Consider the following 42,600-nt stretch of genomic DNA (forward strand, 5'->3'; position numbering starts at 1 on the left):
CAACTACAAACTACCCCTGCACGTTTGGTTCGTCTTCTTTAATTTTCAAAGGTCTTTCCTGTCTGCTCTCTCAAGCGACAACTATATCAGTATATCACCTCATTTTCGCTTTGTCAATAACTTTTTTTCTTTTTTTCTACTTTTTTTCGTTTTTGCTTAAATCTTGAAACGTAAAGGGGTTCTCCTCCCCCTAGTTACTGCCCCTCTAGACCAAGAATTAATGGGCAGAAGCCCCTGAAATTAAAAATAGTATACATGTGAAATAGCCACTAGTATGCGTCGGACTTTCTACAACATTTTTAGGGGAAACTAAAACAATATCTGCAGAAATCTGCAGATATTGTTTTAAACTTTGACTTCTAGCAAGCCGAGCCCGCCGTCTTCACGTTTGTAAATAACATTAGTTGTGGAATCCTTAGCATCCGTATAGATGAAGAAATCATGTCCTAGCAATTCAAGTTGCAAAATTGCTTCTTCCAAATCCATTGGTTTTAAATCAACTTGCTTTGTGCGAACAACTTTTGTTTCTTCTTCAACTTGCTCTACCAATTCTTCGGTAAACAATTGACTAGTTGGTACTTTATGACGGTTTTTCTTTTCAATCTTTGTTTTGTTACGACGGATTTGGCGTTCAATCTTATCAACTACCAAATCAATTGATCCATACATATCCTGAGAAATGTCTTCTGCTCGAAGTGTGATAGAACCTAGCGGAATCGTTACTTCTACTTTTGAGCGTTTGTCACGGTATACTTTCAGATTTACTTTGGCATTTAAGTCTTGATCTGCATGAAAATATTTTTCAATCTTAGCCACTTTTTCTTCAACATAACTACGAAGAGCTTCTGTTACTTCAATGTTCTCTCCACGAATGCTAAATTTAATCATAGTAAATACCTCTTTCTAAGCTTTCGCTTTTGTTCACTACTATTATACCACACCAGTATTTTTTTGCAAGCGTTTACTAACGGGCGAGTGAAAAACTCGTGACTGTTTTCGCTCCATTTTTCATCAAGAGTTGTTTGGCTAACTGTATGGTAGCACCTGTCGTGTAAATATCATCAATTAGGATAATCTTATCTGGAACATCTACTTTTGCCACAATAGAAAAAGGTTGGTGTAAGGTCAAACGTTCTTGGCGTGTCTTTTCTGATTGTTTTTTTGTGTCTTCTTTTTGGAGAATTTCCTGGAATGAAAGCCCCGCAGCGGTTAGCAAACCTGTTACTTGATTAAAGCCCCTTTCTCCCATCCTCTTCTCACTAATCGGAATGGGAACAAGGACATCAGCTTCCTTATCTTTAAAATACTCCTTTAATTCAGTTGCAAATACCATTCGTAACAGGTAATCTCCGAAAAATTTATAACGGCTGATATAATTTGCCATTTGCTCGTTATAATGATAGAGACTTTCATGAGAAACTGTCGCTCCTTTTTTATACCAATATAGACAATCTGAACAAAGCTTAGCCTCACCTTCTTTAAAGCAAGCAGGGCAGTGTGTCTCTGAAATGAGGAGAAACTTCTCCTTACAATCCGCACAAACTCCTTCTTTTTCCTTTCTTAATAGAAGAATATCTAAAAATAAGATTCGTTTTCTAAGCGTTTGCTGACATAATAGACATGTTGCCATAGCCTGCCTCCTCGTTCATCAATCGAATCTCTTGAATAGCTTTTTCAATCGCATGATTAGTTCCATCTTGAAAGAAGAGCACTTCACCTGTCGGACGTTCCATGCTTCGACCAACTCGCCCAGCAATCTGAATCAATGACGAGGAAGTATAGAGATGATGATTGGCATTTACAACAAACACATCTATACAAGGAAAGGTTATTCCACGTTCCAAAATCGTTGTTGTAATAAGAATACTGATTTCTTTCTTGCGAAATTGTTCAACGATTTCAAAGCGATTTTCTGTTTGACTAGATACAAAGCCAATGCTTTCATCTGGAAAGTTGCCCTCTAACAACTGTGCAAAATGGTGTCCCATCTGAATTTCTGGTAGGAAAAGCAGTAACGGAAAGCCTGTTTGCTGTTGATTAGCTATCTTTTTGAGTAATTTGGGGACAATCTTGTTCTTTTTTAGAGAATTTTCAAAGTGAGCCAGCCATACTTTTTGGGGAACAACTAGTGGATTTCCATGAAAACGTCGTGGCAAACGGAGCCGGTGTAAGCTCCCTGCACGGACCTTTTGTTCCAATTTATCTGTTGATGTCGCTGTCAAAAACATGGTCACTCCGTCTTCTTTGACAGCATTTTCTACTGCACGGTAGAGCACTGGATTATCCGTATAGGGAAAAGCATCGACTTCGTCAATCAGAACCAAGTCAAAAGCGCGATAGAATTTGAGTAATTGATGCGTAGTCGCAATGACCAAAGGTGTGCGAAAATAGGCTTCTCCTGCACCATGTAAGAGGCTGATTGGACAAGCAAAATCCTCTTGTAATCGCCTATACAATTCGATACAGACATCAATCCGCGGACTAGCTAAGCACACGGCTCCTCCTGCATCAATCACATCTGCAACCACTTGATATATCATCTCGGTCTTTCCAGCTCCTGTTACCGCATGAACCAAGGTAGCTGTTCTAGCGTTCAAATGTTGCCGTAAGATATCTGAAATTTCTTGCTGCCAAACGGTCAACTGTCCTTGCCATTTTAACGACTTTTGTCGCGGAAATGCTTGCTGAGGAAATGAATACAAATCCTCATCTGTCCGCACGCGCCCAAGCAAGATACACTCTCTACAATATATGGCACCAGCTGGTAGGCAATGTTTCGCATCGAATATCGTTGAACAACGAAAACAGGCCTTATCAGCTGTCTGACTTGCTAGTTTCGTGGCTTGCATGCGTTCTTCTTCTGTTAGTTGGTGATAAGTAAACAATCGTCCGTAGTAATTTGCTAGATCCGTCATACTTATTTATTCGTCATTTTTTCCTGAAAACTTGTCATCTTCAAAAAAACTTAGTACAATCATGATATGAAAGAATATAGAACCATTACTGCTGACGGTCTAGCGGAAGAAGAAATTAAAAAATCACGTTTCATTTGCCATTTAAAACGGGTAACTTCAGAAGAAGAAGCCCGTAACTTTATCAACACAGTCAAAAAAACGCACTATCGCGCCACCCATAACTGCTCTGCTTTTATCCTAGGAAAAAATATGGAAATCAAGCGCTCATCAGACGATGGAGAACCTTCGGGTACTGCTGGCGTTCCCATGCTCACAGTCCTAGAAAATAACCAACTGACCAATGTAGCTGCCGTTGTGACCCGCTATTTTGGTGGGATTAAACTAGGTGCTGGAGGTTTAATTCGAGCATATGCTGGCTCTGTCGCTAGTGCCATATCTGAAATAGGTATTGTCAAAGTTAAAAAACAGCAAGGAATTGCGATTACGATGAACTATTCTCAATATCAGGAATTTGCTAATTGGCGGACTACTCATGATTTGGAAGAATATGATACTGAATTTTTAGCGGATGTTCAAACCATGATTTTTACCAACGAGGAAGAGCTACAGGACATTACCAACAGTCTAATCGAGTTTTACCATGGAAAAATCCAGATTGAAAAGGCTAATTTCCGTGTTATTGAAATTCCAGTGCATTGATATTCCTACCACCACCGTAGACAGCCTTGCCTTTAAATCTATGTCTTGGTATATCTATTGTGACCTTTTCATGACTTTCTAGACAAGAGCTTTTTTCATAAAAAGTAAAGCGCTTTACTTTTTATGAAAATAATAATATCATAGAGATATCAACTATATAAAGGAGAAAAAAATGAAGAAAAAATTTTTCTTATCTCTCTGTCTAGGTCTACTAGCATTTGCACCAAGTTTGGCTTTTGCAGGTACAAGACAACCTGTGACTCCTAGGGAACAAAAAACATTTCCTTATAATCTTATATACGATTGGTATGTGACAAAATCGGATGGTCAAACGATGCGATCAACTGGCACATATATAGGAGGTGGTAAATTTTTATCCTCTGCCCACAGTATCACGGATCGGTATGGTCGTTATAGCAGTAGCAATACAGCCATATCAATCGCTCCTGATGCAAGTGAACAGTTCAAAGTTTATAGCCAAGGGAATAACAATCCTTTCAAAGTCATGCCTGGTTATGCAGGATTCGATGACCTAAGAAATGACATCAGTATCACAGAAATTACGGAACCCATTTCTATTAATACAAATTCCCAAGGAATAAAACTAAAAGTCTATCAAGACTTATCTAAACTGGTAGGAAAGACCGTCTACACAGCTGGATATTCAAGCTACACAAAAACTGATTTTACAAAATCTAAAGGGAAAATTCTTTCAGTTGCAAGCGATGGAACCCTAATAGCTGACTTAGGGTCTGCTAAAGAAAACTCCGGTTCTGCGGTTTATCTTAATGGCGAAATCATCGGAATCTTAACCGCCATCACAGATGAATGTATCGGACAAGATACCTGTAAAAGGGGAACTATAACACCTCTTACCATGGAAATCAAGCAGAAGTTACTTGATCCGAATGGTATTCCTAGTTATGTCGAGTAAACAAGCGAAAAAGTGCTTTTTAAGAAGTGCTTTTTCATTTCATCATATCGCCACAAACTTCAAACAAGCAACTGTTCCTCTACCGATTGTGCTAGGCAATTTGAGAAATTATTGATTTGAGAGTGTCTACGACAATTCCTTGAAGGAATACCTAAAATAAGAACTTCAGAATAAACTAGCACAAGATATGAAGGCGGTTGACACGAGTTTCAATGGAGGGTTTCAGTCTATTCCCTTGGATATGAAAGAACAAGGTCCTATCTTCGACTGCTTTTCCCTGTCTATTTTCTGTAAGTATGGGTTGGCTTGCAATCAATGACTTCGCTTTCTAGTTATTAAGATCAGGTACCCACAGCTCCAAAGATATACTATGCCTTTGGAACAAATAAAATTTACAACGGCTTGTCCCCCCTACATCAAGATACGAGGACGTATGAAAAGCGACTGAAAAATAGGTGACTGACGCTGTGTTCAGTAAACACAAGGAAGTCTATCTTTTTTCCGAGCTCTTAGTCCGAATTCAATTCCCCAAGATACAAGGACGTTGAAAAAGTGAATGCACCCTAAGGGTTTCCGTATCTGTAAAGCAAGCACAGCCTGCAACAGCTACGGTAAAAATAGGCGGCCGAACAGAAGTTGCGAGTAACTTCGTCGTGAGACCCCGACGAGGATAGCTAGGCGAGTTCCAAACGAAAGGGCGGGGAATTGCCAGATAGCTACCGTCAAGCGCCGAACAGAAGTTGCGAGTAACTTCGTCGTGAGACCCCGACGAGGATAGCTAGGTGAGTTCCAAACGAAAGGGCAGGGAATTGCCAGATAGCTACCGTCAAGCGCCGAACAGAAGTTGCGAGTAACTTCGTCGTGAGACCCCGACGAGGATAGCTAGGCGAGTTCCAAACGAAAGTGCAGGGAATTGCCAGCTGGCTACCGTCAAGTGGCCGAACAGAAGTTGATCGCAACTTTGTCGTGAGACCCCGACGAGGATAGCTAGGCGAGTTCCAAACGAAAGTGCAGGGAATTGACAGATAGCTACCGTCAAGCGCCGAACAGAAATTGATCGCAACTTCGTCGTGAGACCCCGACGAGGATAGCTAGGTGAGTTCCAAACGAAAGGGTGGGGAATTGACAGATAGCTACCGTCAAGTGGCCGAACAGAAGTTGCTTGTAGCTTCGTTGTGAAATCCCTGCGAGGATAGCTAGGCTCATCACAAATAAAATGCAGGGACGCCCGCTAGCTACTGCTAAACAATCAAAGCAGGTTGGCTTACAAGCCGGATATAAGTAAACCTTGCATATAAACTAGCGCTCTTATCATTTCTAGTCAATGATTATTTTTTAGTATCCACTTATAGGGGAAGTATATCGCCATGATAAGTTTTTTATATTTTACAAACGATAGTAACCAGAGTATACTGATAACTATAAGAAGTGGAGGTGCCCTATGGCCATTTATCAAAATATTACTGAGTTAATTGGAAATACTCCTATTGTAAAACTAAACAATCTCGTGCCAGAAGGGGCAGCAGATGTGTATGTGAAACTAGAAGCTTTCAATCCTGGTTCTTCCGTGAAAGACCGGATTGCCTTAGCTATGATTGAGCAGGCCGAAAAAGACGGTATCCTTAAACCTGGTGATACTATCGTTGAGCCAACCAGTGGAAATACGGGAATCGGACTTGCTTGGGTCGGAGCTGCAAAAGGCTACAAGGTCATCATCGTCATGCCTGAAACCATGAGTATTGAGCGCCGCAAGATTATCCAAGCCCACGGAGCAGAACTTGTCCTCACTCCAGGTAGTGAGGGAATGAAGGGAGCCATTGCTAAAGCCCGTGAAATTGCAGAAGAACAAGAGGGGTGGCTTCCCCTACAATTTACAAATCCTGCCAATCCAAAAGTCCATGAGGATACTACTGGCCAAGAAATTCTAGAGGCCTTTGGCTCAACGGGACTCGATGCCTTTGTTTCGGGAATTGGGACGGGTGGTACGATTACAGGTGTCTCCCATGCCCTCAAACAAGCTAATCCTGCAATCAGCATTTACGCTGTTGAAGCTGATGAATCAGCTGTCTTATCAGGTGAAGCACCCGGACCACATAAAATCCAAGGGATTTCAGCGGGTTTTATTCCTGATACCCTAGATACTAAGTCCTACGACCATGTTATCCGTGTCAAATCAGATGATGCCCTAGCAATTAGTCGTGCTATCGGCGCACAAGAGGGCTTCCTAGTTGGAATTTCTTCCGGTGCTGCTATCTACGCTGCCATTGAAGTCGCCAAAGAATTGGGAGCAGGAAAAAAAGTGTTGGCAATCCTAGCCGACAATGGAGAACGTTACCTGTCAACCGCTCTTTTCGAGGACTAATTGATATCATACAAATTTAAAACCTGTATTCACAGCTCAACACTTGTGAATACAGGTTTTTATCCTTATCTAATGCTCTATATAGTCATTTCGTTTATCTTTTATTATTTCGTTAACTCGCTTTGCCGTACTCTAGTACAGCTTGCAGTTCGTTGCCTAGTACTAGAAGACTATAAAAATGAAAAGACTTAAAATCAGGTTTGCTAAACCACTGACTTCAAGCCGATTTTAGTTATAATTGTTTTTCTAGATAGCTTTTTGCTTCTTTAATCCAATGCGGTAGACTCTTGGCTAGGGGTTCAAAGCCGATTTTGTAACGGTCACTTGTAAACCGATGAGGACGCGGAACTTTCTGCTTTTCTTCCTCTAACGTTCGTAGAGACAAGCTGACTTTCTGGCTATACTCATCAAAATCTACCACCTGAACTAGTAGTTCCTGACCAGTCTTTAATTGCTCGTGTATATTGTCAACATAACCTGTCTTGATTTCTGAAATATGGATTAAGCCTGTTGTTCCATTCTCCAATTCGACAAAGGCGCCGTAGGGCTGAATACCTGTTACCGTCCCCCGCAGTTTCTCTCCAATTCTCATCTTAATCCTCAATCTCAATTGTTTCAATGATAACATCTTCAACTGGCTTGTCCATAGCCCCTGTTTCTACAGCAGCAATGACATCTAAAACAGCATAAGATGCCTCATCACGTAATTGTCCGAAAACTGTATGGCGCTGGTCCAAATGCGGTGTGCCACCTTGTGTTGCATAGACTTCTGCAATCGGTGCCGGCCAGCCACCACGTTCTAATTCCTTTTTAGCGTAAGGCATGTGGGTATTTTGAACGATGAAGAATTGACTGCCATTGGTATTTGGGCCTGCATTGGCCATTGAGAGGGCACCACGAATATTAAAAACTTCTGTTGAAAATTCATCTTCAAAGGCAGCACCGTAAATAGATTCACCACCCATACCTGTTCCGGTTGGATCTCCACCTTGAATCATAAAATCTTTAATGATACGGTGAAAAATAACGCCATCATAATAACCATCCTTAGCAAGCGCCACAAAGTTTGCCACTGTTTTTGGGGCAATCTCAGGGAATAATTGTAGGTACAAGTCTCCATAGTTGGTCTTAATCCTAGCACGTGATCCCTCAGCATATTCTAAGTCTAATTGTGGATAATACTTTTCTTTTTCTACCAAACCAAATTCCTCCAAGGCATGTAATATACCATCTTCTTCTACCGTTTTTGTAATATAATCTGCTCTTGCTGCTAAGTCAGGATGAGAAACTCCCATGGCAACACTGATACCTGCATAATCAAAGGCTTCAAGGTCATTTAAGCCATCACCAAAAATCATGACATTTTCTGGCTTTAAGCCAAGATGATCGACAACGGCTGCAATCCCTGCTGCTTTAGATGCGTCCTGCAAGATGATATCAGATGAAATGGCCTCCCAACGGATACTACGCATGTCCTCTTGCAACTCTATAGGAAGCTCTACTTCTCTACCTTCTTGCTCAAAGGTCAAAATCTGATAAATGGGGTTTTCTTTATAAAAATCAGGCTCTGTTTCCAAGTTCTCATAAATAATATCAATGGTCTTGCTGATTCGCTCATCCCGGTGGGACAAGGTCGCCTTGTAGGCTCCCATTAATCCATAATCGATTCCTTCTGCTTTGGTCCACTCAATACACCGTTCCACCAGTTCTGTAGGAATAGCTTTTTGACGGATAATAGTCCCCTTAGCATCTGCGACAAAACTACCGTTAATCATCGCAAAATAGTCTGGCTTCAAGGCCTGTAGCTCTGGAACAACTCCATAAATTGCACGTCCAGAAGCAATTCCTGTTAAAATCCCCTTTTCTTTCAAGGATGTAAACACATGGGTCAAAGACTCTGGAACATAGCCTGTATCCTTGACACGGAGGGTATCATCAATATCAAAAAAGATAATTTTTATTTTTTTAGCTCTGTATTTTAATGTTGCGTCCATAACTCTCCTTTTATATCTCCCATTATATCATGATTCCGAGTCTTGCGCTACCAGCCCATGCTGAAAGGCATAGACAACTGCCTGCGTCCGATCACTCACAGCTAATTTTGATAAGATATTGGATACATGGGTTTTTACTGTTTTCAAAGAAATAAAGGATTCATCAGCAATCCGTTGGTTATCGTACCCCTTAGCCAGTAGGGTCAAAATTTCCTTTTCACGAGCTGTCAAGTCATCATGAAGATCTGGATGACGTTTTTTGTGTTCCATTTTCTTTTCAACCTCTGTTTCAATGGCCAATTCCCCTTGATAGACCTTACGAATGGCACGAACAATTTCCTCTGCGCTAGAGGTTTTCAACATGTACCCTTTAGCTCCGGCTTTCAAGACTGGATAAATTTTTTCATTGTCTAGGTAAGAAGTTAGAATTAAGACAGCTGCTCTCTTCCATTCTTTGAGAATTTCTAAGGTCGCATCAACCCCTGATAATTGGGGCATAACCAAGTCCATGACAATAATATCTGGCTTTAATTCTAGGGCTTTTTCTACCCCCTCTCGACCATCACTTGCTTCTGCAACCACCTCAATATCAGCCTGTAAATTTAAAAAACTTTTTAATCCCAGGCGAACCATCTCATGATCATCCACTAATAAGACTCGAATCTTACTCATGCTCTCTTCCTTTCAATAATGGGACGCGAATATCAATCGCCACTCCCTTATCAGGAGCAGTACGAATTTTTAACGTTCCTGCCATATCTTCCACGCGTTCTTGAATATTTTGCAGACCGTAGCTGACCTCTTGCTCATCACTTTTGACAAAACCGACACCATCGTCTGTCATTTTTAGCTGCACTTCATACTCCGATTGTACCAGGTACACATCCAGATGACGAGCTTTTGAATGACGCAAGGTATTGCTAATAATTTCTTGCCCAATGCGAAAGAGCTGCTCCTCGATAGCTGTTGCTAATGTTTCCACTTCATGGTGAAAATGTACTTCAATAGCACTTTTATCACTGACTTCACGTAAAATTACTTCAAAACCCTCGACCAAATCTTTGCCGTCTAACTCACTCGGACGCAAATGTAAGAGTAAAATCCGTAAATCACGTTGCGCTGTTTCAATCGTATCTTTGACAATCTCTAACTGTTGCTGCAAGGTTTCAGTTTGAAGCGTCTCCAGACTGCTAGATAGACCCGATAAAATCATACTACTCGCAAATAATTCTTGACTGACTGTATCGTGTAAATCTCGGGCGATTCGCCTGCGTTCACTCTCAACGATCTCTTCTTTTTTTACTAAATCCTGATTATCAATCAACTGAACCTGACGGGTCAAGCCCCTCACTTTTTCTGATAATTGCAGTAACAGTTGATCATTTTCTGATGATGTACGGATATTCTTATTCTGGATAATAGAACGAATTTTCTGGCGCATCCCTTGGGTCGCGATAAGAGCGACAGATTGAACCAAGACAACTAAGAAAAAGGTCAGGATGACAATTAAAAGAAACACCGTGAAAATAAATTGTTCTGTTGATGTCCACAAGGACACATCAAAGAGAGATTGCTGAAGTAGGGGAAAGACTGCTGATAACACCACCAGTACAATCAAGCTAGCATACCAAGCGAGAAGAAGAATGGTGCCTTTCTTAATCATACGCGAACCACCTCCACATCACCAAAGATACAGTTGACAACGACTTTTACTCGTTTATGAGATTCCTTGTAATGGGGACTCTCAATTGAAAAACTCTCATTGCGCAAATCCCAGTAAGATAGCCCCAAGAAATAGACCCTACCATATAAGCTTGCAGCCGATAAGGAAACTTCAACATCAATCGGAATGATAATCTTTGTGTTCCCAAAGGTCTTACGAACCACGACAATATTGTCCCGTCCAACCAAAATCGTTTCATCAAGATCAACAACATCATTACCGAACAGACGGACGATATTGATGTCTTCAAACCCATAAGAATCCTGCGAATAATCTTGATTGCCAAACCACTTGGTCTTTTGCTTATGAGCTTCAAGCGCTGTATCCTCAAAATGCAGATGCGTGTATTGGTTGCGCTTCTCATACCGGGAGAAAAAATTGATAATCATGTAGATTAACAGGAAAATGACTCCGATGATAAAGTAGGGATTTAAAACAAAGACCAGAAAAATCAAAAAAATAGCACTGGACAGAAACACACTCGTTATCTTTTTCCCCGTCACATACCAGACTCCTAGCAATAGCAGAGCAACCAGTAAAATGATACGAGCTGTCTCACTTGCTAGCACATCAAAGCAAGCGAGGGTAAAGATAATGCTTTCCACTAGTAAAAAAAACTGGACTTTTCTCATCTCACCATTCCTTTCCCTACTATTGTATCAAAATTCTTCAGAATTACCTCTTTTTAGGATTAAAAAAGGAGCTAGAATGTCAAGCTCCTCGTAAAATGAACCGTAAAAAAGTTAGTCATTTCCAAGGCATGTTTCCCTATATTCTACAGGAATATACCCCTTAATCTCTCTTGAGGTCTATTGTCGTTATCCCAATCAATGTATAGCCGTTTCGTTTATTTTTAGTACTAGGCAAGGAGTCGCAGGTAGTTGAAATAGTTGATAACTATTTCAAGTGACAGATAAGAAAAGTGTAACTTTTCTCAATGGTACAGCAAGACGAGTGAACGAAATAATAAAAATATAAACGAAATGACTATATTGCCTCATTTGCCGGATGAAACTGCTTCTATCTTTAGGTGGAAATAGTTTTAATGAGTCACTCTTCACGTGAGAAAAGAAGTTCTCACATGGTGCATTGTCGTAACAATTCCCCTTACCAAGATGAGCAATAGTCACACCATATTGGGCTAGTTTCGTACCCAAACTGCTTATCGTTTGCTTGTCCCTTACTCAACCAAAGGTAGTAAGACGATCTTGGGAAGCCGAAATAGGCGCATAAACAAGACACAGAGTAACGATGTTTAGCCGAATTTTTGGGACGATTAGTAGACTCAGTCCCTCGTAAATTTGTTGTCAGTATGGTCTTTTAGTACTAGGCAAGGAGCTGCAGGCTATACCGGAGTACGGCAAAGCGAGTGAACGAAGTAATAAAAGATAAACGAACTGACTATAACTTTGAGTTTTCACAGTATTTCCGTGTCCAAGTCACTACCTGATTATCTGCTTTTACCCCATATTTTTTGACGATAGAGGGCTTGCCCACTATTCCCACTGAGGTCGTCTTTGACCACCTGCAATTTGAACTCGGGGGATACGTTGTCAACGTGCTTCCTTTTGTAGCCATGAGAAAAGAACCTCCTTATAAGAATAGTATCCAACTTTTTTATACTATCCATTATAAGTGGTTCTTTTCAGCTCTACCAACCTCTTTTTATTCAATATTTCTTCCACAGGCGATAGATAGGTGAAATAGGTAAGTAAACCTCCTAGAGTGTTGGTTCAGAGGTCATCAACTTCAAAAATACGACCTCCATCAAAGAGGAAATCCAGCAAAAGCTGACTACATTCAATGAATAAACTAATTAAAAAGCTATAACGGATAACCACTCTATCGTCGTGGATTCGTCATCTTGTGATACCAGCTCGGATTTCTTGCATTTCCTATCTAATTACCTGAGCTTCTAGTAGTAGAGCTACTGCCAGAACTCCCTCCATCAAGGCTACTACTTGCCGTTGACGACGCAGGAACTGCTACAGATACATAGAGAGTAACACTTTCTCCAATAGCGGTACCAGCAGCAGGATATTGTCCCACTACTAAATCTCCACCGACAGGATAGCTAGAGTCCTCAATTTTTTCAACCGTTACATTGATTCCTAAATTTTGTAACTGCCTACGAGCATCTGCATAACTTGTTTTTAAGATGCCAAAATCTGGCATAACTGGCGCTGGACCTTTTGAGACGACAAGATTCACAGCTGAACCTTTCGCAAGTAACTCTCCAGAACCTGGTTCTGTACGAATAATCAACCCTTTTTGATGTGTATCGTATTCTTCAGTTGTTGTTCCAACTACCAAACCTGCTGCTTTTAATTCTTGCATGGCTGTCTCTAGGCTCTTACCTGTGACATTGGGAACCTGATTTCGTTCAGCTCCTCTAGACACCGTCACTGTAATCGTACTCCCCTTGGTCTTAGAAGAATTGGCTTTCGGGTCTGTCGAGATGACCTTATTTACCTCCACGCTATCGCTGTGTTCCTGCGTATCTTTGACGACAAAACCTGCTGCTTCTAGTTCAATCCTAGCCTCGTCAAAGTCCTTTCCCACTACATCCGGTACCATCACTGCATCCGTGGTCGCCACAACGATATCAACCGTACGTCCCTCACGCTTAGAGGTACCGGCTGCTGGATTTGTACGAATGACCTTTCCTTCTTCAACCTCCGAAGACGGCTCTTCCCTTACTTTTCCGACCTTTAAACCTGCGGTTTCTAGCATTTCCCGAGCAACATCTAAGGTCTGACCACTGACATCTGGAACCTTAATGGTCGCAGGAGTATTCAGTAAAAGAGTAGTAACAGCAGCAATAATCAATAAAATTGCCCCAAACAATACCTTGTAACGCGTCCTCATTTTTCGCTTGTTCTTTGACGGAGGGGCTATCGGACGATCTGGATGTTGGGTAGGGGTTGACACTTTCGGAAGTTTAGTCGCAGGCGGTCTCTGCTCTGTTGCAATGGTCGATAGTTTTGGTAGGGTCTTAGTGTCTACTTTTCCATTTTCTAAGACAATCTTCTTTTCGTTCAGACGATTATTTGACAGCGAAGAGGCAATATCCGTATACATCTCGGCAACTGTCTTATAGCGGTCTGTGAGTTTTTTTGCTGTTGCTTTTAAAACAACATTTTCAAGCGCCTGTGGCACGCTAGGATTTTCTTCCCTTACAGAAGGTAAGGCTTTCTGAAAATGCTGAAGCGCAATCGTTACAGCACTATCTCCGTCATAGGGAATCCGTCCTGTCAACATTTCAAATAGGATAATTCCCATCGCATAAATATCACTTTGAACCGTAGCTTTTGATCCACGAGCCTGTTCAGGTGATAAATAATGAACCGAGCCTAACATCGAATTGGTCTGAGTTAAGCTGGTTTCTGCAAAGGCTACTGCAATCCCAAAATCTGTTACCTTGGCTGTCCCGTCTTTGGTCAATAAGACATTCTGCGGTTTCAAATCACGGTGGACAATACCACGGGTATGAGCCATTCTCATCGCTAGCAGGATTTGTCCCATAATCCGCACCGCTTCATCATTTGAGAGGGGCGCATTCTCTTTGATATAGCGTTTTAAATCAAGACCATTGACATATTCCATCGCCAAATATTGTTGCCCGTCTTCTTCACCAATATCTGAAATACGCACAATATTCGGATGATCCAAATCTGCCATGGCTCTAGCTTCTCGCTGAAAACGTTGCACAGCTATCTGATCTGTTTGATAGTTGGTTCGAAGGACCTTGACAGCAACTTCTTCACCGTCCAAAATCAAATCTTTTGCTAGATAAACATCCGCCATTCCACCACGTCCAATTTGACGAACAATCCGGTAGCGATCAGCAAAGATTTTTCCAATCTGAATCATTGCCTATCCTCCTCGATAATGTGGATAAGGGCTACAGTGATATTATCTGTACCACCAGCATTATTGGCAAAGCGAATGAGACTTTCTGTCTTACTATTTAAAGATACGTCACTGAGGATAATATCTCTAATATCTTCGTTAGAAACCATATTGGTCAAGCCATCACTATTGACTAGAATGTAGTCACCTGATTCCAGCGTTTTTAAGGCAATATCTGCTTCAACAGGATGTTGCTGACCAATAGATTGGGTGATGAAATTCTTCTGTGGGTGGCGTTGCGCTTCCTCTTCCGTTAGTTGTCCTGCTCGAACCAAGGCTCCTACCAAGGAATGGTCGTTGGTCAGCTGACTGTATTCCCCATTGCGTACCAGACCAATTCGTGAATCTCCAATATGAGCATAGATCATTTGATGATCAATGATGACAACAGCCTCTAAGGTTGTCCCCATACCTCGGTACTCTTCTGTCTGTCCCAATTCATGAATCTTCTGATTTTCTTGCTCCAGGATAACGGCAAACCATTCACGGACATCATTTAAGGTATGAATTTGCGTATCTACCCATGAAATACCCAAGTCTGTAGCTGCCATTTCACTCGCAATATGTCCTGCCCGATGACCACCCATACCGTCTGCTAAAACGATCAAATCAATGCCTGCTCGGTTTGTATAGCGATTGACATAATCTTGATTGTTCGTCCGTTTCTGACCTACGTCTGTTAGTAATGAAATTTCCATTTGGATCATTTCCTCCTCTTATGATATTCGCTGAAATTGGCTGATAAAGAAACCGTCACTGCCATATAGTTCTGGGGTGATGAGGATACAGCCATCTTGCAGAATATCTTTTCTTTTATGTTCTAGTCTTACTTGTGTAAAATTAGGATGCTTAGCTAGGAAAGCCTCCACCACTTGATAATTTTCTTCTGCAACGATTGTACAGGTGCTATAGGTTATTATACCACCTTTTTTAAGACTTTGACAAACATTGTCCAGTATCTCTAGTTGTATTTGCTGCAGCGTTTCAAAATCCGCTGCTTCCTTGCTGTACTTGATGTCTGGCTTACGGCGCAAAAGGCCGATCCCTGAGCAAGGTGCATCTACCAAAATCTTATCAAAGACATCTGCTCCAAAATCTTGAAAAACCTTTCGCGCATCTAGCTTTTTAGTAACGACTTTGTCTGCTACACCAATACGGTCAGCGTTCTGCTCAATCAAGGCTAACTTATGCTCATACAAGTCAAGAGCTATGACAGTTCCTGTCGTCAAATAACTGGCAATATGAGCCGTCTTTCCACCCGGAGCTGCACAGGCATCCAGTACTACCTCATCTCCTTGAAGATTTAGCGTTGGTGCAACAAGCTGGCTGCTTTCATCCTGAATGGTAATACGGCCCTCTATAAAGGCATTAGTCCCTGCAAAATGACCACTTGGCTTGACCAAGCCAACATCTGACAAGAGAGATAATTCTGCCTGCATTTCCTCTTTTAAAACTTCCACATTCTGAGAATTGACCACACGAACACTCGCTTTATTGCGAATAAGCAAACTCTCAAAAATCTTAATCGCCCGCTCCTCTCCATATTCATCTATCAACTTTTTCACTAACCATACAGGCAAAGAATATTGAACAGAGAAACGTTTATTTTTCCGTTTAATCGTGGTGATATCTGGCCTTTCGTTATCTATCAATTTTCTTAAAATTGCATTAACAAATTTGTCTACCCCACGACCTTTCTTGGCTAATTCCACCGCTTCGTTAACAATAGCATGGTTGGGAATTTTATCCAAATATAGAATCTGATAAAGACTAAGCATGAGCAAGTGATAGACCCACGAATCCAGTTTATTTCGATCTTCAATCACATGTGCCAGATACCACTCAAGTGTGATTTTCCGCATCACTGTGCCATAGACCAACTCGGTCACGAGCCCCTTATCTTTTTCTGATAAAGAAGAAGCCTTTAAAGCTTGATGGAGAGCAAGATTAGAATAGGCTCCCTCCTCAAAAATCTGACCTAAAACCATTAAAGCAAGACTACGCGCTGTCTTTTTTTTATTCACCAAAGCGATCTCCTACTGCTAATTTACGACCAAAGCCATTTAAGAAATCCGTAATTTCCATTTTAGGCTTACCTGCTGGCTGAACCGTTTTTAAAGTAATCGCTCCCTCACCCGTTGCAATGCGCAATTCTTTCTTACCAAGAGCAATGATTTCACCTGGTCTCCCAGAACCTTCCGCTAAACTAGCTTCGTAAATCTTAAAACGTTCACCATGTAACAGAGTATGCGCCACCGGCCAAGGATACATCCCTCGAATGTGATTGAAAATCTGACGATTGGTTTTGCTCCAATCGAGACGCTCTTCCTCAGGACTAATATTGGGTGAAAAACTTACTTGGCTCGGATCTTGAACTTCTGGCCTTAAGTCGCCAGCCACATAAGTTGGTAGGTGTTCCAGCAATAAATCACGCCCCTCAACTGCTAATTTCTCGAACAAGGTTCCCACATTGTCCTCATCAGTAATCGAAATAGCACGTTTTGCAATCATATCGCCTGCATCCATCTCCTTGACCATTTCCATGAGGGTTACACCGGTTTCAGACTCCCCATTTATAAGGGCATAGTGAATCGGCGCCCCACCGCGGTATTTAGGTAAGAGCGAAGCATGGACATTAACTGCAAAAGATACACTATCTAAAAGTTTTGTTGGCAAAAATTGTCCAAAGGCTGCCGTAATAATCCCGTCAGCGCCGAGCTGTATCAATTCTTCCAATTCTCTACTTCCAGATAATTTTTCTGGTTGATATACTGGCAAATCATACAATAAAGCCTCTTTTTTGACCGGCGTCATTCGGATTTCTTTTTTTCTACCGACCGCGCGATCTGGTTGGGTTACGACTGCTAAAATTTCGTACCGAGTATCTTCTAGTAACCCCTTTAAAACTGTCGCTGAAAAATCAGGTGTTCCCATAAAAATCAATTTTATCATACGCATACTCCTTAACTGCTCATTTCTTTCAAAGTTATAATCTACTCTATTATACCATTTTTTACCCCATTTCTCTGTCAAGATACAAGGGCGGTTAAAAAGCGAATGAAAAATAGGAAATACGACGAAGAAGCTTCTGCTTCTAGGAGTATTTATCTTTTTTCCGAGCTTTTAGCCCGAGTTCAATTACGTCAAGATACAAAGCCCGTAAAGAACTCAAAGCGAAAATAGGAAATTTGCCGAAGAAACATTAGTTTCTAGGAAAATTTATCTTTTTCGCACAGAGTTTAGGGCGTGTTCAATTACACAAGATACAAGGGCGGTTAAAAAGCGAATGAAAAATAGGCGGCCGAACAGAAGTTGCTTGCAAGTTCGTTGTGAGACCCCTGCGAGGATAGCTAGGCTCGTCACAAATAAAATGCAGGGAGGAGCCAGCTAGCTACCGCTAAATAATCGAGTTGGTTAGTCTGCAATCAATGACTTCACTTTCTAGTTGTTAAGCTCAAGTAGCCACACCTCCAAAGGTATCGCATATCTTTGGAGCAAATAAAATTTGCAACGGCTTCGTACCCCTAGGGCATCCATATCTGTAAAGCAGGCACAGCCTGCAACAGCTACGGTAAAAGTAGGCGGCCGAACAGAAGTTGCTTGCAAGTTCGTTGTGAGACCCCTGCGAGGATAGCTAGGCTCGTCACAAATAAAATGCAGGGAGGAGCCAGCTAGCTACCGCTAAATAATCGAGTTGGTGGGTCTACAATCAATGACTTCACTTTCTAGTTGTTAAGCTCAAGTAGCCACACCTCCAAAGGTATCGCATATCTTTGGAGCAAATAAAATTTGCAACAGCTACGGTAAAAGTAGGAAATTTGCCGAGTGAAAAGCTCCAGTGGAGGTTTTCAGCCTATTCCCTTAAAGTACGAAAGAACAATGTCCTATCTTCGGCTGCTTTTCCTTCTCTATTTTCTTTAAGCATGTGTTGTCTTGCAATCAATGACTTCGCTTTCTAGTTGTTAGGCTCAAGTAGCCACATCTCCAAAGATAGGCTATGCCTTTGGAACTAAGAGAAAACTCCCTCTCCACATCTCAGAGTTGATATCAATATCTCAGTTCAGTAGTTAGTTGGTTAGCAGATTTGTTCGTATGTTACACTCCAAGTCTGACCTCTACAACTGATGCGAACGAGTTCGCTTCAGTTCCAACCTCCAACAGTCAGAGTAGTGACTGTTGAAACTATGCAAAGGTGGGGAGTGAAACGACCTATTCCCAAACCATTTCAGCCCGAACCTAGACTGTAAGAAGTGAGGAAAAAACGAATGCCTTTTCTACCTGTCGCGCTCTTTCCCCACTCTATCCCCAACCTTTCACAATTCTGAATTGTGAAAGCTAATCAGGGGTTGATTTTGATAGAGTATCCTTATCAATCTGTATCAAGTGGTTAAACTTCCGGATAGTATCTTTCTGTTTTGATTTAGCACTAGGCAACGAGTTACAGGCATAACTGGAGTTAGGCAGGAGGGGTAATAACCTAATAAATCAACAGCGACAGACCATAAAAAAAGAGGTTGGGTACTTTATCCCCACCTCACATCATATTTTGTGGTTCATGGTCAATAGCGACACGCAGGTCTTGATGCTCTCTTTTCTGAGTCCAATCTAGCACACGATTTAAAACTTGGGATAACTGTGGCTCCTTACGATATTTTACAATCATCTGGTAGTGATAGAGGTTATGCGTCCGCGCAATCGGTTTGGGAGTTGGTCCGAGGAGCTGAATCTGATCGCTCAGATGATCCCGTAACATTTTCATAACCTCAAACGCTTTTTTGACAACAACCTCTTCTGACTTATGTGACAAGGTCACACCAACTGTATAGTAGTAGGGTGGGTAGCCCCAAAACCTACGCATCCCCATTTCATACTGATAAAAGCCCTCGTAGTCCTGCTCCTTGGCAAAGGAAATGGCATAGTGAGTGGGATTATAAGTCTGAATCACAACCTCCCCTGCCTTATCGGCTCGACCTGCCCGGCCTGCCACCTGAGTAAGGAGCTGAAAGGTACGTTCTGCAGAACGAAAATCCGGTAAATTCAAAGCTGTATCTGCATTTAAAACTCCGACCAGGGTCACATTTGGAAAATCCAACCCCTTGGCAATCATCTGCGTGCCAAGGAGGATATCTGCTTCACCGCGCCCAAAAGCTGTCAAGATTTTCTCATGACTGCCTTTTTTCCGTGTTGTATCGACATCCATACGCAGGATGCGAGTTTCCGGCAATAATGCCATTAACTCATCATAGGCCTTTTGAGTACCTGTTCCGTAATAGCGAATGGCCTGACTATGACAATTCGGGCAAAAACGCGGAATATCCTTTTGAAAACCACAATAATGACAGTTCATCGTCTTGGTATCCATGTGAAGAGTCAGAGAAATATCGCAATTCGGGCACTCATCCACCGCACCACAGTCCCGACACATCATAAAAGATGAATAACCACGACGATTGAGTAGCAAGACCACCTGCTCATTTTTCGCTCGTTTTTCCTTGATTTTCTCTAGTAAAACAGGGGTAAGCGTACTTGCTTCCAGCTGACCAATGTAATCCCTAAAATCGACAATTTCTACAGACGGAATCTGAGCCTGAGGATTAGCACGTTGGGTTAGTTTCAAAAAGCCGTACAGACCCTTGCTAGCCCGCGCCCGACTTTCCAAACTCGGAGTCGCTGACCCCAATACCAAGACCGCTTGATTATACTCCGCCCGTAGTGTGGCCACGTCACGCGCATGGTAGCGTGGATTAGAGTCTTGCTTATATGTCGCCTCATGTTCTTCATCAATGATAATAGCTCCGATATTGGTCAAGGGGGCAAAAATCGCTGAACGAGCCCCTACAACCACCTGAGCAGCACCGCGCTCAATTTTGCGCCACTCATCGTACTTTTCTCCATCTGACAAGCCCGAGTGCAGGATCGCTACTTTCTGACCAAAACGGGCGATAAAGCGATTCGTCATCTGTGGGGTCAAGGAAATTTCAGGCACTAGCATAATGGCTGTTTTCCCTTGCTTCACGACATGGTCAATGACTTGCAAATAGACCTCCGTCTTCCCGCTCCCTGTCACCCCTTCCAAGAGATAGGTTCTACTCGTATGACCGATTTCTGAAACAATTTCTCGGACTGCTGTTGCCTGCTCGCTATTAAGCTGTAACGGTTCAGCTTCTTTCACATGGTCAAAATAAATCTGTGCACGGTTGACTTCTTCTTCCCACACCTCAATGGCGCCCTGTTCTTGAAAATAACGAATGTTTTCTGCCGAAAAATCTTGACGTAGGTTCGCCAGAAGTGCTGACCCTGCTTGCTGTAACAAGGTTTCTTTTAAAGCCTGCCGTTTTTTAGCACGGTTACTAATCTCAATCTCCTGCAACTGTTCCTGATGTACTCTATACCATTTCTCGGTCTTAATCTGCTTCTTATCCTTGGCTACATAGTCTACCACAATTTTTCCGGCCTGGGCTAGACGCATGACACGTGCCTGCTGCATAAGATCCAAATCTGAGAAATGCACCCTCTCCTGACTGCCAAAAATCGCTCGCTTATCCGCAACCGACAAGCCTACTCCTTGTGAAAGTACCTTGTCATAAGAAGAATTGAGCAAATTAGGTAACATCGCTTTTAAGAGGGATATCTTATAAGCAAAGACCGTCTTTCGCAACTCATCTGCCAACCATAATTGCTCCACATTTAAAACAGGTGAAAAATCCAGTACCTCTACAATATCTTTCGTTTCAGTCTCAGAGGTTTCAGAAAAACCAACCACAATTCCTTGAATAAGCCTATTCCCATTTCCAAAAGGGACATGGACTCGCATTCCTACCTGTAACATGGTTTCAAATTCTTCTGGAATATGATAGGTGTAGGGACGGTCAGTCTGCATCAAGGGGACATCAACAATAATCTCTGCAAACATCCTTACTCCTTTCTATTACTATCGTTTCAACGACTCAAAAATCAAAATAAACCCAGTTGGAATGCCAACTGAGCCTTGCCTCTTAAATCTTATCGCCGTCTTCTTTTTCTTTGGCAATCTGCGCTTTAATCTTACGTTCTTCCTCTTCTTGACGAAGACGTTCTTCTTCTGCGCGACGACGAACCGCTTCACGTTTCGCTTCTGGATCTGGATGAATCACAACATGGCCAGATTCGATTTCTTCCAAGGCACGCAAGGTAGATTTGACAGAAGTAAACTCTTGAGTTGCCTTTGCTCCTGCTTCCAATTCATGCGCACGCTTTGCTTCTAAGATGACCAATGAATATTTTGAAGGCACCTTGTCCAATAACGTATCAATAGACGGTTTTAACATCATATCTCTTTTACCTAATTTCTAATTTTTTATCTCTTTTAGCATATCTTGATAATGACCAATGACACGGTCAACGCGGAAATGCTCTGCCTCAATAACCCGTTTCACTCGCTCGGCCGCTAAAGGCACTTCATCATTAACAATCGCATAATCGTATTCACGCATGAGAGCAATCTCTTCTCTTGCCTTTTCAATCCGTTGCGCAATAATTTCTGCGCTATCTGTGCCTCGTCCAACGAGACGCTCTTGCAGTTCATCCAAATCAGGCGGTGTCAAAAAGATAAAGACTGCATCGGGCACTTTCTTTTTTACCTGTAAAGCCCCTTGAACTTCAATTTCAAGAAAGACATCAACGCCCTTATCAAGCGTTTCATTCACATAAGTCAATGGTGTACCGTAGTAATTTCCTACATACTCTGCGTATTCTAGCATTTGTCCTTGACGAATCAACTCTTCAAACTCCTCACGAGTCCTAAAAAAATAATCTACTCCGTCTACCTCACCTGAACGCTGAGGACGAGTTGTCATCGAAACAGAATACTGAAATTTATTTTCTGAGCTTTCAAAAATCTCACGTCTAACCGTTCCTTTACCGACCCCAGAGGGTCCTGAAAAAACGATTAACAAACCACGATCTGCCATTATATCTCCTTCACAATCTTTCTCTTTAGTGTATCAAAAAAACAAGCCTTTTTCAACTGATTTTCATTATCTTCTCCAATAAAAATTGTAATACTTGGCAAGCATTACCATTTACCTTTTTTGAGTGTCTTTTCGGTAACACTCGTCACTCATCACCTTCTTTTATTTCTTTCTCATCTTACTGAACGTCAGTTCTATCTTCGGTTTAGAAGAGGAGAACTTTTTTAACCGTATCCCAAACCTATCACAATTTTCAATTATAAAAACCAGTCAGATGTTGATGTTTACCGCCTGTAATATATAGACTTTTAGTTTGCTTTTCGTACTAGGCAACGAGCTACAAGCTGTACGAGAGTAGGGCAAAGCAAGTGAACCAAGTGCTATAGTCATTTCGTTTCTATTTTTTATTACTTCGTTCACTCGTCTTGCTGTACTCCAGTACTACCTGCGACTGGTTGCCTAGTACTAAAAATAAACGAAATGACTATATCACATGCTAGGATAAGTCAGCTATCCTATCTTTCCACAAACATTACTGGAGCCTTATTTCAATATCTTTGATGAAGCCAAAAAGATTAGCTCCTACGAACTAATCTTTTTACATTCTTATTTAGCAATCTCTGTTGCCCGCGTTTCACGAATAACGGTCACCTTGATATTTCCTGGATAGTCAAGATTATGTTCAATCTTCTCACGGATATCGTGGGCTAAAATAGTAATGTTATCATCATCGACAATATTTGGATGTACGATGATACGAACCTCACGACCTGCTTGAATTGCATAGGCTTGCTTGATACCATCAAAGCTATTCGCAATTTCTTCCAAATCTTGGAGACGTTTAATATAGGCTTCCATAGATTCACGACGGGAACCTGGACGAGCTGCACTGAGAGCATCGGCCGCTGCCACAATCACCGCAATAGTGCTTGTCGCCTCTACATCACCATGGTGACTAGCAATGGCATTAACCACCACTGGATGCTCCTTGTATTTCCGAGCCAACTCGGTTCCAATCTCAACATGGCTACCATCTACCTCACGGTCAATGGCTTTTCCAATATCATGCAAGAAACCTGCACGGCGAGCCATCGCAACATTTTCACCGAGTTCTGCTGCAAGTACACCAGCCAACTTCGCCACTTCAATTGAATGGCGAAGCACATTTTGACCATAAGATGTACGAAAATGCAAACGTCCCATGGTCTTAATCAAATCTGGATGCAGGTTTGGCGCTCCGATTTCATAGGCAGCTGCCTCACCATATTCCCGAATGCGATTATCCATTTCCACGCGGTATTTTTCAACCAACTCTTCGATACGAGCAGGATGAATACGACCGTCCTGCAATAGGGCTTCCATCGTCATGCGCGCGATTTCTCGGCGTATCGGATCAAATCCAGATAAGACAACCACTTCTGGCGTATCATCAATGATGACATCAATTCCAGTCAAACTCTCAAAAGTGCGAATATTACGCCCTTCCCGTCCTATAATCCGACCTTTCATGGTATCATCTGGAAGATGTACAGATGTAATGGTCTGCTCTGCTACATACTCACCTGAAATCCGTTGCATGGCTTGAGCCAGCAAATCTTTTGCTGTCTTATCTGCTCGTTCCTTGATTTCCCGCTCTGCTTCTTTGATACGTGTCGCAATTTCATGCGCCATCTTATCTCGTGTGTCACGTAAAATCAAATCACGTGCTTCTTCTTGAGTAAGCGAAGCTACTCGTTCCAATTCAAGAGCCTTTTGCTCTTCTAATTTTGCAACTTCTTCTTCACGCTCTTCAATGTGTTTAGACTTATCTGTAAGGGATTGCTCCTTTTGCTCCAGAGCTTTTTCTTTATTTGTTAAATTATCGTCTTTACGGTCCAAGCTACTTGCACGTTCTGTCAAGCGCGCTTCTGTTTGTTTCAATTCTTGTCGCTCTGACTTAAATTCTTCCGCAATTTCTTCACGATATTTTCGAGCGTCTTCTTTCGCTTCTAAAAGCAATTCTTTTTTCAAGGTCTGGTGGTCACGTTCTGCAACAACCATAATATGGTCTGCTTCTCGCTCTGCTTTTCCACGAATATTACTTGCTTCTTGTTCAGCGTTTAAAAGTGTCAGTTCTGCAGCTTCTTTTGCAGCTTTCATTTTTAAAGAAATCGCTAGATAACCAATAACTAAACCAATGAGAACGGAAATAAAGGCAACACCTATAGACATTGTTGTCATTTTTCCACCTCTTTTTTATTTATTTTAGATTCAAAAAATCCTCTTTCATTCTACCATATTTTCAATCATTTCACAATGTCAAAGTAAAAAATCCAACACCCTAGTCATAAAGAAAATGCCTGAAACCATTTTCTGATTACATGCATTTTTACAACATATTTTCACAAAACTTGTCATTTAACAGGGCTAATCTCCCGTTTTCAATACCATTATAGCCGTTTCATTTATTTTTAGTACTAGGCAAGGAGTCGCAGCTAGTACTGGAGTACAGCAAGACGAGTGAACGAAGGAATAAAAATATAAACGAAATGACGATATCATCTATTTTTCTTCTTACAAAGCAATCTTCCCTGTAAAACATTGCTTTTTGAAAACGAATCTTTCCCCATGCGTTTGCCATAAAAAAGTGCTATCCATTTGTCAAATCAAGTGATCAGTATGAAAAAGATTTTTCTTTCGAGTTAGTACATCTACTGACAAGAAAATCATGAACGGTACCGATAGGAGAGCGGTCACTAGATATGAACATCATTCTCATCATATTTCCTATGTTTGTCCCAGCAAAATATGCTATAATCGTTTTAACTAAAGGAGGATTTTTATGACCAAAGAAGTACTTGTTGAAAGTTTCGAGCTAGACCACACCATTGTCAAGGCACCCTATATTCGTATGATTTCAGAAGAATTCGGGCCCAAGGGAGATGTGATTTCAAACTACGATATCCGCTTGGTTCAACCCAATGAAGATGCCATTCCTACTGCCGGTCTCCATACCATTGAGCATTTACTAGCTCTTCTCATCAGAAAACGTATGAATGGTTTAATTGACTGCTCACCATTTGGTTGCCGGACAGGTTTTCACATGATTATGTGGGGCCAGCATTCCACAACCGACATCGCCCACATCATCAAAGCTTGCTTGGAGGAAATCGCAGAGGTCACGACTTGGGAAGATGTACCTGGAACCACCATTGAATCCTGTGGCAACTACAAGGATCACAGCCTCTTTTCTGCCAAAGAATGGGCGAAGCTCATCCTATCTCAAGGCATTTCAGACGACCCCTTTGAACGCCGCCCAGTCTAATACTCGCCCAAAAAGCCCTGGAAAACCCAGAGCTTTTTACCTTGCTATGGTAAATTGTTTGTTTGCACAATCTTAATCTGCCACCTTGGAAGCTGTTATAGCCGTTTCGTTTATTTTTAGTCTAGGCAACGAGTCGCAGCTAGTACTGGAGTAGAGCAAGACGAGTGAACGAAGGAATAAAAATATAAACGAAATGACGATATCGCTTCGATAACCTCTCCGACGGTTGCTGCATCTCCTAATTCTGAAACGATTTCTGTCCCCTCCTCGTTCCATGTTGTAACAGTAAAGGGTTCTTTTGCTTCCCTGTCACTAGGAAAGAAACCACCATTCCACTCACTAATTGGTTCTTCAGGAGAAAGCTTTTGAGAATGCTCCCGAAGATAGGACTCTTCGCCTGACTGATACTGTTTAACCAAGGCACGAATCGTCCGATTCTCACTATCTGCTTTGATAGCTGGTTCACCAGAAACTTCTGTTGCTGTCAGTTTTTCTAATAAGGAAAGCGTAGCTCCAACTGCTAGCATAACAACGGAACTACTGGTACACTTTTTTCTTCGTGACTACCACTGTATCACAGAATTGAAAAACACAAGTCTATTTTTGTAAAATTTTTGTGTTAATAGTAAAGTTAGAGCTTTTAAAAAAGAACAGTTTCTAAGCCCCATTCACCACTCTCAATTGTGGAGGGGCTATTTTTGACGAGTATTTATACTCTATAAAAATGAAACTCTAACGAGGCAATGAAACCGCAGGTAGAACTCTGTTCTTTCTTGTTTTAAGGGAACAGGCTAAAAACCTCCTCTGGTGCTTTTTACTCAGCAAAGCGAGTTAACGACGTCTGATTTTGATTTTTGACGAGTATTACAATCTCCTGTTACTTGATAACCTCAATTAGAAAACGACCAGGGACAGAAATCCATCCTTGGTCGTTTTTTATTTTTATGGACTACGGTATCTGTAATGAACATCAGTAATCCAAATCATCCGCATATCCCGCACCATTTCCAACGAAATAGCCTGTTTTGGCATTCAATGAAAAGAGATAGGTTCCGTCTGGACGGAAGAGGTTATAATAACCATTTCCATTGATGATGTTGACCCGTTCCAAAATGTAGTTATAGCCAGACACGTATCCCCGCTCTTGAGAAACGGCAATAATCGTCTCTAAGATACCTGGATTAAAGGTCCATGCTGGGTTGTTAACATCATCAATCTTGGCTTGGTCATACGGTACACGGCTGAGGTGACGTTGTAGAGTGACACCTGCCGGAACTGCGATTCCATACAGAGGAACTGTACCAACATCACCGCCATCTGTCTGAACAGCAGGGACTGTTGGCTCTACACTTGCAGGGACTTCTACATTAGAAGACGAAGCTGCTGCATTTGCAGATGAATCTAAGCTAGTAGCTGTCTGCTGTGAACGACCGAGATTAATCGCTGCTGTAATTTTAGTATCAACGGCTGCGATACCTGTAGTTGCTGGAGTTAAGTTCTCTCCAGCTTTAACCGTTGCAGTTGTATCCAAATCACCATCAACAATAATCGGTTTATCGAACTGACTATTTAGGGCTTGAACGGCTTTAATGGCTGCTTCAAGACGATCATACTTCTTCTTAGCCGTTTGATAAGCGGCTGTTTTCTTGTCCATCTGATCCAAAATCTTCTTCAATTCTGGCAGTTGTCCAAAGACACTATTCTTCAGTTTACTCTGTTCCTTATCCACGAAGAAAGTGGTATATAAATCATTAAAGGCTGTAACAGTCGTATCTTCCTTACTTGAGCTGCTACTTTGGCTGGTCGAACTTGAAGAAACATGTGTTTCCTCAACTGTTTCCGATTGCTTCATCCACACAAAAGCTAAGGAAAGGGCTGTGATAAAAAGGAAAGCTAATACTGCCCAAATGACCAGTGGCTGACGAGAGTTTTTTTCCTCTTTTTCAAGAGGATTAAATGGTTCCGGTTCAGAATCAAGCAACACCTCTTCATTATGAAGTTTTAGGGTTTCCACTTGTTCTTCAAGTGCCGCATCAAGAGAGTGTTCACCCTCTTCATTCGCCTCTTCTGCCTTGACTACCTCCTCATCTGTCAAAACTGGCAGCTCCATCTGCGTTTCATATTTTTCCAATTCAATCTCAGCTCTATGTTGCTTGATATAGCGATCTAACAGACCATCTTCTTCTGTCACACCTGCTTTGATTTCCTCATGCTTGCGGACGGCTTGACCTACCGTCATATTTTTCGCATCTTCAAAATCTAAAATTTTTTCTCCATCACTTGGGAGACCATTATTCTTTTCTGTATTCTTTACCATGTTTCTTCCTGCTCTTTCACCGCTCGCTTGACACGCTGTCCAAAAAATTGATAAAGGTCAACCTTTAATGTCCCGTTGTATAATTTCCGTTTTTTATCTGCTTGCCTGCCATAGCGCTGTTCAAATTGCTCATCACTGGTCAAAATGAACTTAGACCAAGTTGCTAAAGGCGCAAATGTTTCCCCCATTTCACGATAGAGAGTCACAATCGCCGTATCATCAAGTAAACGCTCCCCGTAAGGCGGATTTGAAATGATGACACCATTGATTTTACTCGTGTAAAAATCCTGCAGGCGCATTTGCTTAAAGGTAATATCCTCAGACACCCCTGCTTCACGTGCATTTTTCTTAGCAATCTCAATCATGCGACCGTCAATATCAAAACCAGAAATATCTAAGTGCATCTCCGTCCGAATCGCACTGCGAGCTGCTTGTCTTTCTTGCTCTACCAAGGCATTATCGACCCAATTCCACTCCTCAAAGGCAAAGGAACGCTGCAAACCAGGAGCCATATTGCGTGCCATCATCGCAGCTTCAATACAAAACGTTCCCGAACCACAAGTTGGATCAACCAGTGGCTTATCAGGATACCAGTTAGACAACTGCAAAATAGCTGCTGCCATATTCTCCTTAATCGGTGCACCGCCTTTTTCAACACGGTAACTTCGTTTAAAGAGACTGGATCCTGTCGTATCGATTAGAACCGTTGCTACATCCTTTAAAATCGATACTTCAATTTTGAATTCTGCTCCCACTTCCTGCAAGGGAACTCCTTCTGGACGTGAAAAATGCTGCTGCAATTTCTTAACAACTGCTTTTTTAGAAATGGCTTGCACACTCGGTTCATTGTGCAAGGTTGACTTAACACACTTGGCTTTTGAAATCGGAAATTTACAGCCCAAGGGCAGGTAATGTTCCCAATCCAAAGCAAAGACACCTTGAAACAGTTCTTCAAACGTCTTAGCTTTAAAGCTACCAATCACAATTTTAATTCTATCAGCCGATCTAAGCCAAAGATTGGTTTTAATCATCGTCTCGACATCACCCTCAAAGCGAACGCGACCATTCTCCACTTGACAGTCATATCCTAACTCACGAACTTCACGACCGACCACTGCCTCTAGTCCAGCCGCAGCCGTTGCAATAAATGTAAATGTTTTCTTCATGATTCTCCGATAATAAAAGCTAGCAAAGCTAGCCTACCTATATATGCAATTTTCTATAAGCCATGTTTTGTTCCAGTGGTACTAGGCACTACCACCTTCGATAATCATCTGTCTACTGCTTTTACGCAGTCAGGAAAATTCGTTCTGCTTCCGACCTTCCCATGCCCCGACCAAAATTTGGGTTGCTAGCTTGAGGGGTTTACCGCGTTCCACTTTTTATGTTTCCATAAAAACTCCGTCACTGTGGCACTTTTCAGATTTACTTGAGCATATCTTCTGACTTAGCTGTTTCAATCGCCGTAACGTATCGCTACGTCCCTAGGCTTATTGCTTCGCCTAGCACAAACACTACCGGCATCACAGCCGGTGCTAGCATGGACTTTCCTCATGGTAGATTACTACCATGCGATTATCCAAAAATTGCAAACATTCCACACACTAATCTTCTTGAGCAATTTGTTTGCCAAAAACTTCCTTTTCTAAACGATTTAAACGGCGCAGAATATCAAAGTTCGTCGCCGAAGAAACCCGCTCGGTTCTCAATGTTTCAGTATCTTCCATACTCGCTACAGCTGCACGTGGAGCATTTGCCATCTGTGCTTTCAAGCGAGCAATCTCACCTTTCAATTCTTTGATAATCGCTTCGTAGGCATCGTAGTCTTTCATGATTTCATCTAAAAAATCATTCACCTCATCTGGATCATAGCCTCGAAAACTGATCTTAAAGTCTTGTTCAAAAATATCTTTTGTCGTAAATTTAATACTTGCCATTTGCTACACCTCTATCTTTTAGAACGTCATTGTATCTATTATATGAAAAAATATAAGGAAAAATCAAGTCATATCATTCAATTTCTTCAAAATTTTCAACTATCTCATTCAAGCGCTCAAAAGTAAGCGTTTTTCTAGTATACTCTTCTTTTTTTAATATCAGGTGATAAAGATATTTCAATTTTGTTTCATTTTCGGGATCATAGAAAAGATAAGCACCATCTGTATTGTCTAATAAGAACTGATTATAGAGTCGAAATTGTTGCGGATTTTCATAGCGAGGATAGATCATTTTTACAAAATCAACCGACTTAAAATGAGCTAATTTTATCTGATTGACCTCGTTCCAATTTTCCCCATGATTTTCAAATAAAAAGAGCGTCGCTATGTGGAACTCATACCCCTCTTGTCGCAGGTCTCGAAGCACCTCTAAGCACCAGTATTCAAAGCCTAAATTGCCCGTCAGAATAAACCACTCCACTCCCTCTTCTAAGAAGTGAATCAGATCCATCCGAATGGCTTTTTTGATGATGGTCAATCGAGGATCCTTGTCTGAAAAAATTCCCAAATCAGTGTGGCGATAGCCTGTAATCAGTATCCGATCAATGTGCATTACTTGAACTCTTTTCTTATCTTGTGGTATAATATAATGATTTTATTTTATCAAGAAGGAGTTCTATGGTCAATTATCCTCATCAGGTTAGAAAAAAAAACAATAGAACCAATTCACATTCTTCTCCTCGGCAGGTGGACTTTGCCAATCGTGGCATGTCCTTTGAAGCCGCTATTAACGATAGCAACAACTACTATCTAGCCCATGGTCATGCTGTTATTCATAAAAAACCGACCCCTGTACAGATCGTAAAAGTAGATTATCCCCAAAGGAGCCGAGCCAAGATTGTTGAGGCTTACTTTAGACAGGCATCTACAACCGACTATTCCGGGGTCTATCAAGGTTACTATATTGACTTTGAAGCCAAGGAAACACGGCAAAAAACGTCGATGCCAATGAAAAATTTTCACCCGCATCAGATTGAACACATGAACCGAGTCCTAGAGCAAAGAGGAATTTGTTTTGTACTCCTTCACTTTTCAACACTGAAAGAAACCTATCTACTTCCTGCTTCTGCTCTGATTGATTTTTACAAAGTCGAAAACGGAAAGAAGTCCATGCCGATGAACTACATTCGTAAACATGGCTTTAAAATCGAGATGGGAGGCTATCCTTGTCTACCTTACTTAGAGATTGTTGAAAAAAATTTATTAGGTGGTGATACTCTTGAAAAACCCAAACCTTAAAAAAATGTGGGTCATTTTTGCCAACATCGCTCTGACTAGCTTCATCTGTGTATTTATCGCAGTCTTGTCACTAGTGATTTACTATGTCAAATCTGCTCCAACATTAACTGAAGAAGCATTGACTGCTACAGTTTCCAGTAAAATTTACGATAAGGACAATAATCTGATTGCCGATTTGGGGTCAGAAAAACGCTCGAATGCCAAAACATCTGAGATTCCAAAAGATTTAGTCAATGCGATTGTTGCTATCGAAGACCAACGCTTTTTCAACCATCGTGGAATCGATGTGATTCGGATTGCAGGTTCGTTTATCAATAATTTAAAAGGCGGACATCTTCAAGGTGGTTCTACTCTGGACCAGCAATTTATCAAGTTGACCTACTTCTCAACATCAACCCATGACCAAACTCTTAAGCGGAAAATTCAGGAAGCATGGTTGGCACTTCAACTAGAACGTCGCAACACCAAGCAAGAAATTTTGACCTACTATATCAACAAGGTCTTTATGGCAAATGGAAATTACGGAATGAAGACCGCTGCTAAAGCCTACTATGGAAAAGAGTTAAAAGACCTCACCCTCCCACAACTGGCACTCCTAGCAGGTATGCCCCAAGCACCCAATCAATACGATCCTTACACCCAGCCAGAAGCTGCCAAATATCGTAGAGATCTCGTATTGCAGCAAATGCTAGAGCAAAAATATATCTCCCAAGAACAGTATGAAAGTGCTGTTTTAACAGATATCGTAGATGGTTTACAACCTCTTTCAAATACGTCTGCTTACCCACCCTACATGGATAACTACCTCAAAGAAGTAATTGAAGAGGTTGAAATAAAAACCGATTATAATCTACTCACTACGGGAATTGATGTTTACACAAATGTTGACGTTGCTGCCCAAAAACAGCTATGGGATATTTATAACTCTGATACCTATGTCAACTACCCTGATGAGGACTTCCAAGTTGCCTCTACGATTGTCGATGTTTCAAATGGACATGTCATTGCCCAGCTCGGGTCTAGAAATCAAGCAACCAATGTTTCTTTCGGTACAAACCAGGCTGTTGAGACCAACCGAGACTTCGGATCTACCATGAAGCCTATTACCGATTATGCTCCTGCTCTTGAATATGGTATCTATAAATCGACAGCTGATACCATCGTTGATGCGCCCTATAACTATCCTGCTTCTAACACACCTGTTTATAACTGGGATCGAAACTATTACGGTTCCATGACCTTAAAAGCAGCCATTCAGTATTCACGAAATGTGCCTGCCGTTAAGACATTAGAAGCCGTTGGCTTAGATAAGGCCAATAAATTTTTAAACAGTCTAGGTATCTTTTATCCAGGACTACTCTATTCAAACTCGATTTCAAGTAACACAACAGATCCTAACTCCAAGTACGGCGCAAGTAGTGAGAAAATGGCAGCAGCCTATGCCTCCTTTGCTAATGGTGGCACCTACTACAAACCACAATATGTCAATAAGGTTGTTTTCAGCGATGGTAGTACAAAAGAGTTTGCTCCTGAAGGCAGCCGTGTCATGACACCTGAAACGGCTTATATGATGACCGATATGATGAAGAGTGTCTTGACCTATGGAAATGGTCTGAATGCAGTCATTCCAGGCCTACCTCAAGCAGGTAAGACAGGTACTGCCAATTATACAGAAGCAGAAATGGAAACTATTCTAGCCAATAATGAAGCAGCGAATTACAGCTCACTCGTTGTTCCTGATGAAAATTTCGTTGGCTACACAACACGCTATGCCATGGCTGTTTGGACAGGATATACCAATCGACAAACCCCTGTGTTAGACAGTGGTATTCCTATCGCAACAGACGTGTATCGCAGTATGATGACCTACCTCAATCCTATTGATAGTGCAAGCGATTGGGAAATTCCTAGCGGAGTAAACCAGTACGGAGCCTATCTATATTTGGATGGAAGTTATCCTCAATACACCTACATTCCAAGCACTAACACTGCTCCAAGTAGCTCCACTCCATCATCGAGCTCTTCAACTGCAAGTTCTACAAGCCCAGGCGCAACTGATCCAACAACTGATCAACCAATAGAACAGCCCCAAACAGGTACTCCAGCTAGCACGACACAAGAGCAGCCTGTACCCTCCAATCCAGCGCCAAGTTCTTCACAATAAAAACCGGCACAGTCCGCACTATCCTACTTACTTGTTATACTGGACTCGTAAAAAAACACTCCTCTAACCTGTGTGAAAAAACAGTCCTCTAACCTATGTGAAAAAACAGTCCTCTAACCTGTGTGAAAAAACAGTCCTCTAACCTGTGTGAAAAAACAGTCCACTGGACTGTTTTTTTCCCCCACATTTATGATAAGATAGAACTATGAAACCAGAACAATTTTACACTGCCTTAGAAGCACAAGGCTATCCTTTAACAGACAAACAAAAAGAGCAATTCGCCCTATATTTTTCCCGCTTGATTGAATGGAATGAAAAAATTAACCTAACGGCTATCGTGGATGAGGAGGGGGTATACCTCAAGCATTTCTATGATTCGCTTGCCCCTATCCTGCAAGGCTATCTCACCAATGAACCCCTTTTCCTTCTCGATATCGGTGCAGGGGCTGGATTTCCGAGCTTACCTATAAAAATTCTCTTCCCCGAACTAGACGTTACCATCATTGACTCACTCAACAAACGGATTCAGTTTCTGACTACATTGGCTCAAGAATTAGACTTATCTAACGTCCACTTCTATCACGGACGGGCTGAAGATTATGCCCAAAATAAGAATTTCCGAGCCAAATTCGATATCGTAATGGCCCGAGCAGTGGCTCGCATGCAAATTCTAGCTGAATTGACCATTCCTTTTCTCAAGATAAATGGAAAACTAATTGCCCTCAAGGCCTCAAACGCCGAAGATGAACTAATCCAAGCAAAAAATGCTTTGACACTTCTCTTTGCTAAAGTTATCGAAACGATGGACTACCTCCTCCCAAATGGAGATCCACGAACCTTAACCATTATCGAGAAGAAAAAAGAAACGCCAAACAAATATCCACGAAAAGCAGGTATGCCCAACAAACGACCATTATAAAAAAAGGAGATGAGTACTCATTTCCTTTTTTGAGTTAAGTTACTTACTCCTTATACTTAACTAATTTTAAAAATAGCGAATTTTTGTAAAATCAAAAACTAGTTTTCAAGAGAAAGCGAACGTAGTGAGCTAAAAGGCTACTTCCACCGTAGTGGTATCCCCGGCAATAAATACCTTGTTGCTGAGGACAGGATTTTCAAAACCTTTGGCTCGAAAATTAAGAATGAAACGCTGGAGGAGCTTGCTTTCTGTCCGCACAACTTAAGGAAGTAGTAAGAAATGCTAATTTTGATTTTAAATGAGTATTAACCAGCTCACCTCCTGTGCCTACAACTCACACAGCCTATTCAGTTATAGTCTTTTCGTTTATTTTTAGTACTAGGCAACGAGCTACAGGCGGTACTGGAGTACGGCAAAGCGAGTGAACGAAGTCATAAAAGATAAACGAAATGACTATAACATCCAACATAGCTGCTAAGTTGTAGACACAGACCGTTCTGATTGAAACTATACCAAGAAGGATCGACCCACTATTACTCAAGTCATAAGATATGGCACCATAAGTAAACGGGGAATGATAATCGATATCGGTTGACTCTTTTTGATTGTAATTGAATACCACCAATCACTTTTTAGCTAACAAGATCCATCCAAGACTTATATAGACTTGTAAGAGCGGAAAAGAACGCGACAGATAGAAAAAGGAGGCCGTTTTTCCTCACCTCCTACGTTCTAGATTTGGGCTGAAACGGTCTGGGACTAGCCTGTTTCACTCCTCCCGCACAGTTGATGAGAGGGGAGATTTGGGGCCTAAAAAGTGAACAAAGTAGGAGGTTTTCAGTCTGTTCCCTTGAAACAAAAAGCAAGAGCCTGGCATTTCCAACCTCCAAGGTCGTGATAAACATTGGAGCAATCAACCACTGCGCTGAAATGTTGATGTAAATTACGAGAAATAAAGTTGGGCAAAAAAGCCCAACTTTTCGTTATAGGATCCTCTCCTTACAGCGAGGATTGATGAAACAGAAAGTTTCCATATTTCCCTAATAACTATACCAAAACACAGATATAGCCACTATCTCCAAGGATTGTAAAAACGTCCGCCATTGATGACAAACAAAACTCCCGTTAAAAACAAGATACTCATTGCCAATACTAGGACCATATAATCATTTTTTCTGAGGGCTTGATATGTATACCATGTCCGTTTTTTATTTTTCCCAAAACGGCGCAACTCCATCGCTGTCGCGATAATATCTATCCGTGATAAGGAACTAAAAATTAGCGGGATTACAAGCGCTAAATTCCCCTTAATTCGTTCTAGCAACTTGCCTTTAGGAGATAGTTCAATTCCTCTAGCCTCCTGCGACATTCGAATAGTGTAAAATTCTTCTTGAATATCTGGAATATAGCGCATGGTCAAGCTGACCGAATAAGCTACTTTGTAGGAAATACCTAATTGATTCAAACTTGATGCAAATTGGCTCGGATGCGTGGTCATCAAAAAGATGACAGCAAGGGGAATTGTACAAAAATACTTCAGAAGAAGATTTAAGAGATAAAAGAGTTCTTGACTGGTCAAGGTATAGGCACCGACCCCTGACCACAGAACTGTCTTTACACCATACAGCTCAACCCCATATTCCGGAGCAAACAGATAGACCATTACAGCATTCATCAGCGCAAAAATGGTTGTCACAATAAAAACAAGGGACACATCCTTGAGGCGAATCTGCGACCATTTAAATAGACAAAGGGACAAAACAGCAATCCCAAAGATGAAGCGAGTGTCATAAGTAACCATAGCAGCTACTGAGACAAGGAGGAAAAAGATGAGTTTACTAACGGCTGATAAGTCATAAATGCCTCCCTGACCAGCCCGATAGCCAATGATATTTATCCCTTTCATCTATTCTTTCCTTTCTCTTTCCATGTAAAATCGGGTCAAAGCTAAGGCATCAACACCTAGTTTTTTAGCCAAGTGGAAAATACTCGTTTCTTTCAAATTCGCAGCCTCAATAAGGCTCTGAGCGGTCAAGACACTAGCCGGATGAGCAGCATCCACAATCTGCCCGTCCACTAGAACAATGGCTCGGTCAGAATAATCCAACATCAGTTGCATATCGTGCGTAATCATGATAATGGTATGCCCTTGGCGATTCAATTCATCCAGAAAATTCATAATTTCGGTATAATTTCGCTGGTCTTGACCTGCTGTCGGTTCGTCCAGTAAAATAATTTCTGGATTTAAAACCAAAATAGAAGCAATGGTGACCCGTTTTTTCTGCCCGAATGAGAGCGCTGAAATCGGCCATTTACGAAAGGCATAAAGCCCACAGGTGCGAAGAACTGCTTCCACTTTTTCGGTCACATCTGCTTCTGCAACTCCCCGCAAACGCAATCCTAGAGCCACTTCATCAAAAATCATCGTCTGGCTAATCATCTGGTTGGGATTTTGCAAGACATAACCAATGCGCTCTGCACGCTCCTTGATTGAATCAGACAGAATGGACTGACCATTCCACAAAATGTCACCTGAAACCTCTACAAACTGACACAGGGCCTTGGCGAGGGTTGATTTCCCTGCACCATTCTTCCCAATAATCGCTAGACGCTCTCCCTGACGAATGGAGAAATGGATATCCTTAAGGACCTCCTTGTCACCATAGGAAACGCACAAATGCTGCACTTCTATCAAGGAACGATCCAACTTTTCCTCCACGACAAGCGCCGGTAATTCTCCTACCTGGACATCTGTCAAGGTTAATTGTTCTATACTTGTCACATCTGCTTCCTTGTCCAAATCATAGTCTAATTGGCGCAAAGTAGTCACATAGAGCGGCTCCCGAATACCGTTTTCACGCAATAAATCAGAACGGAGCAAGGCATCAGGCTCACCATTGTACAAGATTCGTCCCTCACTGATCAAGACAATCCGATCCACCTGGCGATAAAGCACATCTTCTAGGCGATGTTCAATGATGATGGTTGTGGTCCCCTGCTCCTTATGTAGCCGATCAATCAACTCAATCGTATCTTGCCCTGATCTAGGATCAAGATTGGCTAACGGCTCATCAAAAAGCAGAATCGGACTCTCATCAATCAAGACTCCTGCTAAACTCACTCGCTGCTTTTGTCCACCAGATAGATCCTGTGGTCTATGGCTCAATAACGCCTGCAAATCCAACCGTTCCGCCCAGCTATGAATCCGTGTCTTCATTTCCTCCAGAGGCGTGACATCATTTTCAAGGGCAAAGGCTAAATCCTCCGCTACACTGAGCCCGATGAATTGCCCGTCCGTATCCTGCAGAACAGTACTGACAAAGAGGGACTTTTCATAAATCGACTGTTCAAAGGCATCTTTTCCATCAATCCGCAAACTTCCTGTCCTTGTCCCTGGATAGATATTTGGAATAATACCATTCAAACATTGACCCAAGGTGGATTTTCCAGAACCCGATGGACCTACAATCAAGACTTTCTCCCCTTGATAAATGGTCAAATCAATCTCATACAAGGTGGGGTCTTGTTGAGCATGGTACTTAAAACTAAAGTTTTCAAACTCAATGATTGCTTTTTTCATAAACACTTCTATCTCATTTCTTCCGCAGTTAGCCCTTGGGATATTCTTTCAAGTGACTGTTCAAACGTTTCCTACCCTACTATTTTACCACAAAGTCCCCCTAAAGCTACATCATTTTGTTGATGTGGAGAAGCTTGTTCTCATACTTTATAGTCATTTCATTTATCTTTTATGACTTGGTTCACTCGCTTTGCCGTACTCTACAACTTCTTCTGTCGTTATCCCACCTTGCAGAACGTCAGTTCTACCGTCGGTTAAAGAAAGAGAGCTTTTCTATCCTTATCTCCAAGCTTTCACCATTCTCAGTTGTGAAAACGGGTCAGATTTGATGACTATAGAATATAAAAACCTATATTCACACATACGGTACCTTGATTCAAAAGGACATGTTTCAATATGACATCAATATCTCTTCAAGAAACTGACATCATATTGAAAAAATGAACAATAACTAGTTAAAAACTAGCCTTGAATCAACGCATGTAGCTGTGAATACAGGCTTCTGCATTTGAGATGTTGGTTTTAATTTTATTGTGCAACTAATTCATCCAGAACTTCCCCAATCATAGCCAAGCGTTCTACGACTTCTTCTCGGGTCAGTTGATGTTCCGCGACATAACGGTTGCGTGGATGAACACGGCATTTGTGCGAACAACCGCGGAGGTATTTGTTCTCATTGTCTTCTGAAGTCAAGATACGGCGGTTGCAGAATGGATTGCCGCAGTTAACATAGCGCTCACATGGAGTTCCGTCAAACCAATCTTTTCCAACTACTATAGGGTCTACATGGTTAACATCCACAGCGATACGCTCGTCAAAGACATACATTTTCCCGTCCCAAAGCTCACCACGAACTTCTGGATCTTTTCCATAGGTCGCAATTCCACCATGTAGCTGACCAACATCTTTGTAACCCTCACGAACCATCCAGCCAGAGAATTTCTCGCAGCGGACACCACCCGTACAGTAAACCACGACACGTTTGTCCATGAATGTTTCCTTGTTATCACGGACCCATTGTGGCAACTCACGGAAGTTGCGAATGTCTGGACGAATAGCGCCGCGGAAGTGTCCAAGGTCATACTCGTAGTCATTACGCGTATCCAAAACAACAGTATTTTCATCCAAAAGGGCTTCTTTAAATTCTTGTGGTGAAAGGTAAGCCCCTGTCGTTTCAAGCGGGTTAATATCTGCATCGAAATCATTGTCCTCTAAGCCCAAGTGAACAATTTCTTTCTTGTAACGAACAAACATTTTCTTGAAAGCTTGCTCTTCTTCCTCATCAATTTTGAACCAAAGGTCTTCCATACCCGGAAGCGAATGAACATAGTCCATGTATTTTTGGGTGGTTTCATAATCACCAGAAACCGTTCCATTAATTCCCTCATCTGCTACAAGGATACGACCTTTTAAGCCGATTGCTTTACAAAATGCCAGATGTTCCGCCGCAAATTCTTGCGCATTTTCAATCGGAACATATTTGTAATACAGTAAGACACGAATATCTTTTGCCATAAGATTTCTTCTCCCCTTTTCTTTCTAATTTTATCATTCATACTCTCTCAAAATCAATATCTGATTGGGTTTCACCATTAAAAATTGCGAAAGGCTGGAGATAAGGATAGCAAAGCTCTCCTCCTCTAAATCGCAAATAAAGTCTTTTAGTGTGCTTTTAGTACTAGATAACGAGCTTGCCTGTACTAGAGTACGACAAAGCGAGTGAACCAAGTCATAAAAGATAAACGAAATGACTATAAAACCGAAGTTCAATAAGGTGAGTGAGCAACGGAAGATACTGATTTTTGACGAGTAGCACTCCTCTATTATACTTCTCATATATAATGCAAAGCAATTTATTTGCCCGAAAATACAAAATGAAACCTGCTCAGCTATGAGTGAACAGGTTCCTTCTTCGTGACTAATTCTCGTCTTTAGACAAGCTGTTATTTTGCACTTGTTTCTTAGCATATACTGTTAACAAGAGGCTTCCCGCAATGGCAACAGTAGCAGCATTGATGCTTCCTGCAACCAATCCTTGCGTGAATACTTTATTGGCTGGTTCATGGTAGACCAAGACATCCAAAATCGGTGCTACTACACCCCATACAAGGATATTAGCCAGGAATTGCACACCGTTGAACAGCAGAGTATCCTTGATTGTAAACACACCCTCGCTGATGCGCAAGCGATATTTTAAGGTACCAACCATCAAGCCGAACAGGCCTGAAGCGAAAATCCATGACCACCATGGACCATACTGGAGGGAATCTTTAAGAGCATGCCCGATAAAGCCAACTAAGAAACCAACGATTGGACCAAAGAGAATCGCTAATAAAGACTGGACAGCGTACTGGAGTTGCACAGAGGTATTGGGAATGCCTAGTGGAATATTGATAACCAAGCTAATCACTACAAACAAGGCTGCCCCTATCCCTGTTCCCACAACTGTTTTAATCGAATTATTTTTCATAAATGCTCTCTTTCTTATTTCCTAGATACTCATTTTCTTGATTTCGATATGCCAATTGTGTCCAACTCCAACATTATAGGCCTTGGCAAAGGAACCTTGGTTAATCGCAAGACCCACACGATAGAGAGAATTGATATAGAGAAGAGGTTGACCAATACGGACATCCGCAAAGGACTTACCATAAGTCACTTGATTTTGATAGACTAGCATATCATTATTGTAAATGGTCACTTCAAAACGCTCTGTAAAGGTTGGATTAAGGCTATGAAACTCTTCGCGCGTAATGGACGTCCAGAGAGAACCAAAGCGAACATCCAAGATGTCAATTGCACCTTTGACAAAGTCTGTGCCAACTTCTGTTGCCACAGTCGGAATTTCGACAATATCCGCCACATTGAGCTCAGGTCCCACTTCTTCAAAGGTAATATGCCCAGAGGCTAGTTTTGCTCCTGTATACGCATAGACATCTCGACCATGGAAAGTATACGAATGCTCCGTATTAGCACGACGATTGGCCACTTCTGAAATCTCACGCACTGCCTTGATACCAACGTGTCGCTTAATGAAAGACAGGGTTCCGTTATCAGGGGTTACGATGTAATGGTTTTGCTCTGTCAGAGCTACGACGCTCTTACGTTTTGAGCCAACACCAGGATCGACAACAGATACAAAAGTCGTTCCCTCAGGCCAGTATTCCACGGTTTGAAATAGACGGTAAGCACCCTCAAAAATATTGTAGGGTGTAATATCATGTGTCAGATTATGCACCACTAAATCGCGCGATTCTTGAAGTGCCACTCCAATCATGGCAGACACCGCACCATCCACTAGACCGAAGTCTGACTGTAAAACAAGTAACTTATTTGACATAGCTGCTCCTATTGATAAAATTATTCTTCTATCATATCAAAAAATGACCGACTTGACCAATACAAAAACCCATTAAGATACGAGGGCGTATAAAAAGCGAACGAAAATTAGAAGACTGACGACGTGTTCGATGAACACAAGGATGGCTATCTTTTTTCCGAGCTTTTAGCCCGAGTTCGATTAAATCAAGATACGAGAGCGTAAAACAACTCCTAGAAAAAATAGACAATCGAAGCAGGTTGTCTTGCAACTAATGAGATTGGTCTTTTTTTCAGTGAGTTGTAGCTCAAGTTCGATTAAATCAAGATACGAGAGCGTAAAACAACTCCTAGAAAAAATAGGCAATCGAAGCAGGTTGTCTTGCAACCAATGAGATTGGTCTTTTTTTCAGTGAGTTGTAGCTCGAGTTCAATTAAGATACGAGGGCGTGAAGAAAATGGAAAGAAAAATAGGGAATCGGAGATGATTACTCCGGTAATCGATACGATTCATCTTTTTTCTACCATTTTTAGCCCGAGTTCAATTAAATCAAGATACGAGAGCGTAAAACAACTCCTAGAAAAAATAGACAATCGAAGCAGGTTGTCTTGCAACCAATGAGATTGGTCTTTTTTTCAGTGAGTTGTAGCTCGAGTTCAATTAAGATACGAGAGCGTGAAACAACTCCTAGAAAAAATAGACAATCGAAGCAGGTTGTCTTGCAACCAATCAGATTGGTCTTTTTTTCAGTGAGTTGTAGCTCGAGTTCAATTAAGATGTGAGGACGTAAAGAACATCTATCCTTACAGGATTCTCAACTGTAATCGGCTAAAGCCGAAACAGCTGCCTATTTTCTTTAAGTATGTACTGTCTTGCAAGCAATGACCTCGCTTTCTAGTTATAGTCTTTTAGTTTACTTTTAGTACTAGGCAAGGAGCTGCAGGCTGTACTGGAGTACAGCAAAGCGAGTGAACGAAGTAATATAGTCGTTTAGTCTATAAACAGTATTCTAAACTTTCATATACAGACTTTCCAGCTCTGAGTAGATTCCGAACCTTGTTTTTGAGAGTAGCCCAATATTGTTCAATCGGGTTGAGTTCAGGAGAATAGGGAGGTAATGGAAGAAAATAATGTCCCTTGCCTATGGCAAGCTTATCCAATTTCGCTTTAGGATGGAAGCTGGCATTATCCATCACAATAAGATGTGGCTCTGACAAAGAGGGTAAGAGCTGGTTATCAAACCATTTGGTAAAAAAGGCGCTCGTCATACTGT

At 41.6% G+C, this 42,600-nt stretch carries 34 protein-coding genes, 1 other RNA gene and 2 pseudogenes; 7 read left to right on the plus strand and 30 right to left on the minus strand.

Features of this window, described 5'->3' with window-relative positions; all coding sequences use genetic code 11:
- Nucleotides 1–345: 345 nt before the first annotated feature.
- The 3 genes from raiA to E4T79_RS08160 form a co-directional block, all read right to left on the minus strand.
- Nucleotides 346–888: a ribosome-associated translation inhibitor RaiA gene (gene raiA / locus E4T79_RS08150; RefSeq protein WP_135029331.1), complete on the minus strand. Its 543-nt coding sequence runs from the start codon at nucleotides 886–888 to the stop codon at nucleotides 346–348.
- 76 nt (nucleotides 889–964) lie between these two features.
- On the minus strand, nucleotides 965–1,630 hold the full coding sequence (locus E4T79_RS08155) for a ComF family protein (RefSeq protein ID WP_135029334.1): 666 nt from the start codon (nucleotides 1,628–1,630) through the stop codon (nucleotides 965–967).
- Nucleotides 1,596–2,915, minus strand: coding sequence for a DEAD/DEAH box helicase (locus E4T79_RS08160; RefSeq protein ID WP_135029335.1), 1,320 nt, complete (start codon nucleotides 2,913–2,915; stop codon nucleotides 1,596–1,598). The genes E4T79_RS08155 and E4T79_RS08160 overlap by 35 nt, the downstream gene beginning before the upstream one ends.
- 66 nt (nucleotides 2,916–2,981) lie before the next feature.
- On the opposite strand from E4T79_RS08160, the gene E4T79_RS08165 reads away from it, so the two are divergent.
- The 3 genes from E4T79_RS08165 (at nucleotide 2,982) to cysK (ending at nucleotide 6,910) form a co-directional block, all read left to right on the plus strand.
- On the plus strand, nucleotides 2,982–3,614 hold the full coding sequence (locus tag E4T79_RS08165; RefSeq protein ID WP_135029336.1) for a YigZ family protein: 633 nt from the start codon (nucleotides 2,982–2,984) through the stop codon (nucleotides 3,612–3,614).
- Between the two features lie 172 nt (nucleotides 3,615–3,786).
- Nucleotides 3,787–4,548, plus strand: a complete 762-nt coding sequence (locus tag E4T79_RS08170; protein WP_135029338.1) for a trypsin-like serine protease — start codon at nucleotides 3,787–3,789, stop codon at nucleotides 4,546–4,548.
- Nucleotides 4,549–5,989: 1,441 nt separating this feature from the next.
- Complete coding sequence (gene cysK, locus E4T79_RS08175; RefSeq protein ID WP_135029339.1) at nucleotides 5,990–6,910, plus strand: cysteine synthase A; 921 nt, start codon at nucleotides 5,990–5,992, stop codon at nucleotides 6,908–6,910.
- Nucleotides 6,911–7,142: 232 nt separating this feature from the next.
- Here the strand turns inward: cysK and E4T79_RS08180 are convergent, their stop codons facing one another.
- The 15 genes and pseudogenes from E4T79_RS08180 to E4T79_RS08250 all read right to left on the minus strand — a co-directional run bounded on the left by E4T79_RS08180 (nucleotide 7,143) and on the right by E4T79_RS08250 (nucleotide 24,708).
- Entirely contained in the window at nucleotides 7,143–7,502 is a 360-nt protein-coding gene (locus E4T79_RS08180; RefSeq protein WP_135029341.1) for a S1 RNA-binding domain-containing protein, read from the minus strand.
- Between the two features lies 1 nt (nucleotide 7,503).
- A complete protein-coding gene (locus tag E4T79_RS08185; protein ID WP_135029343.1) occupies nucleotides 7,504–8,904 on the minus strand; it encodes a Cof-type HAD-IIB family hydrolase in 1,401 nt (466 codons plus the stop codon).
- A gap of 27 nt (nucleotides 8,905–8,931) precedes the next feature.
- Nucleotides 8,932–9,576: a response regulator transcription factor gene (locus E4T79_RS08190; RefSeq protein ID WP_135029345.1), complete on the minus strand. Its 645-nt coding sequence runs from the start codon at nucleotides 9,574–9,576 to the stop codon at nucleotides 8,932–8,934.
- Nucleotides 9,569–10,564 (minus strand): sensor histidine kinase, encoded by a 996-nt coding sequence (locus E4T79_RS08195; RefSeq protein ID WP_135029398.1) that lies wholly within the window; start codon nucleotides 10,562–10,564, stop codon nucleotides 9,569–9,571. Before E4T79_RS08195 ends, E4T79_RS08190 begins: the two co-directional genes overlap by 8 nt.
- A complete protein-coding gene (gene liaF, locus E4T79_RS08200; RefSeq protein ID WP_135029347.1) occupies nucleotides 10,564–11,259 on the minus strand; it encodes a cell wall-active antibiotics response protein LiaF in 696 nt (231 codons plus the stop codon). The genes E4T79_RS08195 and liaF overlap by 1 nt, the downstream gene beginning before the upstream one ends.
- A gap of 781 nt (nucleotides 11,260–12,040) precedes the next feature.
- A pseudogene (locus E4T79_RS11510) lies at nucleotides 12,041–12,158 on the minus strand (transposase); the annotation flags it as partial.
- A gap of 205 nt (nucleotides 12,159–12,363) precedes the next feature.
- A pseudogene (locus tag E4T79_RS11335) lies at nucleotides 12,364–12,465 on the minus strand (VanZ family protein); the annotation flags it as partial.
- Nucleotides 12,466–12,526: 61 nt separating this feature from the next.
- Nucleotides 12,527–14,500, minus strand: coding sequence for a Stk1 family PASTA domain-containing Ser/Thr kinase (pknB, locus tag E4T79_RS08215; RefSeq protein WP_135029349.1), 1,974 nt, complete (start codon nucleotides 14,498–14,500; stop codon nucleotides 12,527–12,529).
- Nucleotides 14,497–15,237, minus strand: a complete 741-nt coding sequence (locus tag E4T79_RS08220) for a Stp1/IreP family PP2C-type Ser/Thr phosphatase (RefSeq protein ID WP_135029351.1) — start codon at nucleotides 15,235–15,237, stop codon at nucleotides 14,497–14,499. Before E4T79_RS08220 ends, pknB begins: the two co-directional genes overlap by 4 nt.
- A gap of 18 nt (nucleotides 15,238–15,255) precedes the next feature.
- Nucleotides 15,256–16,566 (minus strand): 16S rRNA (cytosine(967)-C(5))-methyltransferase RsmB, encoded by a 1,311-nt coding sequence (gene rsmB, locus E4T79_RS08225; RefSeq protein WP_135029360.1) that lies wholly within the window; start codon nucleotides 16,564–16,566, stop codon nucleotides 15,256–15,258.
- Nucleotides 16,556–17,491: a methionyl-tRNA formyltransferase gene (gene fmt, locus E4T79_RS08230; protein WP_135029362.1), complete on the minus strand. Its 936-nt coding sequence runs from the start codon at nucleotides 17,489–17,491 to the stop codon at nucleotides 16,556–16,558. Before fmt ends, rsmB begins: the two co-directional genes overlap by 11 nt.
- Nucleotides 17,492–19,073: 1,582 nt before the next feature.
- Nucleotides 19,074–21,452, minus strand: a complete 2,379-nt coding sequence (locus E4T79_RS08235) for a primosomal protein N' (RefSeq protein ID WP_135029364.1) — start codon at nucleotides 21,450–21,452, stop codon at nucleotides 19,074–19,076.
- A gap of 82 nt (nucleotides 21,453–21,534) precedes the next feature.
- Nucleotides 21,535–21,849 (minus strand): DNA-directed RNA polymerase subunit omega, encoded by a 315-nt coding sequence (gene rpoZ, locus E4T79_RS08240; RefSeq protein ID WP_135029366.1) that lies wholly within the window; start codon nucleotides 21,847–21,849, stop codon nucleotides 21,535–21,537.
- A gap of 18 nt (nucleotides 21,850–21,867) precedes the next feature.
- Nucleotides 21,868–22,488 (minus strand): guanylate kinase, encoded by a 621-nt coding sequence (gene gmk / locus E4T79_RS08245; protein ID WP_135029368.1) that lies wholly within the window; start codon nucleotides 22,486–22,488, stop codon nucleotides 21,868–21,870.
- A 606-nt stretch (nucleotides 22,489–23,094) separates the two neighbouring features.
- Nucleotides 23,095–24,708, minus strand: coding sequence for a ribonuclease Y (locus E4T79_RS08250; protein ID WP_135029370.1), 1,614 nt, complete (start codon nucleotides 24,706–24,708; stop codon nucleotides 23,095–23,097).
- Nucleotides 24,709–25,309: 601 nt separating this feature from the next.
- Between E4T79_RS08250 and E4T79_RS08255 the strand changes: the two genes are divergently transcribed.
- Nucleotides 25,310–25,792, plus strand: a complete 483-nt coding sequence (locus E4T79_RS08255; RefSeq protein WP_135029372.1) for an S-ribosylhomocysteine lyase — start codon at nucleotides 25,310–25,312, stop codon at nucleotides 25,790–25,792.
- A 116-nt stretch (nucleotides 25,793–25,908) separates the two neighbouring features.
- Here E4T79_RS08255 and E4T79_RS08260 read toward each other — a convergent pair whose 3' ends face one another.
- The 6 genes from E4T79_RS08260 to E4T79_RS08285 form a co-directional block, all read right to left on the minus strand.
- Nucleotides 25,909–26,319 carry a hypothetical protein gene (locus tag E4T79_RS08260; RefSeq protein ID WP_135029374.1) on the minus strand — a complete coding sequence of 137 codons (411 nt, stop codon included), beginning with the start codon at nucleotides 26,317–26,319 and terminating at the stop codon, nucleotides 25,909–25,911.
- 443 nt (nucleotides 26,320–26,762) lie between these two features.
- Nucleotides 26,763–28,109, minus strand: coding sequence for a cell division site-positioning protein MapZ family protein (locus E4T79_RS08265; protein ID WP_135029375.1), 1,347 nt, complete (start codon nucleotides 28,107–28,109; stop codon nucleotides 26,763–26,765).
- A complete protein-coding gene (locus E4T79_RS08270) occupies nucleotides 28,103–29,275 on the minus strand; it encodes a class I SAM-dependent RNA methyltransferase (RefSeq protein WP_135029377.1) in 1,173 nt (390 codons plus the stop codon). The genes E4T79_RS08265 and E4T79_RS08270 overlap by 7 nt, the downstream gene beginning before the upstream one ends.
- 51 nt (nucleotides 29,276–29,326) lie before the next feature.
- Nucleotides 29,327–29,696: RNase P RNA component class B (rnpB, locus tag E4T79_RS08275), an RNA gene on the minus strand.
- Between the two features lie 17 nt (nucleotides 29,697–29,713).
- On the minus strand, nucleotides 29,714–30,046 hold the full coding sequence (gene gpsB / locus E4T79_RS08280) for a cell division regulator GpsB (protein ID WP_135029379.1): 333 nt from the start codon (nucleotides 30,044–30,046) through the stop codon (nucleotides 29,714–29,716).
- A gap of 73 nt (nucleotides 30,047–30,119) precedes the next feature.
- Complete coding sequence (locus tag E4T79_RS08285) at nucleotides 30,120–30,653, minus strand: DUF1273 domain-containing protein (RefSeq protein WP_167752658.1); 534 nt, start codon at nucleotides 30,651–30,653, stop codon at nucleotides 30,120–30,122.
- 71 nt (nucleotides 30,654–30,724) lie between these two features.
- Between E4T79_RS08285 and recU the strand changes: the two genes are divergently transcribed.
- The 3 genes from recU to rsmG all read left to right on the plus strand — a co-directional run bounded on the left by recU (nucleotide 30,725) and on the right by rsmG (nucleotide 34,428).
- Nucleotides 30,725–31,345, plus strand: a complete 621-nt coding sequence (recU, locus tag E4T79_RS08290; protein WP_135029383.1) for a Holliday junction resolvase RecU — start codon at nucleotides 30,725–30,727, stop codon at nucleotides 31,343–31,345.
- A gap of 4 nt (nucleotides 31,346–31,349) precedes the next feature.
- Entirely contained in the window at nucleotides 31,350–33,509 is a 2,160-nt protein-coding gene (pbp1a, locus tag E4T79_RS08295) for a penicillin-binding protein PBP1A (protein WP_135029400.1), read from the plus strand.
- 205 nt (nucleotides 33,510–33,714) lie between these two features.
- On the plus strand, nucleotides 33,715–34,428 hold the full coding sequence (gene rsmG, locus E4T79_RS08300) for a 16S rRNA (guanine(527)-N(7))-methyltransferase RsmG (RefSeq protein ID WP_135029385.1): 714 nt from the start codon (nucleotides 33,715–33,717) through the stop codon (nucleotides 34,426–34,428).
- A 1,072-nt stretch (nucleotides 34,429–35,500) separates the two neighbouring features.
- On the opposite strand, the gene E4T79_RS08305 is transcribed toward rsmG, so the two are convergent.
- From E4T79_RS08305 to E4T79_RS08330, 6 genes are all read right to left on the minus strand, one after another.
- Entirely contained in the window at nucleotides 35,501–36,334 is an 834-nt protein-coding gene (locus E4T79_RS08305; RefSeq protein WP_135029388.1) for an energy-coupling factor transporter transmembrane component T, read from the minus strand.
- Nucleotides 36,335–38,008: an ABC transporter ATP-binding protein gene (locus tag E4T79_RS08310; RefSeq protein ID WP_135029390.1), complete on the minus strand. Its 1,674-nt coding sequence runs from the start codon at nucleotides 38,006–38,008 to the stop codon at nucleotides 36,335–36,337.
- Nucleotides 38,009–38,536: 528 nt separating this feature from the next.
- On the minus strand, nucleotides 38,537–39,523 hold the full coding sequence (locus E4T79_RS08315) for a rhodanese-related sulfurtransferase (RefSeq protein ID WP_135029392.1): 987 nt from the start codon (nucleotides 39,521–39,523) through the stop codon (nucleotides 38,537–38,539).
- Between the two features lie 403 nt (nucleotides 39,524–39,926).
- Complete coding sequence (locus tag E4T79_RS08320) at nucleotides 39,927–40,478, minus strand: ECF-type riboflavin transporter substrate-binding protein (protein WP_135029394.1); 552 nt, start codon at nucleotides 40,476–40,478, stop codon at nucleotides 39,927–39,929.
- Between the two features lie 21 nt (nucleotides 40,479–40,499).
- The gene (locus E4T79_RS08325; RefSeq protein WP_135029396.1) at nucleotides 40,500–41,348 is read right to left on the minus strand and encodes an S-adenosyl-l-methionine hydroxide adenosyltransferase family protein; all 849 of its coding nucleotides are present in this window, start codon (nucleotides 41,346–41,348) and stop codon (nucleotides 40,500–40,502) included.
- A gap of 974 nt (nucleotides 41,349–42,322) precedes the next feature.
- On the minus strand, nucleotides 42,323–42,600 hold a 278-nt coding region (locus E4T79_RS08330), incomplete at its 5' end, for a transposase (RefSeq protein ID WP_194183773.1).

Origin of the sequence: Streptococcus sp. LYSM12, assembly GCF_004569635.1 — a bacterium.
GTDB lineage: Bacteria > Bacillota > Bacilli > Lactobacillales > Streptococcaceae > Streptococcus.

What these genes read in the sequence shown, in the direction of transcription:
- raiA (WP_135029331.1), bottom strand. Translation starts at nt 888, where the DNA reads ATGATTAAATTTAGCATTCGTGGAGAGAACATTGAAGTAACAGAAGCT.
- E4T79_RS08155 (WP_135029334.1), bottom strand. Translation starts at nt 1,630, where the DNA reads ATGGCAACATGTCTATTATGTCAGCAAACGCTTAGAAAACGAATCTTA.
- E4T79_RS08160 (WP_135029335.1), bottom strand. Translation starts at nt 2,915, where the DNA reads ATGACGGATCTAGCAAATTACTACGGACGATTGTTTACTTATCACCAA.
- E4T79_RS08165 (WP_135029336.1), top strand. Translation starts at nt 2,982, where the DNA reads ATGAAAGAATATAGAACCATTACTGCTGACGGTCTAGCGGAAGAAGAA.
- E4T79_RS08170 (WP_135029338.1), top strand. Translation starts at nt 3,787, where the DNA reads ATGAAGAAAAAATTTTTCTTATCTCTCTGTCTAGGTCTACTAGCATTT.
- cysK (WP_135029339.1), top strand. Translation starts at nt 5,990, where the DNA reads ATGGCCATTTATCAAAATATTACTGAGTTAATTGGAAATACTCCTATT.
- E4T79_RS08180 (WP_135029341.1), bottom strand. Translation starts at nt 7,502, where the DNA reads ATGAGAATTGGAGAGAAACTGCGGGGGACGGTAACAGGTATTCAGCCC.
- E4T79_RS08185 (WP_135029343.1), bottom strand. Translation starts at nt 8,904, where the DNA reads ATGGACGCAACATTAAAATACAGAGCTAAAAAAATAAAAATTATCTTT.
- E4T79_RS08190 (WP_135029345.1), bottom strand. Translation starts at nt 9,576, where the DNA reads ATGAGTAAGATTCGAGTCTTATTAGTGGATGATCATGAGATGGTTCGC.
- liaF (WP_135029347.1), bottom strand. Translation starts at nt 11,259, where the DNA reads ATGAGAAAAGTCCAGTTTTTTTTACTAGTGGAAAGCATTATCTTTACC.
- pknB (WP_135029349.1), bottom strand. Translation starts at nt 14,500, where the DNA reads ATGATTCAGATTGGAAAAATCTTTGCTGATCGCTACCGGATTGTTCGT.
- E4T79_RS08220 (WP_135029351.1), bottom strand. Translation starts at nt 15,237, where the DNA reads ATGGAAATTTCATTACTAACAGACGTAGGTCAGAAACGGACGAACAAT.
- fmt (WP_135029362.1), bottom strand. Translation starts at nt 17,491, where the DNA reads ATGATAAAATTGATTTTTATGGGAACACCTGATTTTTCAGCGACAGTT.
- E4T79_RS08235 (WP_135029364.1), bottom strand. Translation starts at nt 21,452, where the DNA reads ATGTTTGCAGAGATTATTGTTGATGTCCCCTTGATGCAGACTGACCGT.
- rpoZ (WP_135029366.1), bottom strand. Translation starts at nt 21,849, where the DNA reads ATGATGTTAAAACCGTCTATTGATACGTTATTGGACAAGGTGCCTTCA.
- gmk (WP_135029368.1), bottom strand. Translation starts at nt 22,488, where the DNA reads ATGGCAGATCGTGGTTTGTTAATCGTTTTTTCAGGACCCTCTGGGGTC.
- E4T79_RS08250 (WP_135029370.1), bottom strand. Translation starts at nt 24,708, where the DNA reads ATGACAACAATGTCTATAGGTGTTGCCTTTATTTCCGTTCTCATTGGT.
- E4T79_RS08255 (WP_135029372.1), top strand. Translation starts at nt 25,310, where the DNA reads ATGACCAAAGAAGTACTTGTTGAAAGTTTCGAGCTAGACCACACCATT.
- E4T79_RS08260 (WP_135029374.1), bottom strand. Translation starts at nt 26,319, where the DNA reads ATGCTAGCAGTTGGAGCTACGCTTTCCTTATTAGAAAAACTGACAGCA.
- E4T79_RS08265 (WP_135029375.1), bottom strand. Translation starts at nt 28,109, where the DNA reads ATGGTAAAGAATACAGAAAAGAATAATGGTCTCCCAAGTGATGGAGAA.
- E4T79_RS08270 (WP_135029377.1), bottom strand. Translation starts at nt 29,275, where the DNA reads ATGAAGAAAACATTTACATTTATTGCAACGGCTGCGGCTGGACTAGAG.
- gpsB (WP_135029379.1), bottom strand. Translation starts at nt 30,046, where the DNA reads ATGGCAAGTATTAAATTTACGACAAAAGATATTTTTGAACAAGACTTT.
- recU (WP_135029383.1), top strand. Translation starts at nt 30,725, where the DNA reads ATGGTCAATTATCCTCATCAGGTTAGAAAAAAAAACAATAGAACCAAT.
- pbp1a (WP_135029400.1), top strand. Translation starts at nt 31,350, where the DNA reads ATGTGGGTCATTTTTGCCAACATCGCTCTGACTAGCTTCATCTGTGTA.
- rsmG (WP_135029385.1), top strand. Translation starts at nt 33,715, where the DNA reads ATGAAACCAGAACAATTTTACACTGCCTTAGAAGCACAAGGCTATCCT.
- E4T79_RS08305 (WP_135029388.1), bottom strand. Translation starts at nt 36,334, where the DNA reads ATGAAAGGGATAAATATCATTGGCTATCGGGCTGGTCAGGGAGGCATT.
- E4T79_RS08310 (WP_135029390.1), bottom strand. Translation starts at nt 38,008, where the DNA reads ATGAAAAAAGCAATCATTGAGTTTGAAAACTTTAGTTTTAAGTACCAT.
- E4T79_RS08315 (WP_135029392.1), bottom strand. Translation starts at nt 39,523, where the DNA reads ATGGCAAAAGATATTCGTGTCTTACTGTATTACAAATATGTTCCGATT.
- E4T79_RS08320 (WP_135029394.1), bottom strand. Translation starts at nt 40,478, where the DNA reads ATGAAAAATAATTCGATTAAAACAGTTGTGGGAACAGGGATAGGGGCA.
- E4T79_RS08325 (WP_135029396.1), bottom strand. Translation starts at nt 41,348, where the DNA reads ATGTCAAATAAGTTACTTGTTTTACAGTCAGACTTCGGTCTAGTGGAT.